The 54,473-nt window shown below is 71.6% G+C and carries 57 protein-coding genes and 1 tRNA gene (1 of these 58 running past the window's edge); 21 read left to right on the top strand and 37 right to left on the bottom strand.

Annotated elements, in window-relative coordinates; translation table 11 throughout:
* Window positions 1–32: the beginning of a phosphoribosylaminoimidazolesuccinocarboxamide synthase gene (locus ACFQRI_RS25010; protein WP_380672695.1), read on the bottom strand. 853 nt of this gene lie to the left of the window's left edge; only the first 32 of its 885 coding nucleotides appear in the window; its start codon is at window positions 30–32; its stop codon lies off the left edge, out of view.
* Between the two features lie 76 nt (window positions 33–108).
* Between ACFQRI_RS25010 and ACFQRI_RS25005 the strand changes: the two genes are divergently transcribed.
* Window positions 109–768: a TenA family protein gene (locus tag ACFQRI_RS25005; RefSeq protein WP_380672693.1), complete on the top strand. Its 660-nt coding sequence runs from the start codon at window positions 109–111 to the stop codon at window positions 766–768.
* 81 nt (window positions 769–849) lie between these two features.
* On the opposite strand, the gene purB is transcribed toward ACFQRI_RS25005, so the two are convergent.
* Together purB and ACFQRI_RS24995 are read right to left on the bottom strand one after the other, a co-directional pair.
* A complete protein-coding gene (gene purB, locus ACFQRI_RS25000) occupies window positions 850–2,283 on the bottom strand; it encodes an adenylosuccinate lyase (protein ID WP_380672692.1) in 1,434 nt (477 codons plus the stop codon).
* A 115-nt stretch (window positions 2,284–2,398) separates the two neighbouring features.
* Window positions 2,399–3,625, bottom strand: coding sequence for a threonine synthase (locus ACFQRI_RS24995; protein ID WP_380672690.1), 1,227 nt, complete (start codon window positions 3,623–3,625; stop codon window positions 2,399–2,401).
* Window positions 3,626–3,786: 161 nt separating this feature from the next.
* Here ACFQRI_RS24995 and ACFQRI_RS24990 point away from each other — a divergent pair, with 161 nt between their 5' ends.
* On the top strand, window positions 3,787–4,050 hold the full coding sequence (locus ACFQRI_RS24990; RefSeq protein ID WP_380672688.1) for a hypothetical protein: 264 nt from the start codon (window positions 3,787–3,789) through the stop codon (window positions 4,048–4,050).
* Between the two features lie 46 nt (window positions 4,051–4,096).
* Here ACFQRI_RS24990 and ACFQRI_RS24985 read toward each other — a convergent pair whose 3' ends face one another.
* From ACFQRI_RS24985 to ACFQRI_RS24975, 3 genes are all read right to left on the bottom strand, one after another.
* A complete protein-coding gene (locus ACFQRI_RS24985) occupies window positions 4,097–4,681 on the bottom strand; it encodes a TetR/AcrR family transcriptional regulator (RefSeq protein ID WP_380672686.1) in 585 nt (194 codons plus the stop codon).
* 103 nt (window positions 4,682–4,784) lie between these two features.
* Complete coding sequence (locus ACFQRI_RS24980) at window positions 4,785–5,441, bottom strand: hypothetical protein (RefSeq protein ID WP_380672684.1); 657 nt, start codon at window positions 5,439–5,441, stop codon at window positions 4,785–4,787.
* Window positions 5,442–5,453: 12 nt separating this feature from the next.
* A complete protein-coding gene (locus tag ACFQRI_RS24975; RefSeq protein WP_380672682.1) occupies window positions 5,454–5,969 on the bottom strand; it encodes a SigE family RNA polymerase sigma factor in 516 nt (171 codons plus the stop codon).
* Between the two features lie 172 nt (window positions 5,970–6,141).
* Here ACFQRI_RS24975 and ACFQRI_RS24970 point away from each other — a divergent pair, with 172 nt between their 5' ends.
* Window positions 6,142–7,164 (top strand): threonine aldolase family protein, encoded by a 1,023-nt coding sequence (locus tag ACFQRI_RS24970; RefSeq protein WP_380672680.1) that lies wholly within the window; start codon window positions 6,142–6,144, stop codon window positions 7,162–7,164.
* A gap of 128 nt (window positions 7,165–7,292) precedes the next feature.
* On the top strand, window positions 7,293–7,874 hold the full coding sequence (locus ACFQRI_RS24965; protein ID WP_380672678.1) for an HAD family hydrolase: 582 nt from the start codon (window positions 7,293–7,295) through the stop codon (window positions 7,872–7,874).
* A gap of 38 nt (window positions 7,875–7,912) precedes the next feature.
* Here the strand turns inward: ACFQRI_RS24965 and ACFQRI_RS24960 are convergent, their stop codons facing one another.
* From ACFQRI_RS24960 to purD, 3 genes are all read right to left on the bottom strand, one after another.
* Window positions 7,913–8,077 (bottom strand): hypothetical protein, encoded by a 165-nt coding sequence (locus tag ACFQRI_RS24960; protein ID WP_380672676.1) that lies wholly within the window; start codon window positions 8,075–8,077, stop codon window positions 7,913–7,915.
* 197 nt (window positions 8,078–8,274) lie between these two features.
* Window positions 8,275–9,447 (bottom strand): pyridoxal phosphate-dependent aminotransferase, encoded by a 1,173-nt coding sequence (locus tag ACFQRI_RS24955; RefSeq protein ID WP_380672674.1) that lies wholly within the window; start codon window positions 9,445–9,447, stop codon window positions 8,275–8,277.
* Window positions 9,448–9,464: 17 nt separating this feature from the next.
* A complete protein-coding gene (gene purD / locus ACFQRI_RS24950; protein WP_380672673.1) occupies window positions 9,465–10,727 on the bottom strand; it encodes a phosphoribosylamine--glycine ligase in 1,263 nt (420 codons plus the stop codon).
* Between the two features lie 192 nt (window positions 10,728–10,919).
* Between purD and ACFQRI_RS24945 the strand changes: the two genes are divergently transcribed.
* Window positions 10,920–12,023, top strand: a complete 1,104-nt coding sequence (locus ACFQRI_RS24945) for a glycerophosphodiester phosphodiesterase (RefSeq protein ID WP_380672671.1) — start codon at window positions 10,920–10,922, stop codon at window positions 12,021–12,023.
* Between the two features lie 90 nt (window positions 12,024–12,113).
* Here the strand turns inward: ACFQRI_RS24945 and ACFQRI_RS24940 are convergent, their stop codons facing one another.
* Window positions 12,114–13,400, bottom strand: a complete 1,287-nt coding sequence (locus ACFQRI_RS24940; protein ID WP_380672669.1) for an adenylosuccinate synthase — start codon at window positions 13,398–13,400, stop codon at window positions 12,114–12,116.
* 103 nt (window positions 13,401–13,503) lie between these two features.
* Between ACFQRI_RS24940 and ACFQRI_RS24935 the strand changes: the two genes are divergently transcribed.
* From ACFQRI_RS24935 to ACFQRI_RS24925, 3 genes are all read left to right on the top strand, one after another.
* Window positions 13,504–14,202, top strand: a complete 699-nt coding sequence (locus ACFQRI_RS24935; protein ID WP_380672667.1) for a hypothetical protein — start codon at window positions 13,504–13,506, stop codon at window positions 14,200–14,202.
* A gap of 163 nt (window positions 14,203–14,365) precedes the next feature.
* Window positions 14,366–15,004: an HNH endonuclease family protein gene (locus ACFQRI_RS24930; RefSeq protein WP_380672665.1), complete on the top strand. Its 639-nt coding sequence runs from the start codon at window positions 14,366–14,368 to the stop codon at window positions 15,002–15,004.
* A gap of 75 nt (window positions 15,005–15,079) precedes the next feature.
* Window positions 15,080–15,322, top strand: coding sequence for a hypothetical protein (locus ACFQRI_RS24925; protein WP_380672663.1), 243 nt, complete (start codon window positions 15,080–15,082; stop codon window positions 15,320–15,322).
* A gap of 11 nt (window positions 15,323–15,333) precedes the next feature.
* Here ACFQRI_RS24925 and ACFQRI_RS24920 read toward each other — a convergent pair whose 3' ends face one another.
* From ACFQRI_RS24920 to ACFQRI_RS24905, 4 genes are all read right to left on the bottom strand, one after another.
* Window positions 15,334–16,398: an FUSC family protein gene (locus ACFQRI_RS24920; RefSeq protein WP_380672661.1), complete on the bottom strand. Its 1,065-nt coding sequence runs from the start codon at window positions 16,396–16,398 to the stop codon at window positions 15,334–15,336.
* Window positions 16,399–16,534: 136 nt separating this feature from the next.
* Entirely contained in the window at window positions 16,535–16,945 is a 411-nt protein-coding gene (locus ACFQRI_RS24915) for a DUF3151 domain-containing protein (RefSeq protein ID WP_380672659.1), read from the bottom strand.
* Between the two features lie 111 nt (window positions 16,946–17,056).
* Window positions 17,057–18,085, bottom strand: coding sequence for a class II fructose-bisphosphate aldolase (gene fbaA, locus ACFQRI_RS24910; protein ID WP_380672657.1), 1,029 nt, complete (start codon window positions 18,083–18,085; stop codon window positions 17,057–17,059).
* A gap of 249 nt (window positions 18,086–18,334) precedes the next feature.
* The gene (locus tag ACFQRI_RS24905; protein ID WP_380672655.1) at window positions 18,335–18,622 is read right to left on the bottom strand and encodes a YciI family protein; all 288 of its coding nucleotides are present in this window, start codon (window positions 18,620–18,622) and stop codon (window positions 18,335–18,337) included.
* 95 nt (window positions 18,623–18,717) lie between these two features.
* Here ACFQRI_RS24905 and ACFQRI_RS24900 point away from each other — a divergent pair, with 95 nt between their 5' ends.
* The 4 genes from ACFQRI_RS24900 (at window position 18,718) to ACFQRI_RS24885 (ending at window position 21,623) form a co-directional block, all read left to right on the top strand.
* Window positions 18,718–19,287 (top strand): SigE family RNA polymerase sigma factor, encoded by a 570-nt coding sequence (locus ACFQRI_RS24900; protein WP_380672653.1) that lies wholly within the window; start codon window positions 18,718–18,720, stop codon window positions 19,285–19,287.
* A 99-nt stretch (window positions 19,288–19,386) separates the two neighbouring features.
* A complete protein-coding gene (gene nagA, locus ACFQRI_RS24895; RefSeq protein WP_380672651.1) occupies window positions 19,387–20,526 on the top strand; it encodes an N-acetylglucosamine-6-phosphate deacetylase in 1,140 nt (379 codons plus the stop codon).
* An 85-nt stretch (window positions 20,527–20,611) separates the two neighbouring features.
* Window positions 20,612–20,800 carry a hypothetical protein gene (locus ACFQRI_RS24890; RefSeq protein ID WP_380672649.1) on the top strand — a complete coding sequence of 63 codons (189 nt, stop codon included), beginning with the start codon at window positions 20,612–20,614 and terminating at the stop codon, window positions 20,798–20,800.
* Window positions 20,801–20,963: 163 nt separating this feature from the next.
* Window positions 20,964–21,623, top strand: a complete 660-nt coding sequence (locus tag ACFQRI_RS24885; RefSeq protein WP_380672782.1) for a VTT domain-containing protein — start codon at window positions 20,964–20,966, stop codon at window positions 21,621–21,623.
* A gap of 78 nt (window positions 21,624–21,701) precedes the next feature.
* Here ACFQRI_RS24885 and ACFQRI_RS24880 read toward each other — a convergent pair whose 3' ends face one another.
* The 4 genes from ACFQRI_RS24880 to ACFQRI_RS24865 are packed head-to-tail and all read right to left on the bottom strand — an operon-like array spanning window position 21,702 to window position 24,448.
* Window positions 21,702–22,346: a TrmH family RNA methyltransferase gene (locus tag ACFQRI_RS24880; RefSeq protein ID WP_380672647.1), complete on the bottom strand. Its 645-nt coding sequence runs from the start codon at window positions 22,344–22,346 to the stop codon at window positions 21,702–21,704.
* Window positions 22,343–22,882: an orotate phosphoribosyltransferase gene (gene pyrE, locus ACFQRI_RS24875; protein ID WP_380672645.1), complete on the bottom strand. Its 540-nt coding sequence runs from the start codon at window positions 22,880–22,882 to the stop codon at window positions 22,343–22,345. Before pyrE ends, ACFQRI_RS24880 begins: the two co-directional genes overlap by 4 nt.
* Before the next feature lie 22 nt (window positions 22,883–22,904).
* A complete protein-coding gene (locus tag ACFQRI_RS24870) occupies window positions 22,905–23,678 on the bottom strand; it encodes an SDR family NAD(P)-dependent oxidoreductase (RefSeq protein ID WP_380672643.1) in 774 nt (257 codons plus the stop codon).
* A 47-nt stretch (window positions 23,679–23,725) separates the two neighbouring features.
* Window positions 23,726–24,448 (bottom strand): type III secretion system chaperone family protein, encoded by a 723-nt coding sequence (locus tag ACFQRI_RS24865; protein WP_380672780.1) that lies wholly within the window; start codon window positions 24,446–24,448, stop codon window positions 23,726–23,728.
* Window positions 24,449–24,688: 240 nt separating this feature from the next.
* Between ACFQRI_RS24865 and ACFQRI_RS24860 the strand changes: the two genes are divergently transcribed.
* Entirely contained in the window at window positions 24,689–25,900 is a 1,212-nt protein-coding gene (locus ACFQRI_RS24860) for an MFS transporter (protein WP_380672641.1), read from the top strand.
* A gap of 142 nt (window positions 25,901–26,042) precedes the next feature.
* Here ACFQRI_RS24860 and clpB read toward each other — a convergent pair whose 3' ends face one another.
* Entirely contained in the window at window positions 26,043–28,625 is a 2,583-nt protein-coding gene (gene clpB, locus ACFQRI_RS24855) for an ATP-dependent chaperone ClpB (RefSeq protein WP_380672639.1), read from the bottom strand.
* A 228-nt stretch (window positions 28,626–28,853) separates the two neighbouring features.
* Between clpB and ACFQRI_RS24850 the strand changes: the two genes are divergently transcribed.
* On the top strand, window positions 28,854–30,428 hold the full coding sequence (locus ACFQRI_RS24850) for an alanine/glycine:cation symporter family protein (protein WP_380672637.1): 1,575 nt from the start codon (window positions 28,854–28,856) through the stop codon (window positions 30,426–30,428).
* 93 nt (window positions 30,429–30,521) lie between these two features.
* Here ACFQRI_RS24850 and ACFQRI_RS24845 read toward each other — a convergent pair whose 3' ends face one another.
* From ACFQRI_RS24845 to ACFQRI_RS24825, 5 genes are all read right to left on the bottom strand, one after another.
* Complete coding sequence (locus ACFQRI_RS24845; RefSeq protein WP_380672635.1) at window positions 30,522–31,358, bottom strand: YceI family protein; 837 nt, start codon at window positions 31,356–31,358, stop codon at window positions 30,522–30,524.
* Window positions 31,359–31,647: 289 nt separating this feature from the next.
* Window positions 31,648–34,149 carry an MFS transporter gene (locus ACFQRI_RS24840; protein ID WP_380672633.1) on the bottom strand — a complete coding sequence of 834 codons (2,502 nt, stop codon included), beginning with the start codon at window positions 34,147–34,149 and terminating at the stop codon, window positions 31,648–31,650.
* Window positions 34,146–34,634, bottom strand: a complete 489-nt coding sequence (locus ACFQRI_RS24835) for a MarR family winged helix-turn-helix transcriptional regulator (RefSeq protein WP_380672631.1) — start codon at window positions 34,632–34,634, stop codon at window positions 34,146–34,148. The genes ACFQRI_RS24840 and ACFQRI_RS24835 overlap by 4 nt, the downstream gene beginning before the upstream one ends.
* 162 nt (window positions 34,635–34,796) lie before the next feature.
* Window positions 34,797–35,273, bottom strand: coding sequence for a MarR family winged helix-turn-helix transcriptional regulator (locus ACFQRI_RS24830; protein ID WP_380672629.1), 477 nt, complete (start codon window positions 35,271–35,273; stop codon window positions 34,797–34,799).
* 74 nt (window positions 35,274–35,347) lie between these two features.
* On the bottom strand, window positions 35,348–36,091 hold the full coding sequence (locus tag ACFQRI_RS24825; protein WP_380672627.1) for a pyridoxamine 5'-phosphate oxidase family protein: 744 nt from the start codon (window positions 36,089–36,091) through the stop codon (window positions 35,348–35,350).
* A gap of 361 nt (window positions 36,092–36,452) precedes the next feature.
* Here ACFQRI_RS24825 and ACFQRI_RS24820 point away from each other — a divergent pair, with 361 nt between their 5' ends.
* The gene (locus tag ACFQRI_RS24820; protein ID WP_380672778.1) at window positions 36,453–37,556 is read left to right on the top strand and encodes an FAD-binding oxidoreductase; all 1,104 of its coding nucleotides are present in this window, start codon (window positions 36,453–36,455) and stop codon (window positions 37,554–37,556) included.
* 74 nt (window positions 37,557–37,630) lie between these two features.
* On the opposite strand, the gene ACFQRI_RS24815 is transcribed toward ACFQRI_RS24820, so the two are convergent.
* The 8 genes from ACFQRI_RS24815 to ACFQRI_RS24780 all read right to left on the bottom strand — a co-directional run bounded on the left by ACFQRI_RS24815 (window position 37,631) and on the right by ACFQRI_RS24780 (window position 44,467).
* Window positions 37,631–38,062: a heat shock protein transcriptional repressor HspR gene (locus ACFQRI_RS24815; protein ID WP_380672775.1), complete on the bottom strand. Its 432-nt coding sequence runs from the start codon at window positions 38,060–38,062 to the stop codon at window positions 37,631–37,633.
* Between the two features lie 30 nt (window positions 38,063–38,092).
* On the bottom strand, window positions 38,093–39,283 hold the full coding sequence (gene dnaJ / locus ACFQRI_RS24810; RefSeq protein WP_380672625.1) for a molecular chaperone DnaJ: 1,191 nt from the start codon (window positions 39,281–39,283) through the stop codon (window positions 38,093–38,095).
* A gap of 25 nt (window positions 39,284–39,308) precedes the next feature.
* Window positions 39,309–39,992 carry a nucleotide exchange factor GrpE gene (grpE, locus tag ACFQRI_RS24805; protein WP_380672623.1) on the bottom strand — a complete coding sequence of 228 codons (684 nt, stop codon included), beginning with the start codon at window positions 39,990–39,992 and terminating at the stop codon, window positions 39,309–39,311.
* Window positions 39,993–40,009: 17 nt separating this feature from the next.
* The gene (gene dnaK / locus ACFQRI_RS24800; RefSeq protein ID WP_380672621.1) at window positions 40,010–41,875 is read right to left on the bottom strand and encodes a molecular chaperone DnaK; all 1,866 of its coding nucleotides are present in this window, start codon (window positions 41,873–41,875) and stop codon (window positions 40,010–40,012) included.
* Between the two features lie 249 nt (window positions 41,876–42,124).
* The gene (locus tag ACFQRI_RS24795) at window positions 42,125–42,964 is read right to left on the bottom strand and encodes a DUF4097 family beta strand repeat-containing protein (RefSeq protein WP_380672619.1); all 840 of its coding nucleotides are present in this window, start codon (window positions 42,962–42,964) and stop codon (window positions 42,125–42,127) included.
* A 92-nt stretch (window positions 42,965–43,056) separates the two neighbouring features.
* Window positions 43,057–43,662, bottom strand: coding sequence for a TetR/AcrR family transcriptional regulator (locus ACFQRI_RS24790; protein WP_380672617.1), 606 nt, complete (start codon window positions 43,660–43,662; stop codon window positions 43,057–43,059).
* The gene (locus ACFQRI_RS24785; RefSeq protein WP_380672615.1) at window positions 43,659–43,985 is read right to left on the bottom strand and encodes a DMT family transporter; all 327 of its coding nucleotides are present in this window, start codon (window positions 43,983–43,985) and stop codon (window positions 43,659–43,661) included. The genes ACFQRI_RS24790 and ACFQRI_RS24785 overlap by 4 nt, the downstream gene beginning before the upstream one ends.
* 77 nt (window positions 43,986–44,062) lie before the next feature.
* On the bottom strand, window positions 44,063–44,467 hold the full coding sequence (locus ACFQRI_RS24780; protein WP_380672613.1) for a DUF1707 SHOCT-like domain-containing protein: 405 nt from the start codon (window positions 44,465–44,467) through the stop codon (window positions 44,063–44,065).
* 359 nt (window positions 44,468–44,826) lie between these two features.
* Here ACFQRI_RS24780 and ACFQRI_RS24775 point away from each other — a divergent pair, with 359 nt between their 5' ends.
* Window positions 44,827–47,055 carry a (Fe-S)-binding protein gene (locus ACFQRI_RS24775; protein WP_380672611.1) on the top strand — a complete coding sequence of 743 codons (2,229 nt, stop codon included), beginning with the start codon at window positions 44,827–44,829 and terminating at the stop codon, window positions 47,053–47,055.
* Window positions 47,056–47,448: 393 nt separating this feature from the next.
* Here the strand turns inward: ACFQRI_RS24775 and ACFQRI_RS24770 are convergent, their stop codons facing one another.
* Window positions 47,449–48,855, bottom strand: coding sequence for a sugar porter family MFS transporter (locus tag ACFQRI_RS24770; protein ID WP_380672609.1), 1,407 nt, complete (start codon window positions 48,853–48,855; stop codon window positions 47,449–47,451).
* A 273-nt stretch (window positions 48,856–49,128) separates the two neighbouring features.
* Entirely contained in the window at window positions 49,129–49,710 is a 582-nt protein-coding gene (gene dcd, locus ACFQRI_RS24765; protein ID WP_380672607.1) for a dCTP deaminase, read from the bottom strand.
* A gap of 85 nt (window positions 49,711–49,795) precedes the next feature.
* On the opposite strand from dcd, the gene ACFQRI_RS24760 reads away from it, so the two are divergent.
* From ACFQRI_RS24760 to ACFQRI_RS24745, 4 genes are all read left to right on the top strand, one after another.
* Window positions 49,796–49,866: transfer RNA gene (locus tag ACFQRI_RS24760), tRNA-Gly, on the top strand.
* Between the two features lie 351 nt (window positions 49,867–50,217).
* On the top strand, window positions 50,218–51,048 hold the full coding sequence (locus ACFQRI_RS24755) for a class I SAM-dependent methyltransferase (protein WP_380672605.1): 831 nt from the start codon (window positions 50,218–50,220) through the stop codon (window positions 51,046–51,048).
* On the top strand, window positions 51,045–51,668 hold the full coding sequence (locus tag ACFQRI_RS24750) for a class I SAM-dependent DNA methyltransferase (protein WP_380672603.1): 624 nt from the start codon (window positions 51,045–51,047) through the stop codon (window positions 51,666–51,668). Before ACFQRI_RS24755 ends, ACFQRI_RS24750 begins: the two co-directional genes overlap by 4 nt.
* A 43-nt stretch (window positions 51,669–51,711) precedes the next feature.
* The gene (locus ACFQRI_RS24745) at window positions 51,712–52,149 is read left to right on the top strand and encodes an SRPBCC family protein (RefSeq protein WP_380672601.1); all 438 of its coding nucleotides are present in this window, start codon (window positions 51,712–51,714) and stop codon (window positions 52,147–52,149) included.
* A gap of 51 nt (window positions 52,150–52,200) precedes the next feature.
* Here the strand turns inward: ACFQRI_RS24745 and ACFQRI_RS24740 are convergent, their stop codons facing one another.
* On the bottom strand, window positions 52,201–52,599 hold the full coding sequence (locus tag ACFQRI_RS24740; RefSeq protein WP_380672599.1) for an SSI family serine proteinase inhibitor: 399 nt from the start codon (window positions 52,597–52,599) through the stop codon (window positions 52,201–52,203).
* Window positions 52,600–52,884: 285 nt separating this feature from the next.
* Window positions 52,885–53,457, bottom strand: a complete 573-nt coding sequence (locus ACFQRI_RS24735) for a hypothetical protein (protein ID WP_380672597.1) — start codon at window positions 53,455–53,457, stop codon at window positions 52,885–52,887.
* A 96-nt stretch (window positions 53,458–53,553) separates the two neighbouring features.
* Here ACFQRI_RS24735 and def point away from each other — a divergent pair, with 96 nt between their 5' ends.
* The gene (gene def / locus ACFQRI_RS24730) at window positions 53,554–54,216 is read left to right on the top strand and encodes a peptide deformylase (RefSeq protein ID WP_380672595.1); all 663 of its coding nucleotides are present in this window, start codon (window positions 53,554–53,556) and stop codon (window positions 54,214–54,216) included.
* A 34-nt stretch (window positions 54,217–54,250) separates the two neighbouring features.
* Here the strand turns inward: def and ACFQRI_RS24725 are convergent.
* Window positions 54,251–54,473: DnaB-like helicase C-terminal domain-containing protein (locus ACFQRI_RS24725; protein ID WP_380672593.1), on the bottom strand; the 223-nt coding region annotated here is incomplete at its 5' end.

The raw sequence follows: 54,473 nt of genomic DNA, 5'->3' as shown, positions 1-54,473 counted from the left end.
GCGATCTGGGGGTAATCCGAGAGTGCAACCACGTGCCGGATTCTCTCCCACCGCCGATCGGGCGGGCGCACGTGGTGGGATGGGGCCGCCCGTCGAGGAGGAGGACACGTGGCAGCGACACCCCCGGATAGCTTCAGCGATCAGCTCCGCGAGCGGAGCGAACCCGACTGGACCGCCGTCGTGCGGCACCCGTTCACCGACGCCCTGTTCGACGGGTCGATCCCCGACGAGCGGATGCGCTCCTACCTGGTGCAGGACTACCAGTTCGTGGACGACTTCCTGGCGCTGCTCGGCGCCGCCGTGGCCGGGGCCGACCGCTACGCGTCGCGTCTGGCGCTGGCGGGCAGCATCGCGGTGGTCACCAGCGAGGAGAACACCTACTTCCAGCGGTCCTTCGACGCGCTGGGAGTCGCCGAGGCCGACCGGGTCGACCCGGTGCTGGACCCGGCGACGGTCGCCTTCCGCGACCTGATGCGCGAGACGCGGGACGGCGGCAGCTACGCCGAGATCCTCACCGTGCTCACCGTGGCCGAGTGGACCTACCTGGACTGGGCCAAGCGCGCCCCGTCGAAGCCGGGGAGCTTCGTGCACGCCGAGTGGATCGAGCTGCACGCCAACCCCGACTTCGAGGAGTGGGTCGGTTGGCTGCGCGCCGAGCTCGACCGCGTCGGGGCGGACCTCGACGAGCAGGAGCGGGCCCGCTGCCTGCGCCTGTTCCAGCGGGCCACCAGGTGCGAGGTCGACTTCTTCGACGCCCACTGGGGCTGAGGGCCGCTCCGGCACCTCGCCCGGCGGGGCCCGCAGCGGAACCCGAGGTGGTCCTCCCGCTCCGGGCCCCGACCGGCGGCGTCAGAGGATGTCGCTGGGCGCGTAGGCCGCGGCCTCCGGGTAGCGGGCGGCGACCTCCTCCACCGCGGCGACCACGTCGCCGACCTGCGCGGACGCCGCGCCGGTGAAGGCCAGCCGGTCGGCCAGCAGCTCGTCGAGCTGCGCGCGGGTCAGCGGGAGCCGCTCGTCGGCGGCCAGCCGGTCCAGCAGGTCGTTGCGCTCGATGCCCTTCTCCCGCATGTCCAGCGCGACGGCGACCGCGTTCTCCTTGATCGCCTCGTGCGCGACCTCGCGGCCCACGCCCGCGCGCACCGCGGCCATCAGCACCTTGGTGGTGGCCAGGAACGGCAGGTAGCGGTCCAGCTCCTTGTCCACGACCGCCGGGAAGGCGCCGAACTCGTCGAGCACGGTCAGGAAGGTCTCCAGCAGCCCGTCGAAGGCGAAGAACGCGTCCGGCAGCGCCACCCGGCGGACCACCGAGCAGGACACGTCGCCCTCGTTCCACTGGTCGCCGGCCAGCTCGCCGCTCATCGACAGGTAGCCGCGCAGCACCACCGCCAGGCCGTTGACCCGCTCGCACGACCGGGTGTTCATCTTGTGCGGCATGGCGCTGGAGCCGACCTGGCCGGGTTTGAAGCCCTCGGTGACCAGCTCGTGCCCGGCCATCAGCCGGATCGTCTTGGCCACGCTGGACGGGGCGGCGGCCAGCTGGGACAGCAGGCCGAGCACCTCGAAGTCCAGCGAGCGCGGGTAGACCTGGCCGACGCTGGTCAGCGTCCTGCCGAAGCCGAGGTGACCGGCCACCCGGCGCTCCAGCTCGGCGAGCTGGCCGGTGTCGCCGCCAAGCAGGTCCAGCATGTCCTGCCCGGTGCCGACCGGGCCCTTGATGCCCCGCAGCGGGTAGCGGGTGATCAGCTCCTCCAGGCGCTGGAAGGCGACCAGCAGCTCGTCGGCTGCGGTCGCGAAGCGCTTGCCCAGCGTGGTGGCCTGCGCCGCGACGTTGTGCGAGCGGCCGGCCATCACCAGCTCGGAGTTCTCCCCGGCGAGCTTGCCCAGCCGCACCAGCACCGCCACGGTGCGGTCGCGGACGTGCTCCAGGCTGCGGCGGACCTGCAGCTGCTCGACGTTCTCGGTCAGGTCGCGCGAGGTCATGCCCTTGTGGATCTGCTCGTGCCCGGCCAGCGCGTTGAACTCCTCGATGCGGGCCTTCACGTCGTGCCGGGTGACCCGCTCGCGCGCGGCGATGGAGTCGAGGTCGACCTGCTCCAGCACCCGCTCGTAGTCGGCCAGGGCCTGCTCGGGGACCTCGATGCCGAGGTCCGCCTGGGCGCGCAGCACGGCCAGCCACAACCGCCGCTCCAGGACGATCTTGTGCTGCGGCGACCACAGCTCGACCAGCTCGGGGGAGGCGTACCGACCGGCGAGAACATTCGGGATGCTGGGCTTGTCACTCACGGCCCCAGGATACGGGGGCCGGTCGGCGCGCCCGCTCCAGGAGCGGCCCGGGAACCGGGCTCGGGCGAGGCGGCGCCGATGGCGGGCCTCAGCACCCGCACCCCCGGTGCCGCGGTCAGAGCCCGTCCCGCCAGGCGGGCGAGTCGGCGGGCAAGCGCGGCGGGTCCGCCGGAGCGAAGTCCGGGTACTTCTGGCCCGCTCCGGTGTTGAACAGCACGACCCGGTCGGCACCGCTGACCTCGCCCGAAGCGCGCAGCCGGTGCAGCGCGGCGAGCGTCGCCGCCCCTTCCGGGGCCGGGTGGACGCCCTCGACCCGGGCCATCTCGCCGGTCGCCGCCCGCATCTCGTCCTCGGTGACCGACAGCGCGGTCCCGCCGGAGGCGCGCACCGCGTCCAGGATCATGTAGTCGCCGACGGCCGCGGGCACCCGCAGCCCGCTGGCGCCGGTGGCCGCGTCCGGCCAGCGCTGCGCGTGCCGCTGGCCCTCGTCGTGCGCGCGCACGATCGGCGCGCAGCCCGCGGCCTGCACCACGACCATCCGCGGCCGCTCCGCGCCGATCCAGCCGAGCTCGGTCATCTCGGCGAAGGCCTTCCACATGCCGACCAACCCGGTGCCGCCGCCGGTCGGGTAGATCACCACGTCCGGCAGCTCCCAGCCCAGCTGCTCGGCGAGCTCGTAGCCGAGGGTCTTCTTGCCCTCCACCCGGTAGGGCTCCTTGAGCGTGGACAGGTCGAACCAGCCGCGCCCCGCGGCGCTGGTGGCCACCAGCCGGCCCGCGTCGTCGATCAGCCCCTCGACCAGCCAGGTGTCGGCCCCCGCGAGCACGGCCTCGACCTGGTTGATCCGCGGGCAGTCCTCGGGCATCACCACGCCGGCGGTCATCCCCGCCCGCGCCGCGTAGGCCGCCAGGGCGCCGCCCGCGTTGCCCGCCGACGGCGCGGCCACCGCGGTCGCGCCCAGCTCGCGCGCCCGGGAGACCGCCGCGGACATGCCGCGCGCCTTGAAGCTGCCGGTCGGGTTCTGCCCCTCGTCCTTGATCCGCAGGTCGGCGACGTCCAGCGCGGCGCCCAGCCGGGGCGCCGTCAGCAGCGGGGTGAACCCCTCGCCGAGGCTGATCACGTGCTCGGCGTCGCGAACCGGCAGCACCTCCCGGTACCGCCACATCGAGGGCTCGCGAGCGGCGAGGTCGGCGGGCTCCAGGCGGACCCGCGCGAGGTCGTAGCGGGGGTGCAGCACCTTCTGGCAGTCCGGGCACAGCCGGTGCAGCTCCTCGGCGTCGTGGGTTCGCCCGCAGTGGGTGCATTCCAGGTGGGACAGCGCGCTGCCGGTCGGGTTGGCCATGATCGCATCGTCGGTCCCCGCACCGGCCCGGTCCAGCCCGCGGGCGGGGCGCAGCGCGTCCGGCGAAAGAATTAATCCTCCGCCGGATTCTGGACTGCGATCGGCGATTTCCATACCGTTGGTCTTCACGCTCGGCTTTTCTCGCCGCAGGGGGATGCGCGATGGGCACCGAGATGTCCCACGAAGAACTGCAGGACCTGTTCTGGATCGTCGGGGCCGGCCAGACGGTCCGGCACGCCACGACACGCCGACCGGGAGCCGTTTACGCTGGTCAGAGGATCCAAGCGTTGTGCGACGGGCAGATGAAGGTGCCGCAGCCGACGCCGCTGGGACGGGAACCGCTGACCAAGTCGATCACCGGTAAATGCGCGGATTGCGAGCGAAAGGCGCAGGGCCGTTTCGCGGAAACGAACTGGGACTTCTAGCGAACGAGAAATCGCCGCCCGTTCGCCTGGCGACCACCCGCGCGTTCTAGCGCAACTGCGCGGTCAGCATTCGGCGCGCCGCCGAGCGCGGATCCGGGTCGGATTCGATCAGCGCGTTGACCACCGCGCCGTCGACCAGGGCGATCAGCTCCAGCAGCCGCTCCCTGCCCACCCGCATCCCGCTGCGCTCGAAGATCTCGGCCAGCAGCTCCTGCAGCTCGGCGGACATCTGGCGCATCAGCGGAGCGAGGTAGGGGCGCCGCGGCGAGCCCACCAGGCGCTCGTAGCGCAGCAGCACCGGCTCCGCGCCGCCATCCCGGGACGCCACGCCCAGCAGCAGGTCCAGCAGCAGCTCGATGACCGCGTCGGTGCTCCTCGGCTGCTCGGCGAGCTCGTCCAGGCGCGCGCGCCCGGCGGCGAGCTCCTGCCTGCCGTCGTGCTCCACGGCCGCGCTGATCAGGTCGTCCAGCGAGGAGAAGTAGTAGGTGGTGGAGGCCAGCGGCAGCCCGGCGCGCTCGGCCACCGCCCGGTGGCGCACCGCCTCGAAGCCGCCCTCGGACAGCAGCTCCGCGGCGGCGGCGACCAGCGCCTGCCGCCTGCGCTCGCCCTTGGGAGTACTGGCCGCCGTCATGCCGACAGATCCTAAGCGCCCGAGCCCGCCGAGACGGCCCGGGCGTCGTGCTGCCGCCTCGCGCGAGAGCCCCCGGCGCCCGGTGGTCCCGCGCGACGAGGCATCAGAACTTCGCCGCCAGGTCGCCCGCGAGGGGCGCGACGCGGGCACCGAAGGGCGGGGCGGGCGAGGAGGGCGCCGGGTCGCTGACCACGACGACGACCTTGCCGCTGCGCGCCTTGCGCACCGACTGCTGCGCGCCGTCGGGCAATCGCACATCACCCGGCGCGGCCTGCTGCGGGGAGACCGCGCCGACCGGGCTGACCAGCACGGTCACCTGGCCGGCAGCCCGTCCGTCGTGCAGCTCGAAGGCGGCCGCCCTGGCCCCCGCCGGGCAGCTCGCGGGCGCGCTGGGCCTGCTGCCCGCGGCGGCGGGCAGCTCCGCGGTGACCGCCCGGATCAGCTGCGCGTCCGGCGCGCAGCCCGCGGAGCGCTCCTGGAGCACGGTCGGTCCGCCGTCGGCGCGCGGCGCCGGGGCGGCGGGCTGCTGCGCGGGCGGCGGGCTGGCCACGTGGTCCCCGGACGGCGCGATCAGCTGGGACCCGACGCCGACACCTCCCGCCAGCACCGCGGCGGCCGCGACGGTGCCGCCGAGCGCGACCCGCCTGCGGCGCACCGCGACCTCGCGCGACCGCCGGGCCACGTCGTTCTCGTCGAACGTCGCGGGCGGAACCGTTCGCACGGTGTCACGGAACAGCTCCTCGAGCTTGCGCTCGTCCACCACGCACCCCCTTCACGCGGACCTCAGGTCCCCGAGCTCGTCGCCCATCGCCTCCCGCAGCGCCGCCAGCCCGCGCGCGGACTGGCTCTTGACGGTCCCCTCGCTGCACTTCATGACCGCGGCCACCCCCGCCACGTCCAGCCCTTCGAGGAACCGCAGCACCAGCACGGCGCGCTGCTTCGGCGGCACCTGCTGCAAGCCCTCCAGGAGCGCCTGCCTGGTCGCCACCGAGTCGTCCATGTCCGGCGCGTCCGCCGGGGAGTCGGGCAGGGTCTCGGCGGCCTTCTCCCGTCTCCAGGGCCGCCGGGACTCGTCGATCACCGCGCGGGTCAGCGTGCGGCGGACGTAGGCGTCCAGGGCGCCCTTGTCCCGCACCTTCCGCCAGTGCCGGTGCAGCGCGATGAACGCGGTCTGGGCGAGATCGTCCGCGCGGTGCCAGTCACCGCACATCATGTACGCCATCCGACGCACCGCCTCCCGCCGAGCCACGAAGTACTCCGCGAACTCCTGCTCCTCGCGCTGGTCCACGCGGAACTCTCCGCTCGTTCGTCGCCTGCACTCGATAGGACGGGATCTCCGGGGTCTTCCGTTGCACGCCCGGTTCCAGCCCCCAATCCTCCCCGTGATTGATACCTCACTCACCCCCGGTGGCTCGAAGGCCCATTGCCCTACCCCCGTACGGGTGTGATGTGATCTGTTCGTGACCAATTCGGCACCCATCGATCTCCGCTCCGACACGGTGACCCGCCCCGACGACCGGATGCGGGCGGCGATGGCCGCCGCCGAGGTCGGCGACGACGTGCTCGACCGCGATCCGACGATGCGGGCGCTGGAGGAGCGCGTCGCCGACCTGCTGGGCACGGCCTCCGCGCTGTGGGTGCCCAGCGGCACGATGGGCAACCTGATCGCGCTGATGCTGCACCTCCAGCGGGGCGATCGGTTCCTCGCACCGCACGGCGCGCACGTGCTCAACCACGAGCTCGGCTCGGCCGCCTGGCTCGCGGGCGGCATGCCCGACCCGCTCGACTGGGACGCGGGCCCCGGGCGCCCCACCGCGGAGGCGGTGCGCGCGCAGGCGCGGATCACCACCGCCTACGACGCGCTGCACACCACGCTGCTGTGCCTGGAGAACACGCACAACGGAGCGGGCGGCGCGATCGTGCCCCCGCACGAGCACGCGCAGCTGGCCGCGGCCGCGAAGGAGCTCGGGCTGAAGGTTCACCTGGACGGAGCACGGCTGTGGAACGCCTCGGCCGCGCTGGGCGTGCCGCCGAAGGCGCTGACCGTCGGGGTGGACAGCGTGCAGGTCTGCCTGAGCAAGGGCCTCGGCGCGCCGGTCGGCTCGGTGCTGGCGGGCGAGGCCGAGTTCATCACCGCAGGTCGACGCGTGCGCAAGATGCTCGGCGGCGGGGTCCGGCAGGGCGGCGTGGTGGCCGCGGCCGGGCTGGCCGCGCTGGACCGGATCGACTCGCTCGGCGAGGATCACGACAACGCCCGGTTGCTGGCCGACGGCCTCGCCGAGCGGGGCTGGCAGGTCGCGACGCCGCAGACGAACATGCTCCTGGCGGCGGTTCCGGACGTGCAGCTGACGCTGCAGCGCCTGACCTCGGTCGGGGTCCTGGCGGTGCCGATGAGCGGCCAGGTGCGGTTCGTGCTGCACCGGGACGTCAGCGAGGCCGACGTGGAGGAGGCCCTGCGCCGGATCGGGCAGGCCGGCATCTAGGGCGTGCCTCGAGGTCGTTCCGCGCGGCGGAGCGGGCGGGAGGGCCTCGGGCGGTGCGAGCTGCTCGCCCGCTCGCGGAAGGAGGAGGTGGCTCCGCCACCTCGACGCACAGACCCCGGGAGGTGCGCGTGGTCCGCTGGGTGGTTTTCGACTACGGCGAGGTGATCAGCCTGCGGACTCCGGAGCTGCCCTCCCTGGCCGCGCTGCTGGAGACCGGTGAGGCCGACTTCGAGCGCGCCTACTGGGCCGAGCGGGATCGCTACGACTCGGGAGCCTCGGACGTCGAGTACTGGCGGGCGGTCGCCGCGCGGCTCGGCAAGACGGCCGACGACGCGCTGGTCGCGCGGCTGACCGCGCTGGACGTGGCGGGCTGGCTGAACACCGACCCGGCGGCGCTGGAGCTGGTCGAGGAGCTGCACCGGCGGGACGTGCCGCTGGCCATGCTGTCGAACGCCTCCTCGACCTTCGGCCGCGCGGTGGAGCGCAAGTCCTGGGCGCGGCGGTTCAAGCACCTGCTGTTCTCCGGCGACCTGGGCGTGGCCAAGCCGGACCCGCGGATCTACCGGGTCCTCACCGAGACGCTCCGCGCCGCCCCCGAGGAATGCGCGTTCTTCGACGACCGCCAGGACAACGTCGACGCCGCCCGCCGAGCCGGCCTGGTCGCCCACCGCTGGAGCGGCGCCGACGCGGCGCGGCGCAGCTTGGCCTGAGCCACCCGGGCGGCGAGCTCAGGCCGAGCTGCCGCGCCTCACGGCTTGATCTGCTTGCGGTCCTTGGCCCAACCGACCGCCGCGGTGGCGACGAAGAGAACCCCGCCGATCACGGCCAGCCAGAACAGCCCCTTGATCACCCAACCGGCCACCGACAGCACGAGCCACACCGCCAGCAGCCCGCCGATCACCTTCCACCACATCGCAACCGCCTAAGAACGCCGGACCTGTGCTTCCAGCGTGCCACGCCGACGGGCGAGAACGGCCGCTCGACGGCGGGGACCGGGGAAAACTCGGGGTTCCCCGAGGAGCCCCCGCTCGGCAGCATCGAGGAGCCGCGCGCCGAGGCGCTCGGGTTCCGCTACTGGCACCGCCCAGCGAAGCGATTCATGAACGGCCCTCAGGCGGCGCCGAGCCAGGACTTCAGCCGGGCGAGGGCCTCGGCGATGTCCTCCGGGCTGCCGGCGAAGGACAGGCGCAGGTACTCGTTGCCCCGCTGCGGGTCGAAGTCGACGCCGGGGACGGCGGCGACGCCGGTGACGTCGAGCAGCCTGCGGCAGAAGCCCTTGGCGTCGTCGGTGAGGTGGCCGACGTTCGCCCACGCGTAGAACGCGCCATCGGCCGGGGCGACCTCGATGCCCAGCTCGGCCAGGCCGTCGAGCAGCACCTCGCGGTTCTCCCGGTAGCGGTCCACGTGGCCGCGGACCTCGTCGTAGGCCTCCGGGGCGAAGGCGGCCACGGCCGCTCGCTGCGAGAGCGCCGGCGGGCACAGGGTGAAGTTGCCGGTCAGGGTGTCCACCGCGCGCAGCAGCCGCGGCGGGACCAGCATCCAGCCCAGCCGCCACCCGGTCATCGACCAGAACTTGGAGAAGGAGTTCACCACGATCGCCTCGGCGGAGAACTCCCGCGCGGTGTGCAGCGGCTCGCCGTAGGACAGGCCGTGGTAGATCTCGTCGCTGACCAGCTGCACGCCGTTCGACTCGCACCAGCCCGCGAGCTCGGCCAGCTCGTCGCGGGAGAGCACGGTGCCGGTCGGGTTGGCCGGGCTGGCCACGATCAGGCCGGCCACCGGCGCGTCCAGCGCGTCGAGCACGTCCACCGTCGGCTGGAACCGGGTGGAGGCGTCGCACTGCAGCTCCACGACCTCGCAGCCCAGCGCGGACAGGATGTTGCGGTAGGCCGGGTAGCCCGGCGAGGCAAGCGCGACCCGGTCGCCCGCTTCGAAGGCGCTGAGGAAGGCCAGCAGGAACGCTCCGGAGGCGCCGGTGGTCACCACGACCTCACCGGTGTCCACGACCCGGCCGTAGGTGCGGTGGTAGTGCCCGGCGATGGCCTCGCGCAGCTCGCGGATGCCCAGCTGCTCGGTGTAGCCGAGGGCGTTCTCGTCGAGGGCCCGCGCGGCCGCGTCGCGGACCGCCTTGGGCGCCGGGGTGGAGGGCTGGCCCGCGGCCAGCGACACCACGTCACCCTTGCTGCGCTGCCGCTCCGCTGCCGCGGAGAGGACCTCCATGACCTGGAACGGGTCGACGTCGGCGCGGGAGGCCACGCCGAGCCCGGGGTGCTGACTCGCCATGCGCACAGCCTGCCAGTTCACGCGCTCGGGAGGCTGATCTCGCCCTCGACGGCGCGCTTGGCGATGTCGGTGCGCCAGTGCGCGCCGGGCAGGTGCACGCCCGCCACGCGCCGGTACGCGCCCTCGCGCGCGGCCGCCAGGTCCTCGCCGGTGGCCACCACCGACAGCACCCGGCCGCCCGCCGAGACCACCGCGCCGTCCTCGCGGCGGCGGGTGCCGGAGTGCAGCACTCCCTCGGCCTCGCCGCCCTGGATGACGTCGTCGACGCGCGGCCTGCCCGGGTAGCCCTCGGCGGCCAGCACGACGGTGACCGCCGCGCCCGGCTCCCACTCCAGCGGCGGGTGCTCGGCCAGCGTCCCCTCGGCGACCGCCTTGAACAGCCCGGCGAGCGGGGTCCGCAGCAGGGCCAGCACGGCCTGGGTCTCCGGGTCGCCGAAGCGGCAGTTGAACTCGATGACCTGCGGGCCGTTGGAGGTCAGGGCCAGTCCCGCGTAGAGCAGGCCGGAGAACGGCGTGCCTCGCCCGGCCAGCTCGTCGACGGTCGGCTGCACGACGTCGCGGACCACGGTCTCGACCAGATCTTCCGGGGCCCAGGGCAGCGGCGCGTAGGCGCCCATCCCGCCGGTGTTCGGGCCCGCGTCCTCGTCGCCGACGCGCTTGAAGTCCTGCGCGGGCAGCAGCGGGACCACGGTGGTGCCGTCGACAAGGCAGAACAGCGAAGCCTCCGGGCCGTCCAGGAAGGACTCCAGCAGCACCGGGTGCCCGCCGTCGAGCAGCGTGATGGCGTGCGCCCGGGCGGCGTCGAAGTCGCTGGTGACCAGCACGCCCTTGCCCGCGGCCAGCCCGTCGTCCTTGACCACCCAGGTCGGGCCGTAACCGGCCAGCGCGGCGTCCAGCTTGGCCGGGTTGTCCACGATCTCGCTGGTCGCGGTCGGAACACCGGCGGTGTCCATGACGTCCTTGGCGAAGGCCTTGGAGCCCTCGATGCGCGCGGCCGCCTTGGAGGGGCCGAAGCAGGGGATGCCCGCGGCGCGCACCGCGTCGGAGGCACCGGCGACCAGCGGGGTCTCCGGGCCGAACACGACGAGGTCGGCCTTCCACTCGGTGGCCGCCCGGACCACGTCTTCCGGCTTGGCGACGTCGGCCGCCAGCGTTTCGGCCAGGGAGGCGGTGCCCGCGTTGCCCGGCGCGCAGGCCAGCGCCGTCACGGACGGGTCGTGGGAGAGCGCGAGCAGGATCGCGTGCTCCCGGCCACCGCCACCGATCACGAGGATTCGCACGAGGCCGAAGCGTAGAGCGTGCGCCGGGCCACGTGCGCGCTGCCCCCGGGTCCGAGCGGATTCGCAGGTCGCACCGCCGTCGTCGCCCGTTCACCCGGGAGTCGATCGAAAGTGCCCGATTGGTCGATTCCGCGCGGAATGGTTTGGCCGAGGATGCGGCACGTCCGCAGCACCCGAGGAGCAGGAGAGCAGATGAGCATCAGGGGACGGTTGACCGCGCTGTCGCTGACCGGTCTGGCCGCGCTGGGCGTGGTCACCGCGACCGCGCAGCCCGCGTCCGCCCAGCCCGCGCCGGAGTCCGCCGAGGTCGAGGTCTACGGCCACCGCGGCGCCTCCGGATACCGCCCCGAGCACACCCTGGCCTCCTACGAGCTGGCCGCGCAGATGGGCGCCGACTACATCGAGCCGGACCTGGTGCCCACCAAGGACGGCGTGCTGGTCGCCCGGCACGAGAACGACATCACCGGCACCACCGACGTCGCCGAGCGCCCGGAGTTCGCCGACCGCAAGACCACCAAGGTCATCGACGGCACCGAGCACACCGGCTGGTTCACCGAGGACTTCACCCTCGCCGAGCTCAAGACGCTGCGCGCCAAGGAGCGGCTGCCGGAGATCCGCCAGCAGAACACCGTCTACGACGGCCGCTACCAGGTGCCGACGCTGCAGGAGGTCATCGAGCTGCGCGATCGGCTGTCCGCCGAGCTGGGCCGCGAGATCGGGATCGCGCCGGAGACCAAGCACCCCAGCTACTTCCGCTCGATCGGGCTACCGCTGGAGCCCCGGCTGGTCGACCAGCTCGACGGCGCCGGGCTCAACGAGCCGGGCTCGAAGGTCGCGGTGCAGTCGTTCGAGGTCGGCAACCTCCAGCAGCTCAACGCCGAGCTGGAGGTGCCGCTGGTGCAGCTGATCAGCAGCTCCGGCGCGCCGCAGGACTTCGTCGAGTCCGGCGACCCGCGCACCTACCAGGACATGGTCACCCCGAAGGGCCTGCGCGACATCGCCGAGTACGCCGACGTGATCGGCCCGGACACCGAGGTGATCCTGCCGGTCGACGAGCAGGGCTTCCTCACCGAGCCCACGCGGGTGGTCGACGACGCGCACCGCGCCGGGCTGCAGGTCGTGCCCTACACCGTCCGGGCGGAGAACACCTTCCTGCCCGCGGACTTCCGCTCCTCCGAGGACCCGGCCGCCTACGGCGACGCGTTCGGCTTCTTCCGCGCGCTGTACGCCACCGGCATCGACGGCATCTTCAGCGACAACCCGGACATCGCCGTGGCCGCCCGCGACGAGGGCTGAGACCTGGGCGGGCCGTCGCCACCCCTGCACCGCCCGCCCATGTGAAAGGGCCGCCGCCCCCGGGATCCGGGGGCGGCGGCTTCACGCCGTTCAGCCGATCTCGTGACGCACGATCGTCTCGTCGCGGCCGGGGCCGACTCCGATGGCCGACACGCGGGCACCGGAGAGCTCCTCGATGCGCTCGACGTAGGCGCGCGCGTTGGCGGGCAGCTCCTCGAAGCTGCGGGCCTTGCTGAGGTCCTCGGACCAGCCCGGCATCTCCTCGTAGACCGGCACCGCGTGGTGCACGCCGGTCTGAGTCATCGGCATCTCCTCGACCCGCTCGCCGTCGACGTCGTAGGCCACGCAGATCGGGATCGTCTCCAGGCCGGAGAGCACGTCGAGCTTGGTCAGGAAGTAGTCGGTGATGCCGTTGACGCGGGTCGCGTAGCGGGCGATGACCGCGTCGAACCAGCCGGTGCGCCGGGAGCGGCCGGTGGTGACGCCGAACTCGCCGCCCTGCTTGCGCAGGTCCTCGCCGGCCTCGTCGGTCAGCTCGGTCGGGAACGGGCCCGCGCCCACCCGGGTGGTGTAGGCCTTGAGGATGCCCACCACGCTGCTGATCTTGGTCGGGCCGATGCCGGAACCGGCGCTGGCCCCGCCCGAGGTCGGGTTCGAGGAGGTCACGAACGGGTAGGTGCCGTGGTCGACGTCGAGCAGGGTGCCCTGCGAGCCCTCCAGCAGCACGGTTTCACCGCGCTCCACGGCCTGGTTGATCTGCAGCTTGGTGTCGGCGATGCGGCTCGCGAACTTCTCGGCCTGGCCCAGCACGGTGTCCACGACCTCCTCGGGGTCCATGGCCCGCCGGTTGTAGACCTTGACCAGGATCTGGTTCTTGAAGTCCAGCGCGGCCTCGACCTTCTGCCGCAGGATCTTCTCGTCCAGCAGGTCCTGGGCCCGCACGCCGACGCGAGCGATCTTGTCCTGGTAGCAGGGCCCGATCCCGCGACCGGTGGTGCCGATCTGCTTCTTGCCGAGGTAGCGCTCGGTGACCCTGTCGATGGCCACGTGGTACGGCATGATCAGGTGCGCGTCGGCCGACAGCAGCAGCCGCGAGGTGTCCACGCCGCGCTCCTCCAGCCCGGCGAGCTCCTCCAGCAGCACGCCGGGGTCGACGACCACGCCGTTGCCGATCACGTTCGTCACGCCGGGGGTGAGGATCCCCGACGGGATGAGGTGCAGCGCGAAGTCCTGCCCGTCGGGCAGCACCACGGTGTGACCCGCGTTGTTGCCGCCCTGGTAGCGGACGACCCACTGCGCCCGCTCGCCGAGCAGGTCCGTCGCCTTACCCTTGCCTTCGTCGCCCCACTGGGCGCCGATCAGCACGATCGCCGGCATGTGAAACTCCAACCTGGACTGGGTGGTCGCCAGCGTGACCGCACGCTTCGCCCGCTCCCACCACGGGAAGTGCCGATCGATCAGGGTAAACCAGGAGCGAAACGTGAGTACCACCGCATTGTCCTGCGGAAACGTCGACCGCGCAGCGCGTCCGGACGACGACGGTGCGCAGTGGCACGACCTGCCGGGAACGCCGGGCCGCGCCGAGGTGGACCCGCTGCTGGCCGGGGCGACCGACCGGATCGTGGTGCACGGCACCGACGCCGACCTGTCCGCCGTGGTGCTGCGGCTGCTGCGCAAGGAGCGGCTGGGCGACCTCGCGGTGGGCTACGTGCCGGTGGCCGACTCGCCGGTCGCCCGGCTGTGGGGCCTGGGCGTCGGCGACTTCGCCAGGGCGCTGCGCGGCCCGTCCCGCCCGACCCCGCTGCTGCGCGACGACGCGGGCGGGATCCTGCTCGGCGAGGGCCGCATCGAACCGATCACCGGACAGGGCTACTGCGACGACCGGATGGTGCTGCGGGGCTCGGCGCTGAGCCTGGTGGCCTCGCCGGACCCCGACGCCGCGCCACTGCCGGAATCCACCGCGCACCCGCTGAGCACCACCCTCGACCCGGCCTTCGACGGCGTGCGGGTCACCACCACCCGCCGCGCGCTGCTGCGCAAGCGCACCGAGACTGCCCGGGGGCGCGCGCTGCAGCTGGCCTTCGACCCGGCCACGGTCGTGCGCGACGGCGTCGCGCACCCGCGGCCCGCGGAGAAGTGGGTCTGGTACCGGCACACCGAGGACCTCCACCTCGCCTGACCGCGGTTCCGCCACCTCCGGCGGCTCCGCCGCGCCCCGACCGAGGCGCGTTACCCGTGGTGGCGAGTTCGCGCCAGGTCACCGGTTGGTCACCCTCCGGCATTGCTCAGGACATCCGGCTCGGCGATGGTCAGCAACGTCCGACGACGAACCGGAGGTGGCCATGATCGGCAGCCGCACCCTGCGCACCACCCTGACCGCCCTACCGCTGGCCGGGGCGCTCGGCCTCAGCCTGGCCGCGCCGGCCTCGGCCGAACCGCCCGGAATCCCGGACCCGGCGACGGCGCAGGCCGAGCTGGGCGAGCTGACCGTCGCGCCGGAGGGCTCGATGGACGGCTACGACCGCGAGAAGTTCCCGCACTGGAGCAACGGCGCGGACAACTGCAACACCCGCGAGTCGGTGCTCAAGCGCGACGGCGAGGGCGTCGAGGTCGGCTCGGACTGCTACCCGACCGCGGGCAGCTGGTACAGCCCGTACGACGGGGACACCTGGAGCCAGGCCTCCGACGTGGACATCGACCACGTCGTCCCGCTCGCCGCCGCCTGGCGCTCCGGTGCCGCCGAGTGGACCCAGGAGCAGCGGGAGGCCTTCGCCAACGACCTGGAGGGGCCGCAGCTGATCGCGGTGACCGACAACGTCAACCAGGAGAAGGGCGACCAGACGCCGGACGAGTGGATGCCCTCGCTCACCGACTACCACTGCACCTACGCCTCGATGTGGATCGGCACGAAGCACGAGTACGACCTGACCGTCACCGAGGCGGAGAAGACCGCGCTGCAGGACGCGCTGGGCACCTGCTGACCGCGGTGGGCGGTTCCGCTGCGGGACCGCCCACCCCCGCGGGACCATGGCGGCGACCGAACCCGGGGAGGACCCGTGCCCGAGCTGCGCACCACCGTGACCGCCCCGCCCGGCGGCGTGCTGACCGACGAGGTCGGCGTCATCACCGGCGACCTGGAACTTGCCACCACCTGCGAGGACGGCGCGGTGCGGGTCGCGGTCCGCTACGCGGGCGCGAACGAGTGGTACCGGCTGTCGGCCGCCGACTGCGCGCTGCACGACCCGCGCGACCACGAGCCGCTGCACGACGCGCTGGCCGCGGTGCTCGACCGGCCCTGAGCACGGCTCTCCTAGTCCTCGGGGTGCAGCGGCGGCAGGGCCGCGTTGGCCTCGTCCCGGCTCAGCCCCGTGGCCTGCAGCAGGTCCACCGCGATGGAGCGCACCTGCAGCACCACGACCTGCATGGAGAAGTCGCCCTCGGCCAGCATCTCCACCGTGGAGCGCCGGGCCACCGAGCGCGCGGCCTCCCTGGCCTGCAGCGGATCGGTGCCGCTGGCCAGCTCGTCGCGCAGCAGCACCACGGTGCCCGCGAGCTCCTCGAGCATGCCGGGCAGCGGTCTGGGCACGGGTTCGCCGTCGCGCAGCGCCGCGAGCGCGCGGCGCGCCAGCACCCGGGTGTTGCGCAGCGCGCGGTCGATCGGGGGCGCGGCGTTCTCGTAGCGGTCCAGGTCTCGGCGACGGCGCCAGCGGATCGGCGCGACGCGGGCGATCTCGCGGCCGCCCTCCAGCGCGACCCGCAGCTCCTCCACGGACTTCTGGCTCTTGCGCGCCTGCGCCAGCACGTCCGCGGCGGCCTCGACGTCGGCGTGCGCGACCGCGCTGGCGACCCCGCGCAGCGCGTCGGCCAGCGCGCCCAGCACGACGCGGCCGTTGCGGTGCGCCACCGCCAGCGGGTTGGCGGGCAGCAGCGCGGCCACCGCGAACCCGACCAGGCCGCCGATGGCGGCGTCGATCATCCGGTTCGGGCCGCCCGCCGACGCCGGCGGCAGCAGCGTCGCGACCAGCACCGAGGAGGACGCGGCCTGCAGCACGATCACGCCGCCGGAGTCCAGCAGCACCGCGGTGCTCATCGCCAGCGCCACCACGAGCGTGATCTGCCAGGCGCCGCTGCCGATGTAGGCGATCAGCAGGTCGCCGACCCCGACGCCGATGCTGACGCCGACCACCAGCTCCAGCGCCCGGCGCATCCGCTGGCCCAGCGACACGCCGAGCGAGACCACGGCCGCGATCGGCGCGAAGAACGGCGTGGCGTGCCCGACGACGCGGTGCGCCAGGAACCACGCCAGACCCGCGGCCACCGCGCACTGCACGATCGGCACCCCGGTGCGCAACAACCGCCGGAACCGCCGGCTCAACTCCTCGCGAAACCGCCCCACACCGGACATCATCGCCCACCGGACCTGCGGGCTCTCGGTGGTGGTTGCCTTTTCTCATCAGAAGTCCCCGGGGCGCTCCGCGTCCTGGGGACTTCTGATGAGAGAGGGCTCGGGCTCAGGCCAGTCCGGTCGCCTCCAGGGAGGCCGGGTCGCTGTCCTCCAGCAGCTGGCGGCAGCGGTCGTGCTCCTCGGTCTCGCCGATGCCCCGAGCGGCCTTGGCCAGCGAGGCGATCGAGCGCAGCACGCCGCGGTTGGGCTCGTGCGACCACGGCACCGGGCCGAACCCCTTCCAACCGGCCTTGCGCAGGGCGTCCAGCCCGCGGTGGTAACCGGTCCGGGCGTAGGCGTAGGCGGCGATGTACTCACCGGAGTCGAGCGCCCGCTGCGCCAGCGCCGCCCACGCGGCGCTGAAGGCGGGGTGCTGCGCGGCGACCTCGGCGGGATCGGTGCCCGCGTCCAGCGCGCTCTGCGCCTCGGGGTTCTCCGGCAGCTGCGTTTCCGGCGGTTCCAACAGGTTCCTCGACATGTCCACCATGCTTCCAGGTCTCGGGCTCGGGCGTCGCGGTGCCCGCGACGCGAGGAGTCCCCGGCGCTCGGTGCGCGCCGGGGACTCCTGGCGAACGGGCGCGGGGTCAGCTCAGAGCTTCTTGCCCTCGCTCTTGAGCACCTGGCAGCCCTGGACGACGCGCTCGGCCATGGCCTGCTCGGCGACCTTGAGGTAGCTGCGCGGGTCGTAGGTCTTCTTGTTGCCGACCTCGCCGTCGACCTTCAGCACGCCGTCGTAGTTGCGCATCATGTGGTCCGCGATGGGCCGGGTGAACGCGTACTGCGTGTCGGTGTCGATGTTCATCTTGATCACGCCGTAGGAGACCGCCTCGTGGATCTCCTCCAGCAGCGAGCCCGAACCGCCGTGGAAGACCAGGTCGAAGGGCTTTGACCCGGAGGGCAGGCCCAGCTTCTCGGTGACGACCTCCTGGCCCTGCTTGAGGATCTCCGGGCGCAGCTTGACGTTGCCCGGCTTGTACACGCCGTGCACGTTGCCGAAGGTCGCGGCCAGCAGGTAGCGGCCCTTCTCGCCGGTGCCCAGCGCGTCCACCGTCTTGATGTAGTCGCCCGGGGCGGTGTAGAGCTTCTCGTTGATGTCGTTGGCGACGCCGTCCTCCTCGCCGCCGACCACGCCGACCTCCAGCTCCAGGATGATCTTGGCCTTGGCCGAGGCCGCCAGCAGCTCCTGGGCGATCTGCAGGTTCTCGTCCAGGTCGATGGCCGAGCCGTCCCACATGTGCGACTGGAACAGCGGGTTCTGCCCCTTGTTCACCCGCTCCTGGCTGATCTCCAGCAGCGGCCGGACGAAGCCGTCCAGCTTGTCCTTCGGGCAGTGGTCGGTGTGCAGCGCGATGTTCACCGGGTACTTGTCCGCGACCACGTGCGCGTACTCGGCGAGGGCGGTGGCCCCGGTGACCATGTCCTTGACCTTGGTGCCCGAGGCGAACTCGGACCCACCGGTCGAGACCTGGATGATGCCGTCGCTCTCGGCCTCGGCGAACCCGCGCAGCGCCGCGTTGAGCGTCTCCGACGAGGTCACGTTGATTGCCGGGTAGGCGAATTCGTCCTTCTTCGCCCGGTCCAGCATCTCCGCGTAGACCTCGGGGGTCGCGATGGGCATCGATCATCCTCCTCAGATGGAGTTCGGTCTTCGTTGACGCGAGTCGCGCAGCATCCTAGGTGCCCGATTCCCCCGGACAGCGGGTTTTTCGGCGGGCACCACTCTTTCGCGTCACACTGCCCGAGGCGGGTGTCGCGAACAAGCTCGCGAAAGGATTCAGAAATCGATCCTGTGCACAGCCTCACACGCCAGCGCCCCGGACGCCAGGGCAGTTCGGGGGCGCGGCGGTGAGCGCCGGCGCGGAGCGCGTCACGCGCCCTGCGGCCAGGACCCGGTGACGATCTCCCACTGGCGGATGGAGGTCGAGGCCAGCACGCCCTCCTTGGTGTAGGGGTCGTTGGCGACGAGCTCCCGCACCTCGGCCTCGTCGGCGGCCTCGTAGACGATCTGCGCGCCCTTGCCGTCGGTGAACGGCCCGCCCGCGAGGAGCTTGCCCTGCTCCGCCAACCCCTTGGCGTACTCCCGGTGGGCGGGACGCACGGCCAGCCGCCGCTCCTCGTCGTCGCCGTAGACCATGTCGAAAACGAACCTGGGCATGAGTCGCTCTTCCTCCACAACTCGATCACTGATCGGTATCGACGCTACCCGGCCGCACACCGCGCGACCCCCGACAGCCGGTAGGTTGCACGATCATGGGCGAGGATTCCCGGGGGGTCGAGCGCAGCGTGGAGCAGACGCTGGGGACGCTGCGCAAGCTCGACGGCGCGAGCCGCACCGCCCCGCAGCCGCTGAACCTGGAGGACATCTACAAGCAGCAGCGGATGCGGATGGTCCGGTTGGCCATCCTGCTGGTGGACGACCCGAGCACCGCCGAGGACGTCGTCCAGGAGGCGTTCACCGGCCTGTACCGCAACTGGTCCGGGCTGCGCGACGCGAGCGCGGCGGTCGCCTACCTGCGCACCGCGGTGGTCAACGGCAGCCGCTCGGTGCTGCGGCGGCGCAAGACCGCCCGCGAGTACGAGCCCCCGCACCAGGCGAACGCGCGCTCCGCGGAGTCGCTGGCGATGCTCACCGCCGAGCACCAGGCCGTGGTCAACGCGCTGGGCCAGCTGCCGCGGCGGCAGCGCGAGGTGCTGGTCCTGCGCTACTACGGCAACCTCTCCGAGGCCGAGATCGCCGAGGCGACCGGCCTGTCGAAGGGCACGGTCAAGTCCACGGCCAGCCGCGCGCTGACCGCGCTGCAGAAGCTGATGGGCAACTGAGCCCGGTGCGCGGTTCGCCCGGTCCAGCGTCCCCGGATTGAGCAAGAACACGGCGTTTTGGTGTAGACCACTGCGGTTCGGTGGCGGAGGATCGCAGGTGTGAACACTGCCGAACTGTTCCTCACCGGCGCGCGCGTGGTCACCCCCGAGGGCGTGCTCGACCCCGGCTGGGTGCGGGTGTCGGACGGCAAGATCGCCGAGGTCGGCGGCGGGGCGGCCCCCGGCGGTCCGGCGCGGGACATCGACGGGTGCTGGCTGGTGCCCGGGTTCGTCGACATCCACTGCCACGGCGGCGGCGGGGGCTCGTTCACCGCGCTGGAGCCCGCCCAGACCCGCGCGGCCGTGGACTTCCACCGCGCGCACGGCACCACCACGATGCTGGGCAGCCTCGTCAGCGCTCCGCTGCCGGAGCTGGTCAAGCAGATCGGCAACCTCGCCGACCTGGTCGGCGAGGGCCTGCTGGCGGGCATCCACCTGGAGGGGCCCTTCCTGTCGCACGCGCGCTGCGGCGCGCACGACCCCGGCGCGCTGGCCGCGCCGGACGCGGATTCGGTGGCCCAGCTGCTGGAGGCCGGGCGGGGCGCGGTGCGGATGGTCACGCTCGCTCCCGAGCTGCCCGGTTCCCGCGAGGCCGTGCGGCAGCTGACCGCGGCCGGGGTGATCGCCGCGGTCGGGCACACCGACGCGGTCGCCGACCAGGTCGCCGCCGCGGTGGAGGCGGGCGCCACCGTGGCCACCCACCTGTTCAACGGGATGCGGCCGCTGCACCACCGGGAACCGGGACCGGTCGGGGAGCTGCTGGACGACGAGCGGGTCAGCGTGGAGCTGATCTGCGACCTGGTGCACCTGCACCCCACGGTGGCCCGGCTGGCCGCCGAGCACGCCGGCATCGACCGGACGCTGCTGGTCACCGACGCGATCAGCGCGACCGGCGCGGGTGACGGCACCTACGAGCTCGGCGCGCTGCCGGTCACGGTCGCCGACGGCGAGCCGCGGCTGTCCGACGGGTCGCTGGCGGGCAGCACGCTGACCATGGACGCCGCGTTCGCCAACCTGGTCCGCAGCTGCGGGCTCTCGGTGCCCGCCGCCGCGGCGGCCACCGCCACCAACCCGGCCCGCCTGCTCGGCCTGTCCGACCAGGTGGGCGCGATCCGCCCCGGCGCCACCGCCGACCTGGTCGTCCTGGACGAGGACCTCGATCTCCGCGAAGTCCTCCGCGCGGGCGCACCGCTGCCCTGACCGGGCGGAGCGCCGCCCGGCCCGCCGGGGACTCGTTGGGGTGAAAGCGCGGCCGTCGAAGATCATCGCTGGTTAGGGTCGGGGGATGGAGCGTGACCCCGAGGCCGTGCTGCACGCCGCGCTGCGGGCGCGGGCCGGGGGACGGTCCGGCACCCAGCGCTTCGCGGCCCCGCGGGGACCCGGGCCGGCCTCGTGGCTGGCGCTCGCCGCGCTGCTCGGGCTGCTGGCCGGGGCGACCGCGGCGGGTGTCACCGTGCTCTACCCGTTGGGCTGAACCCGACCCCCGGATCGAGTGGTCGCCACGCCCCGTGGACGCCCGGCGTTCGCCGCCGGGTGATCACTCCTGTGCGCAGCGCGATCACCCAGGTGGTCGCCCGGAGGTCGCGGCCCGCTCGGCTTCGGTACCGTTGGCAACCGTGACGACCCAATTGACCGCGATGGCGAACACCGCGGCCCCTGCGCTCGCTCTGCTGCCCAAGTGGCTGGACCCGGAGCACATCGTTACCTCCCTGGGCCCGTTCGCGATGATCGGCGTCAGCCTGATCATCTTCGCCGAGTGCGGCCTGCTCATCGGCTTCTTCCTGCCCGGTGACTCGCTGCTGTTCGTGACCGGCCTGATGATCGCCTCCGGCGCGATCGACACGCCGGTCTGGGCGGCCTGCCTGATCCTCACGATCTGCGCGTTCGTCGGCAACGTGACCGGCTACTGGATCGGGCGCAAGGCAGGACCGGCGCTGTTCAACAAACCGGACTCGAAGGTGTTCAAGAAGGAGCACGTGGACAAGACCCACGAGTTCTTCGAGCGCTACGGCGCGCGGGCGATCATCCTGGCCCGCTTCGTGCCGATCGTGCGCACCTTCATCACGGCGGTGGCCGGCGTCGGGCAGATGGATCAGAGGAAGTTCTTCAGCTACTCGCTCATCGGCGGCATCGCCTGGATCTGCAGCATGACGCTGATGGGCTTCTTCCTCGGCAACATCCCGTGGATCAAGAACAACATCGAGGCGATGGCGATCGTCATCGTGATCGTCTCGGTGATCCCGATCGTGATCGAGTACGTCAAGGGACGCCGCGCGAAGGCCCGCGAAGCGGCCTGACCCGACGGACCACCGAAGGCCGGCGCACCGCAGGAGCGCCGGCCTTCGTCGTGCCGGGGCGCAGTTCGACCGAGACCGTCACCAGGCGTTGGCGAGGTCGGCGTGCTGCTGGACCCAGGTGTGCATGACGATGCCCGCCGCGACGCCGGCGTTGATGCTCCGGGTGCTGCCGAACTGCGCGATGGAGACCACCTGGTCGGCGCCGCCGCGCGAGTCGTCGCTGATGCCCGGCCCCTCCTGGCCGAACAGCAGCACGCAGCGCGGCGGCAGCGCGGCCCGCTCCACGGGCTCGGCGCCGGGGGTGTTGTCCACCGCCACGACGGCCAGCCCCTCCGCGCGCGCCCAGGCCACCAGCGACTCGACGTCCGGGTGGTGGTGCACGTGCTGGTAGCGGTCGGTGACCATGGCGCCGCGCCGGTTCCAGCGCCGCCGCCCGACGATGTGCACGCCGCGGGCCGCGAAGGCGTTCGCGGTGCGCACCACGGTGCCGATGTTGTGGTCGTGCTGGAAGTTCTCGATGGCGACGTGGAAGTCGTGCCGCCGGGTGTCCAGGTCGGCCACGATCGCCTCGCGCCGCCAGTACCGGTAGTGGTCGACCACGTTGCGCCGGTCGCCGTGCTCGAGCAGCTCCGGGTCGTAGCGCTCATCGGTCGGCCAGGCGCCCTCCCACGGGCCGACGCCGACGCTGGTGCCCCACTCGGTGGGCCCGACGTCGTCGCTCATCCCAGGCCGAGGTCGGCCAGCCCGAGCAGGGACCGGTAGGCCAGCCCCTCGGCCTCGATGGCCTCGCGCGCCCCGGTGTCCCGGTCGACCACGGTGGCCACGCCCGCGACCTCGGCACCGGCCTCGCGCAGCGCCTCGACGGCGGTGAGCACGCTGCCGCCGGTCGTCGAGGTGTCCTCCACGGCCAGCACCCGGCGGCCGGTGACGTCCGGCCCCTCGATCTGGCGCTGCATGCCGTGCGCCTTGGCCGACTTGCGGACCACGAAGCTGTCCAGCGGGGATCCCGCCGCGTGCAGCATCGCGGCGGCGACCGGGTCGGCGCCCAGGGTCAGCCCGCCGACGGCGGTGTAGTCCCAGTCGGCGGTGAGCTGCCGCAGCAGCGCGCCGATCAGCGGTGCGGCCTCGTGGTGCAGGGTCGCCCGGCGCAGATCGACGTAGTAGTCGGCCTCCTTGCCGGAGGACAGGGTGACCCGGCCGTGCACCACGGCCAGCTCGGTCACCAGGCCGGCGAGCTTCAAGCGCTGCTGTTCGTCCACGAGGTTCGAGGATACTTCCCGCTCAGGTGCGGCCCGGCACCGTCCGGGTGACGATGGCGCGCTGGAGCGACTTGGGCACCAGCCTGCCGAGCGCGACCAGCGCCTTGTACTGCACGCCGGGGACCGACACCGCCTTGCCCGCGCGCAGGTCGGCCAGAGACTCGTGCACGACCTGGTCGGCCTGCAGCCAGAACGCGCGCGGCAGCTTGCCCATCTCCAGCCCGGCGCGCTGGTGGAACTCGGTCTGGGTGAAGCCGGGGCACAGCGCCATGACCCGCACGCCGGAGCCGTGCAGCGTGGTGTTGAGCCCCTCGGACAGCGCGGTCACGTAGGCCTTGGTCGCCGAGTAGGTGGAGCCGGAGACGGAGAAGAACCCGGCGACGCTGGAGACGTTGAGCACGTCCCCGCGCCCGCGCTCGCGCATCCCGGGCACCGCCGCGCGGGTCAGCGCCAGCACCGCGGCGACGTTGACGTCGAGCTGCTGCTGCAGCTCCTCGGCGGGCAGCTCCCAGAACGGCCGGTTGGTGCCGAAGCCGGCGTTGTTGATCAGCACGTCCACCGGGTTGTCCGCGTCGGCGACGCGCCGCTCGACCCGCGCCCGCTGCTCCGGGTCGGCCAGGTCGGCGGCCAGCACCTCGGTCCGCACGTTGTGCCGGGTCTGCAGCCGGTCGGCGAGCTCGGCGAGCCGCTCGGAGTCGCGGGCGACCAGGACCACGTCGTGGCCCTCGGCGGCAAGGCGGCGCGCGAAGGCGCGGCCGATGCCCGCCGTGGCGCCGGTTACGAGTGCGGTAGGCATGGTCCGAACCTACCTCGCGCCCGCTGGGCGGGGCCGACGGCCGGGCTTCAGCTGAGCCGCTCCGAGGAGTGCTCGGCTTCCACGTCGGTCTCGATCTCGTCCGGTGCGCCCGCCCCGTCCCGGGGCTCGTTGGGGTCGGAGTCGAAGGGGTCGATCAGGTCGGCGAGGTCGCCGAGGTCGCGCAGCAGCCGCTCCAGGCGCGCCGGGTCGGCGTCGGCGGGGTGCAGCGCGGCGAGCACCCAGTCGTTCTCCAGCCACACCACGGTGATGTCCTCGCCGATCTCCTCGACGGCGTCGACCAGATCGGGGGACACCAGCGGGCGCGCGGCGGCGACCTCGCTGACGAAGGCGTACCGGGAGCCGACCGGGCCGAGCAGGTCGAGCTGGGAGTCCTGCGGCACCGGCACGTCCGGCAGCCACAGCTCGACGGTGGCCGGCGCGGTGCGACGGCAGCGGATGCCGACCAGGACCGCGGCGGACTTGCCGCTCGCGTCGAGGTCGAGCACGTAGACCTGACGGCGGCCGTCGGCGGTGAAGGTCGAACCGGCCACCACGTCGGTCGCGGTGACGCCGCCGAACTGGGCGAGCACGCCGTGCTCCCAGCGCGTCGGCAGCACGCGGTCGACCTCGGCGAACTGCCAGCCGCGCAGCGACGCCCACCGTCGTCGCTCCCGGTTGTTGGAGGTGCGCTGCGACTTGTCGACGATCAGCAGCGCCACGCCCGCACCGATGGCGACGACCGCGACGAGGAACCAGAGCCACGCAGGTATGCCCACACAGCGCAGGGTAGTCCGAAGATCCCGGACTTCGAAGATCGGCCACCGATCTCAATCGGTTGACCTTGCCTCGCGAGCGCCCGCCGCCGCGCGCACGCCCGCCGACTAGCCGGGTTTGTCCGACCGGCCGCGCCCCGGCGGTGAGCCCGACCACTGCGCGCGCGGGCGGCGGAATGGTTCGTATGGCTAAGCGGTTCGAGTGGGCAGACTCCGGAACCCGAGGCTTGAGGAAGCATGACCACCCAACTGGTTCGCCCCCGAACTCCGCTGCGCTCGCGAAGCCTGTCCCGGACGACCTCGTTCTGGGTCATCGGCGGTCTCTACGCCCTGTTCCTGATGGCCTCCACCGCGCCGTCCCCGATGTACTCGCTGTACCAGCAGCGCTGGGGCTTCTCCAACACGGTGCTCACCGAGGTCTTCGCCATCTACTCGGTGGCGATCCTGGCCGCGCTGCTGCTGGTGGGCTCGCTGTCCGATCACATCGGCAGGCGACCGGTGCTGCTGGTCTCGCTGGTCGTCCAGCTGGCCGCCGTGCTCGTGCTGGCCTTCGCCCCGGGCACGGCCTGGCTGTTCGTCGGCCGCGCGCTCCAGGGCATCGCCACCGGCGCGGCGACCGGCGCGTTCAGCGGCGCGCTGCTGGACTTCCAGCGACCGGGCTCGACGCTCGGTTCGCTGGTCAACGGCATGGCCGCCTCGCTGGGCCTGTCCGGTGGATCGCTGCTGGCCGGGGTCCTGGTCCAGTTCGTGCCCGGCCCGACGCTGACCAGCTACCTGCTGCTGGCGGCGGCGTTCGTGGTGGCGCTGCCGCTGGTGGCGCTGATGCCCGAGCCGGTGGCCGAGATCCGGCCGCTGGGCGAGGCGCTGCGCCCGAAGCGCCCGGTCGTCCCGGAGGGGCACGGGGTGCGGTTCGCGCTGCTGGCCACCACGCTGACCGCCTCCTGGACGGTCGGCGGCATGTTCATGTCGCTGGCGCCCTCGGTGGCCCGCGGCATGGTCTCGGCGATGCCGAACCTCGTCGGCGGGCTGCCGATCGCGGTCGTGGCCGGGGTCGGCGGCGTCGCGCAGGGCCTGCTGTCCGGCTGGTCAGGGCAGCGCGCGGTGCGGGTGGCCTCGGCGCTGATGATCGTCTCGCTGGTCGGCGTGGCGCTCTCGGTGCCGGGTGGCAGCGCCGGGCTGTTCTTCGGCTCCTCGGCGCTGCTGGGCCTGGGCTGGGGCCTGATGTTCATGGGCGGCTTCCGGATGCTCACCTCGCTGGCCGCCCCGCACCAGCGGGCGGGCACCGCGGCGATGATCTACGTGGTGGCCTACCTGTCGGCCTCGGTGCCCGCGATCGCGCTCGGCGTGCTGAGCACGCTGACCGACCTGACCACGGCCACGGTGACGTTCGCGATCGCCGCTGCCGCGTTCGCGGCGGTCGCGGGTCTGGCCACGCTCAGAACTCGGTGAAATCCGATCCTTTTCGGTGCTGATTTTCGAACCGGACTGCTGTATTCTCTCCGGTTCGACGTTCCTTCCTGAAACTAATTTTCGGTGCGGCGGGCATCTGCGAGAGAAGATGCCCGCCGCACCATTCCGTAAATGGAACGACTCAGCCGGCCCCGACGATCAGACCGTCGTTTTCGTCGTTGACGTCGACGGTGACCTTGTCGCCTTCCCGGATCTCCCCGCCGAGGAGTTCGCGCGCGAGCTGGTCGCCGATGGCCGACTGCACCAACCGCCGCAGCGGCCGGGCGCCGTAGACCGGGTCGAAGCCGTTGAGCGCGAGCCAGTCGCGGGCGGCGGGCCGCACGTCGAGGGTCAGCCGCCGCTGCGCCAGGCGCTGCGCCAGCCGGTCGACCTGGATGTCCACGATCGAGGTCAGCTCCTCGGTGCTGAGCTGGCCGAAGACCACCACGTCGTCGAGCCGGTTGAGGAACTCCGGCTTGAAGTGCCCGCGCACCACCGCCATGACCGCGTCCTCCCTGCCCCGCTCGTCCAGCGCCGGGTCGGCCATCGCCTGCGAGCCGAGGTTGGAGGTCAGCACCAGGATGGTGTTGCGGAAGTCCACCGTGCGGCCCTGGCCGTCGGTGAGCCGCCCGTCGTCGAGGACCTGCAGCAGCACGTCGAAGACGTCGGCGTGCGCCTTCTCCACCTCGTCGAGGAGCACCACGGAGTAGGGCCGCCTGCGCACCGACTCGGTGAGCTGACCGCCCTGGTCGTGGCCGATGTAGCCGGGCGGCGCGCCGACCAGGCGGGCCACCGAGTGCTTCTCGGAGTACTCGCTCATGTCGATGCGGATCATCGCCCGCTCGTCGTCGAACAGGAACTCCGCCAGCGCCTTGGCCAGCTCGGTCTTGCCCACACCGGTCGGCCCCAGGAACAGGAACGACCCGGTCGGCCGGTCGGGGTCGGCGATCCCGGCGCGGGTGCGGCGCACGGCGTCGGAGACCGACCGCACCGCCTCGCCCTGACCGACCACCCGCGCGCCGAGCTCGTCCTCCATGCGCAGCAGCTTCTGCGTCTCGCCCTCCATCAGGCGACCCGCCGGGATGCCGGTCCAGGAGCTGACCACGTCGGCCACGTCGTCGGCGGTGACCTCCTCCTGCAGCATCGCCTTGCGCTCGGCCTGCGCCTCGGTGGCGCTGGCCAGCTCCTTCTCCAGCGCCGGGATGCGCCCGTAGCGCAGCTCGGCGGCCTTGCCCAGATCGCCGTCCCGCTCGGCCCGGTCGGATTCGCCGCGCAGCTGTTCGAGCTGGGTCTTGAGGTCGCGGACGGCGTCGATGGAGGTCTTCTCCCGCTGCCAGCGCGCGGTGAGCTCGGAGAGCCGCTCGCGCTTGTCGGCGAGCTCGGCGCGCAGCGCGGCCAGCCGCTCGGCCGAGGCCGGGTCGGACTCCTTGGCCAGCGCCATCTCCTCGATCTCCAGGCGGCGCACCGCGCGCTCCACCTCGTCGATCTCCACCGGGCGGGAGTCGATCTCCATGCGCAGCCGGGAGGCCGCCTCGTCGACCAGGTCGATCGCCTTGTCCGGCAGGAACCGGGCCGTGATGTAGCGGTCCGACAGCGTCGCCGCGGCCACCAGGGCGCCGTCGGTGATGCGCACGCCGTGGTGCACCTCGTAGCGCTCCTTGAGCCCGCGCAGGATCGCCACCGCGTCCTCGGTGGAGGGCTCGCCGACCAGGACCTGCTGGAACCGGCGCTCCAGCGCGGCGTCGGTCTCGATGTGCTCGCGGTACTCGTCGAGCGTGGTCGCGCCGACCATGCGCAGCTCACCGCGGGCGAGCATCGGCTTGATCATGTTGCCGGCGTCCATCGCGCCCTCGCCGGTGGCGCCCGCGCCCACGATGGTGTGCAGCTCGTCGATGAAGGTGATGACCTCGCCCGCGGAGTCGGTGATCTCCTTGAGCACGGCCTTGAGCCGCTCCTCGAACTCGCCGCGGTACTTCGCCCCGGCCACCATCGAGCCCAGGTCCAGCGCGATCACGCGCTTGCCGCGCAGCGAGTCGGGCACGTCACCGGCCACGACGCGCTGCGCGAGGCCCTCCACGATGGCGGTCTTGCCCACGCCGGGCTCGCCGATGAGCACCGGGTTGTTCTTGGTGCGCCGGGACAGCACCTGCACCACGCGCCGGATCTCGGTGTCCCGGCCGATCACCGGGTCGAGCTCGCCGGAGCGGGCCCGCTCGGTGAGGTCCTGCCCGTACTTCTGCAGCGCTTGGTAGGTGCCCTCCGGGTCCGGGCTGGACACCCGCGCGGACCCGCGCACCTGCGCGAACGCCTCCTGCAGGGCCTCCGGCGTCGCACCGTGCTTGCGCAGCAGGTCGGCGACCCGGCCGCCCTCGGTCGCCAGGCCGACCAGCAGGTGTTCGGTGGAGACGTAGTCATCGCCCATCTCGGTGGCCAGCTGCTGGCCTCGGGTGAGCGCCCGCACCGCCTCGCGGGACAGCTGCGGGCTGCTCACGGTGGATCCGGTTGCCGCGGGCAGCACGTTGGCCAGGGATTCCACCTCGCGCCGCACCTCGGCGGGCTCGGCGCCGACGGCGCCGAGCAGCGGCGCGGTCAGGCCGTCGCCCTGCGCGAGCAGCGCGCCGAGCAGGTGCGCGGGGCCGACGTCGGGGTTGCCCGCCATGGTCGCGGCCTGCACCGCGGACGAGATCGCCTGCTGGGTCTTCGTGGTCGGGTTGAACGCGTCCATTCCTCACCTCGTGCCGTGGGCGGTGCCACCCCATCCTCTCCCAGGGCACCGCTTCCTACCCACCCAACGACAGGAAAGTTGAGCTTGTTCCGCTCAACTTGGAGGAGTCGAGCTTTCACCGTATTCACACGGAACCAATACACGAGGTAACGAATCGGGCGGCCCTTTTACCAATTGTTACGCGTACAGCTTGTGTTCACCTCGGGCACTCGTTTTAGCTATTGCGTTATGAACACCGCCATCCTCGCAAACGCCTCACCGCCCGACGGGCAAATCGTCCTGGCGGCTGAAGGTGGGGTTTTCGGCACCATCGAGAACTCCATCAACATCTTCTTCGATCCGATCACGACTTGGGTCAACGAAGTCGTCTTCGCCGAGATCAGCATCGCTGGCGTGTCGTTCCCCTGGATCGTGGCCTGGCTGGTGCTCGCCGCCACCGTCTTCACCGTGGTCTTCGGCTTCGTCCAGTTCCGGAACTTCAAGCTCTCCGTCGACCTGGTTCGCGGGAAGTACACCGACAGCTCCGAACCCGGCGAGATCAACCACTTCCAAGCGCTGTCCTCGGCGCTTTCCGGCACCGTCGGTCTGGGCAACATCGCCGGTGTCGGCGTGGCCGTGACCATCGGTGGCGCAGGTGCCACGTTCTGGATGATCCTGTGCGGCCTGCTCGGCATGGCCACCAAGTTCGTCGAGTGCACCCTCGGCGTGAAGTACCGGCACATCGACGAGGGCGGCGTCGTGCACGGCGGCCCGATGCACTACCTGCGGACCGGCATCCCGGACGTGCTCAACAACGCCTTCGGCCGGGGCCTGGGCAAGACCCTGGCGGTGCTGTCGGCGATCACCATTCTGCTGTTCGGCATCGGCGGCGGGAACATGTTCCAGGCCAACCAGGCCTTCGCGCAGCTGCGCGACGTCACCGGCGGCGACAACGGCCTGCTCGGCTCCGACGGCGCGGCGCTGGGCTTCGGCATCGTGCTGGCCATCATCGTCGGCCTGGTCGTCTTCGGCGGCATCAAGTCCATCGGCAAGGTCACCAGCCGCCTGGTCCCCGCGATGGCGGTCATCTACATCCTGGCCTGCCTGTTCGTGATCCTCGCCAACGTCACCGCCGTGCCGGACGCGGTGAGCACGATCATCAGCGGCGCCTTCACCCCGGAGGCCGGCTTCGGCGGTCTGGTCGGCGTGCTGATCATCGGGTTCCAGCGCGCGGTGTTCTCCAACGAGGCGGGCCTGGGTTCGGCGCCGATCGCGCACTCGGCGGTGCGCACCAACCACCCGGCCACCGAGGGCCTGGTCGCCCTGCTCGAGCCGTTCATCGACACCGTCGTGGTCTGCACCATGACCGCGCTGACCATCGTCATCGCGCGGCCGCAGATCTGGGTGCAGGGCCAGCAGACGGTGATCGGCGGCGGTGAGGAGCCGGACGGCGTGACCGTCACCTCGGACGCGTTCTCCACCGCGCTGCCCTGGTTCCCCTACGTGCTGACCGTGGCCGTGGTGCTGTTCGCGATCTCCACGCTGATCACATGGGGCTACTACGGCCAGCGCGCCTGGCTGTTCCTCTTCGGCAACAGCAAGGCGAGCTTCCAGATCTACAACCTGGTGTTCTGCCTGTTCGTCATCGTCGGCTCGGTGCTGACCATGACCTCGGTGTTCGACTTCACCAGCGCGGTGATGTTCCTGCTGGCCCTGTTCAACATCATCGGGCTCTACATCATGATCCCGAAGGTCAAGGAGGAGCTGGCCTCGTACAAGGCGAAGCTGCGCAGCGGCGAGGTGCAGAAGGTCGACAAGAGCTGACCGCTGCGACCGGAACGCGGACGAGCCGTGCGCACCCCCGACGGTGCGCACGGCTCGTCGTCTTCCGGGCCCGCTCGCCGGGCGAGGCCCCCGTCAGTCCTGGCGGACGGCCTGGATGTCGATGGCGACCTTCAACGTGGTGCCGACCGCGGCGATGCCGGTCTGCAGGGCCTGGTTGAAGGTCATCGCGAAGTCGTCGCGGCGCAGCTGCGCGGTGGCCGCGGCCGAAGCGCGGGTGCCGCCCCACGGGTCCGGCCCCACCCCGCCGAACTGGGTGTCCAGCACGACCGGCCTGGTGACTCCGCACAGCGCGAGGTCGCCGGAGAGGTCCCAGCGGTCGCCGCCCCGGCTGCGCAGACCGGTGGAGCGGAAGGTGATCTCCGGGTGCTGCTCGACGTCGAGGAAGTCGGCGGCGCGCAGGTGGTCATCGCGCATCGAGTTCCCGGTGTCCACGCTGGACGCCACGATCCGCGCTTCGACCTGCGAGGACTCCACCGGGTTGGCGATGCGGACCTCGCCGGAGAAGTCGTTGAACCGGCCGTGGACGCTGCTGATGCCCAGGTGCTTGGCGGTCACCTGGATCGAGGAGTGCACCGGGTCGATGCGCCACAGCCCCGGCGCGGGCAGGTCCGCCCCGCCGACGCGCCGCAGCTCGACCTCGCCGAGGTCGGCCGCGGAGCCGTCGCGCACCACCGCGGTGCGCGCCAGCGGCTCGTGGCCGACCGCGGTCACGATCGCGGTGTACGCGCCGCCCCGCAGCCCGGTGGCCGCGATCGACCCGCTGCCGTCCCCCTGGGCCCGGGCCGCCTGCGCCCCGCCGGCGTCGATGAGCGTCAGCACCGCCTCGGCCACCGGCCAACCGTCCGCACCCCGCACCACCGCGGTCACGGCCCCGGTCCCGACCTGCACACCCGCCCCCTGTGAATCCATCTGAAGAAACTCCTTGTCCCGTCTTCGACCACGCGGAAGCGAGATCCCGATCTCCGCGCTCTGCGAGAGGCGAGACCGAGACCCGAACCGCGACGAACCCGAACGACCCGCAACGGCGAAGGCGTCAGCCCACCCCAGCAACCGGCACCGCCGCCGTTCTGAGGCGCCGCGTGGCGAGGACGGCCGCGACGCCGCGCGCAGGTGAACTGCTCAAGGAGCGGATCCCGCAGCCGCGCGGCGCCTCAGGTTCCGCCACCCGCACGCCGATCCAGGCGAGTTCGGACTCGTACTACACCTCCGGGTAGCCGAGTTCTACGTCTTGGGTGTTCTCCTGCCCCGCCAGCCGCAGGGACGTGGCGACCGGCGGGTAGCCGGTGGCGATCACGGTGAACTCGCCGTCGGGCAGGTCGGTGAAGTGGTACCGGCCGTCGACGTCGGTGGTGGCCGCGCCGACCACGGCACCCGTGGCGTCCAGCAGCGTCACCCGCGCGTCGGGCACCGCCACGCCGAGGTTGGCCGAGCGGATCACGCCGGAGAGCTCGGCCCCCGCCTGCAGGGCCACGTCCAGCTCGACCTGCTCGCCGTCGGTGACGGTCACCGGGGTGGCCACCGGTCGGTAGCCGTTGGCGGTGACGGTCAGCGCGTAGGAGCCGCCGACCAGGTCGGCGAAGGAGTACTCGCCGTGGGTGCCGCTGGCCTCGGTGGCCACCACCTCGCCGCGCACGTCGGTGAGCACCACCATCGCGCCGACGATCCCGGTGCCGTTGTTGTGCACCCGGCCGGCGAGCTGTCCGGCCCCGAGCAGCTGCACGTCGTGGCGCACCGGCCCGTCGCCGACCGCGACCATCGAGGCGGTCGGCTGGTAGCTGCCGCCGGAGGCGATGAGCACGTAGCTGCCGCCGTCGGCGACCGCCACCCGGTAGGCGCCGTCGGAGTCGGTGCGGGCGCGCTCGACCTGGCGCCCCCTGGCGTCGGTGAGCGTGAGCACGACTCCCGGCACCGGGGTGCCCACCGAGTCCCGCACGACGCCGTGCACCACGCGACCGCCGCCGGGCTCGCCGAGGTCGCCCACGATCCGGCCGTTGACCGGCGGGAGCTGTTCGATCGGCGCGCCCGGCACCGGGGCGCCGTTGACCTCGGCCGGTTCCCCGGCCGGGGAGTTCGTCGATTCCTCGCGCGCGGCCACGCCCGCCTCCTCCAGTTCCTCGTTGCTCTCCACGGTCGTGCGCAGCGGGCTCTCCCGGATGAACAGCGCCGTGATCAGGGTGACCACCGCGACGCACGCCGAGATGAAGAAGATGTCGCCGATCGCGTCTCCGTAGGCCCCGCGCACGATCGTCTGGATCGGGCCGGGCAGGGCGCCGACGTCGAGGTCGCTCGTCCCGCCGCCGGAGCTCATCGCCTGCGCGGCGCCCGGGATGCCCGCCAGGCCCTCCTTGACGTACTCCTCGACCCGCATGGCCAGCACCGCGCCGAGCACCGACACGCCGGAGGAGCCGCCGAGGGTGCGGAAGAAGGTGACCACCGAGGTGGTCGCGCCCATGTTCTTCGACGACGAGGCGTTCTGCACCGCCAGCACGAGGTTCTGCATCAGCATGCCGACGCCGCTGCCCATCAGGAACAGGTAGATCCCGACCAGCACGAGGTCCGTGTCGTGGTCGATGGTGCTCAGCAGCCCCATGCCGGCGAGCATCACGACCGAGCCCAGCAGCAGGAACGGCTTGATCTTGCCGGTGACCCTGGAGATGATCTGCCCCGAGATCGTCGAGGACAGGAACAACCCGGTGACCATCGGCAGGGTCATCAGGCCCGCGTGGGTGGGCGTGAAGCCGCGCGCGATCTGGAAGTACTGGCCCAGGAAGACCGCGCCGCCGAACATCGCGGTGCCGACCGAGACGGTGCCGATGGTGGCCATCGTGACCGTCGGGTTGGCGAACATCCGCAGCGGGACGATCGGTTCGGGGTGCTTGGACTCGATGATCACCGCGATCAGCAGCGCCAGCACGCCGCCGCCGACGAACATGCCGGTCTCCGGCGAGAGCCAGTCGAAGCTCTTGCCCGCCAGCGAGACCCAGATCAGCAGCAGGCTCACGCCGCCGACGAGGAACAGCGCGCCGAACCAGTCGATCTTGATGTCGCGCTTGACCACCGGCAGCTTGAGCACGCGGCCGAGCACGATGAACGCGATCACCGCGATGGGCACGGTGACCCAGAAGCACCAGCGCCAGCCGAGCCACGGGGTGTCCACGATGACGCCGCCGACCAGCGGGCCCGAGACGGTGGCCACCGCGAAGGTCGCGCCGATGTAGCCGCTGTAGCGGCCGCGCTCGCGCGGCGAGACCATCGCGGCGATCACGACCTGGATCAGCGCCTGCAGACCGCCCATGCCGATGCCCTGCAGGGCGCGGAAGCCGATCAGGGCCTCCATCGACTGGGCGAAACCGCCGAGCACCGAGCCGACGGTGAAGATGGTGATCGCCAGCTGGTACAGCACCTTCTTGCTGAACAGGTCGGCGAGCTTGCCCCACAGCGGCGTGGTGGCCGTGGAGGTCAGCAGCATCGCCGTGACCACCCACGTGTACTGGCCCTGGGAGCCGTGCAGGTCGGCGATGATGCGCGGGAGCGCGTTGGACACGATGGTCGAGCTGAGGATGGCGACCAACAGCGCCAGCATCAGGCCGGACATCGCCTCGAGGATCTGCCGGTGCGACATCTTCGGCTCTGCGCTCGACTCGTGCGGCGCGCTCGGGCGAGCCGACGCCCGCGGCATCGTCTCCGTCGAGCTGGTCATCGAGTTCCTTCCCCCTTAGCGGGGTCTGGGCAGACCCCGTCGTGGATCGTGCGACGGCGGATGTCGTTCATCGCGCTGTCGAGCAACCGAGCGAGCTCGCGCACCTCGGCGTCCTCCCAGTCCTGCAGCGCTTCGCCGATCCACTCGGCCTTGCGCCGCTCGAGATCGCTGACGGCTCGCTCGCCCTCGGCGGTGGCGCGCAGCAGCGAGACGCGCTTGTCGGCGGGATCCGGGCGCCTGGTGATCAGCCCGGCGGATTCCAGCTGCCCCACCTGCCTGCTCACCACCGACGCGTCGACGATGCGGTGGTGGGCGAGGTCCGACGCGCGGCTCTCGCCGCGGTGGACGAGCTCGGTGAGCAGGCCGGATGCCGCGTAGGGCACGTTGTCGGCCTCGAGCCGCTTCTGCAGTGCGACCTGCTTGAGCCCCAGCAGCGCGCGGAGCGGCTGGAGCAGCTCGCCGCAGGTCTCCGGTGTCGGTCCCATGAGCGCCCATTCCTTTAGTTGCTGAACGCAACCTTATCCCCGTTTGGTTGCAGCACGCAACTTCATGTGGGGTGAGCACCGGCACACGTCCGGGGAGGCCCGGCCGGAGGCCGTCCGGGCCGAACCGGCGCGATCACCCGGCAGCTCCGGCGGAGCCGCGCGTCAGCCCAGGTCGTTGAGCTTGCCCAGCAGGCGCGCGAGATCGGCCAGGTCCTCGGTGCTCCAGGTCGCGAACTGGCCGCTGAGGTGCTTGCGGCGCTCCCCCCTGACCTGGTCCAGGCGCTCGGCGCCGAGATCGGAGAGCTGGATGAGGCGGGCCCGGCCGTCATCGGGATCGGGAACCCGCTCCAGCAGCGCCAGGTCCACCAGCGTCGCGATCTGCCGGGACACGGTGGACTTGTCCAACCTGGTGCGCTCGACCAGGTCCATGGCGCGCAGCGGGCCGTCGGCGGCGACCATCAGCAGCAAGGTGTAGGAGGCCGGGTCGAGGTCCGGGTGCACCAGGGCGGCGACCTGGGTCGAGAGGTTCCGCGCGTTGCGGAACATCATCACCAGCTCGCGTTCGACCTGCTCGGCGGCCTCCCGACGCTCCGGGTCGCCGGAGTCGAAGGGGCCGCTCGTGTTGTCCTGCTCGCTCAAAGAACTCTCCGCCGCCCGGTCCGTTTCACCCCACTCTAGGCAGCGGTGCGCCGATCCGGAGCGGCAGGAGCCCGTCAGGAGGACGAGGCGGTCACCTCGTGCCACGGGCGGGGCTGCCCCTTGGCGCCGAAGTAGTCGCCGCCCTTGCGCTTGGTGTCGTCGGTGCCCCAGTTGCGCTGGCGCAGCACCGGGACCATCCGCGGGATGTGCTTGCGGCAGTGGATGTAGGCCTCCTCGACCTGGACCACCACCCAGCGCTCCGGGGTCCGGCCGCGGTCGAACTCCGAGGGCAGCGCCGGGTAGATCTGCCGCAGGTCGCCGTCCTCGACGATCCGGGCCTTGCCGTTGACGTGCAGGCCGATCAGGTCGGTGACGAAGTCGACCATCAGGATCCCGACGTGCGGGTTCTCGCTGATGTTGCCGAGGCTGGCCATCACGCCGTTGCCCCGGTACTCGGGGTAGCACAGGTGCTGCTCGTCGAGGACCTCGATGAAGCCGGGCGGCCCGGCCCGCAGGCTCGCGTCGCACTCGCCGTGCTTGTCGGAGGTGGCCACGAAGGCCATCTCCATGCGCGCGACGAACTCGCGCATCTCGTCGTTGAGCCGGTCCAGCACCTGGTCGTCGTAGAAGCGACGGGCGCGCTTCTCGGTGCCGTAGGCGGCTTGGAGGAGGTGTTCGCCAGCCGACCCGGGTAGGGCGGGTCGGCGTCCGGCGAACGGGTCGTGCGGCGTTTCGGGGGCGCCGGCTGTCGTGCCGCTCCGTAACGGGCTGATCGCCTTCGGCGATTCCGACGGTTCGGCCATTTCCAGATCGAGCATGGCGGCTGGCGCCACACCTGTCGGGGTTGTGTGATCGGGGGTCACGGCGGAACACAGTGTCATGTCCCCGTCTGTCGTAACAGCGATAGGTACTAGGTTCCCCCGAGAGACTGATGGATTATCTACGTGAAGTAGTTAGAAAACACTCAAACGTGCCATCAAGGCAGACGTCCTGCAAGACTCGGGTTAGGGTCCACCCGTGTCGGGGGACGTTTGCAGGTAGCGGTGCACCACACCCGAAGTGCTTCCGCCAACGTGGAGAAGACTGCGCCCGAACATGACGAACGCCGTACTGAGCCCAGGCCCGCCCCCGAACGAGCCCAACGACTCCGGCTCCGCCGCCGACGACGGCGTGAGCAAGATGGTTCGCCTGATCCGCGAGAGCTTCGCCGTGGTCGAGCCGCACGCCGACGAGGTGGCGAAGTTCTTCTACGGCACGCTGTTCAGCATCGCGCCGCAGACGCGCGACCTGTTCGCGGCGAACATGGAAGTGCAGCGCAGCCGCCTGCTCCGGGCGCTGGTGCACGTCATCCAGATGGTCGACAAGCCCGACGAGCTGCTGCCGTTCCTGCACCAGCTCGGCCGTGACCACCGCAAGTTCGGGGTGGTCAACCAGCACTACGAGGCGGTGGGCACCGCGCTGCTCGCCTCGATCAAGAAGTACGCCGGGGACGCCTGGACCGACCAGGTCGAGCGCGCCTGGGCGGAGTGCTACACGGTGATGGCCTCGGCGATGACCGAAGCGGCCGCCGCCGACGACGGCCCCGCCTGGTACACCGCCGACGTCATCCAGCACGAGCGGCTGAGCTGGGACGTCGCGGTGATCCGGGTGCAGACCGATCACCCGGTGCCCTACGAGGCCGGCCAGTACGTGAGCGTCGAGGTGCCGCAGCGGCCGCGGCTGTGGCGCTACCTCTCGCCGGCCAACGCGCCGAACGAGGACGGGTACATGGAGTTCCACGTCCGATCGGTCGAGGGCGGCTGGGTCAGCCGCGCCATGGTCGGGCACGCCCGCCCCGGCGACCAGTGGCGCATCGGCGCCCCGATGGGCAGGCTGACCGTCGACCGGGAGAACTCCTCCGAGGTGCTCATGGTCGCCGGCGGCACCGGCATCACCCCGATGCGCGCCATCCTCGACGAGCTGGCCCAGTACGGCGAGAACCCGCGGGTCCAGCTGTTCTACGGCGGCCGCACCCGCGAGGACCTCTACGACCTGGAGCACCTGCAGCGGCTCGCCTCGCACAACCCGTGGCTGACGATCACCCCGGTCCTGGAGGAGGACCCGGAGGCCGACGGGGTGGAGCACGGCACGCTGGCCGACGTGGTCTCCCGCTACGGCGCCTGGGAGGACTGGGACGTGCTCATCTCCGGGTCGCCGAACATGATCCGGGCCACCGTGAGCAAGATGCTCGTCGCGGGCACCTCGCTGGACCGGATCCGCTACGACCCGTTCACCCTGGACTAGACGCCCGCCAACGAGACGTCCCCCTGCGCGCCGAGTGCGCGCAGGGGGACGTCTCGTTGAGGAGGAGCTGGAGCTCAGCGCCGCTTGCGGTCGGGTTTCCAGACGACCAGGGCCGTCTCCTGGCGGACCGGGACGAGGTCGCGCCGGTAGGAGGCGTGCACCTGGGCGGCGGCCGCCTCCGCGGCGGCGTGCGCGGCGGCCAGTTCCTCGGTGAGCTCCTGGACCTTGCCGCGCAGCGCGTCGACCTGGTTCTCCAGGTCGATGATGCGCTTGATGCCCGCCAGGTTGACGCCCTCCTCCTGGGAGAGCCGCTGGACCTCGCGCAGCAGCGCGATGTCCCGCAGCGAGTAGCGCCTGCCGCCGGCCTGGGTTCGCCCGGGCGAGACCAGACCGAGCCGGTCGTAGCTGCGCAGCGTCTGCGCGTGCAGCCCGGACAGCTGCGCGGCCACCGAGATCACGAACATCGGCGTTTCCTCGTTGGCACCGGGCGGGAACGTCATCCCCATCCCGGCGTCGGCCGGTCGGCGCACCATCCCTTACCTCCCGAGCAGCTCGTTGAGCTCGCGGCGCGGATCGTGGCCGGCCGTGGCCGCCCGGTAGGCCTCCAGCGCCTCGGCCGCCGCGTCGTCCAACTTGGACGGCACCGCGACCTGCACCGTGACCCGGAGGTCCCCGCTGCCGCTCTTCCTCGCCACGCCCTTGCCGCGCACCCGGAAGGTCCGCCCGCTGGCGGTGCCCGCGGGCACCTTCAGCGAGACCTTCCCGTCCAGGGTCGGCACGGTCAACGTAGTTCCCAGGGCGAGCTCGGGGAAGGTGACCGGCACCGCGATCGTCAGATCATCACCGGATCGTCCGAACACCTGGTGGCCGTTGACGTGCACCACGACGAACAGGTCACCGGCGGGCGCTCCGTTCTTGCCGGGCTCGCCCTGACCGGCCAACCGGATCCGCTGGCCGTCGTCGACCCCGGCGGGCACCCGCACGGTCAGCGTGCGGCTGCGGGTGGCCACGCCCTCGCCCGCGCAGTCCGCGCACGGGCTGTCGATCAGCTTGCCGCTGCCCCGGCAGTCCGGGCAGGGCTCGCTGAACGCGAAGGCGCCCTGGTTGCGGGTGACCAGCCCACCGCCACCGCAGGTGCTGCAGGTGCGCGGCCGGGTGCCCGGCTTGGCGCCGGAACCCTGGCAGGTCTGGCAGGTGGCCGGGCTGGACAGCCGCAGCGGCACCGTGGCCCCGCGCACCGCTTCGGTGAAGTCGATGCGCACCTCGGTCTCCACGTCGGCGCCGCGCCGCGGCCGGTTGGCCGTGGTCGCGCCACCCGCGCCGCCGGGGCGCCGGTTGCCGAACAACCCGCCGAACAGGTCGCCCAGACCGCCGGCTCCGCCGGGCTGCTGCGCACCGCCGAACAGGTCGCCGATGTCGAACCCGCCGGACCCGGGACCGCCGAACCCGCCGCCGCCGAAGCCGCCCTGGCCGCCGCCGAACCCGCCGGAGCCGAACAGCCGACGGGCCTCGTCGTACTGCTTGCGCTTCTCCGAGTCCGACAGCACTCCGTACGCTTCCGAGACGGCCTTGAACTTGGCCTCGGCCTTGGTGTCACCGGGGTTGGCGTCGGGATGGTTCTCCCTGGCCAGCTTCCGGTAGGCCTTCTTGATCTCGTCGCTCGAAGCATCGGAGGAGACGCCCAGCTCGGCGTAGAAATCCTTGTCAAGCCATTCCCTGGCGCTCACCGGACGCTCCTCCTTCCGCCGCCGATCACTCTTGTTCGGTGGACTCGCCGGACTCCGACTCACCGGACTGGGCCTCGCCGGCCGGCTCGTGGTCGGTCACCGCCACCATCGCCGGGCGCAGCACGCGCTCGCCGAAGCGATAACCGCGACGCAGCACCGCGGTCACCGTCGGTCCGGAGACCTCCGGGGAGGTGCTGTGCTGCACCGCCTCGTGCACCGACGGGTCGAACTCGTCGCCCTCGGCGCCGAAGTGCTCCAGGCCTGCCGAGTTCAACGCGCCGACCAGCTTGTCGGCGACCGCCTTGAACGCCCCGGTGAGGTCCCCGTGGGACTCGGCGCGCTCCAGGTCGTCGAGCACCGTCAGCAGCTCGCCGGCGACCGAGGCCTTCGCCGAAGCGATCACCGATTCCCGGTCGCGCTCGACCCGCTTGCGGTAGTTCGCGTACTCCGCGGTCACCCGCTTGAGGTCGGCGGTGAGGTCGTCGACCTGCTTCTGCAGATCGCTCCGCTCGTCCTCCGCCGCGGGCTGTTCGGGCTGCTCGGCCTGCTCGACGCTGTCCTCGTCGAGCGTGCCGGACATGCTTTCGGCCACCTGCGCCTCATCTCCGTTCGGAGCGGGAGTCCGGGGCTGGCCGGTCTCGGGGTCGATGCGCCGCCGATCCCGGACAACCACCGGTTCTTCCTGCTGCTCGCCTTCGTTGCGCGACATCTCGGGCCCGCCCGCGGTCACTTCTTCTTCTCGTCCTCGTCGTCGACGATCTCGGCGTCGACCACGTCGTCGTCCTTGGACTCACCGGCGCCCGCGGCACCGGCGGCGTCCTCACCGGCACCCGCACCGGCAGCGGCGGCACCGGCGTCGGCGTAGAGCGCCTGACCCAGGGCCTGCGACTCGGTGGCCAGCTTCTCGACGGCCGCGGAGATGGCGGACACGTCCTCGCCCTTGAGCGCCTCGTTGACCTCGTCGATCGCGCCGCGGACCTTGTCCTTGGTCTCCTGCGGCAGCTGCTCGTCGTTCTCCTTGAGGACCTTCTCGGTCTGGTAGACCAGCGACTCGGCCTGGTTGCGGGCCTCGGCCTCCTCGCGGCGCTTCTTGTCCTCCTCGGCGTGCGCCTCGGCGTCGGAGACCATCCGGTCGATGTCCTCCTTCGGCAGCGCGGAGCCGCCGGTGATGGTCATCGACTGCTCCTTGCCGGTGCCCTGGTCCTTGGCGTTGACGTGCACGATGCCGTTGGCGTCGATGTCGAAGGTGACCTCGATCTGCGGCACGCCGCGCGGGGCCGGCGGCAGGCCGGTCAGCTCGAACATGCCGAGCTTCTTGTTGTGCGCGGCGATCTCGCGCTCGCCCTGGAAGACCTGGATCTGCACCGAGGGCTGGTTGTCGTCGGCCGTGGTGAAGGTCTCCGAGCGCTTGGTCGGGATCGTGGTGTTGCGCTCGATCAGCTTGGTCATGATGCCGCCCTTGGTCTCGATGCCCAGGGACAGCGGGGTGACGTCGAGCAGCAGGACGTCCTTGACCTCGCCGCGCAGCACGCCGGCCTGCAGCGAGGCGCCGACCGCGACGACCTCGTCGGGGTTGACGCCCTTGTTCGGCTCCTTGCCGCCGGTCAGGTCCTTGACCAGGTCCGACACGGCCGGCATGCGGGTGGAACCGCCGACCATCACCACGTGGTCGATCTCGGACACCTTGATGCCCGCGTCGCGGATGACCGCCTCGAACGGCTTCTTGCAGCGCTCCAGCAGGTCGGAGGTGATCCGCTGGAACTCGGCCCGGGACAGCGTCTCGTCCAGGAACAGCGGGTTCTTGTCCGCGTCCACGGTGATGTAGGGCAGGTTGATGTTGGCCTGCGAGGAGCTGGACAGCTCGATCTTGGCCTTCTCCGCGGCTTCCTTGATCCGCTGCATGGCCATGCGGTCCTTGGTCAGGTCGATGCCCGAGGAGGACTTGAACTTCTCGACCAGCCACTCGACGATGCGCTCGTCCCAGTCGTCACCACCGAGGTGGTTGTCACCGGAGGTGGCGCGGACCTCGACGACGCCCTCGCCGATCTCCAGCAGCGAGACGTCGAAGGTGCCGCCGCCGAGGTCGAAGACCAGGATCGTCTGCTCGGCCTCGCCCTTGTCCAGGCCGTAGGCCAGCGCGGCCGCGGTCGGCTCGTTGACGATGCGCAGCACGTCGAGGCCGGCGATCTGACCGGCCTCCTTGGTGGCCTGCCGCTGCGCGTCCTCGAAGTAGGCCGGCACGGTGATGACCGCGTCGGTGACCTCCTCGCCCAGGTAGGCCTCGGCGTCGCGCTTCAGCTTCATCAGGACCCGCGCGGAGATCTCCTGCGGCGTGTAGTCCTTCTCGTCGATGCCGACCTTCCAGTCGGTGCCCATGTGGCGCTTGACCGACCGGATCGTCCGGTCGACGTTGGTGACCGCCTGGTTCTTGGCGGGCTGACCGGTGAGGATCTCGCCGTTCTTCGCGAAGGCGACGATGGACGGCGTGGTCCGCGAGCCCTCGGAGTTGGCGATCACCGTCGACTCACCGCCCTCCAGGACGGAAACGACAGAGTTGGTCGTCCCCAGGTCGATACCGACCGCTCGCGCCATTGGTGATTCCTCCAGTACTCGATCCATCCGCTCAACGCCGGTTCGGGCGATTGAGCCTTGCTCGCTCAAGTTTTACCCACTGCGGCCACGCACCGTCAAACGGCCTTGAGCGAGATCCACTCAAGCTTTCTGCCAGGTCAACGCCTGACCAGCGAAGATGGTTCCCGCCTGTGGTGCGGGAGACACCTCGCCCTTTTTCATCAGGAGTCCCCGAGCGCTGCGCTCGGGGACTCCTGATGAAAAAGGGCCTCAGCCCTCGTCCGCGGCGACCCGGATGCCCCCGCTGCCGGTGGAGAGCTCGAGCCGCCGGTCGGCGTCCGGGTCCCTGACGACGCCGATGTCGACGTCGCGGCTGCCGGTCTCGGAGTCCACCCGGTAGCGGTCCGGCGGCACGGTCACCTCGATCCGGCCCGACCCGGTGGACAGCTCCGCCTCGCGCGGCCCGGTCAGCCCCAGGTCGACCCCGCCGGAGCTGCTGCGCGCGCGGACCCGCTCCCCGGCGATGTCGTCGCCGCGGATCTGCCCGCTGCCGGTGCGCGCCCGCAGGTCACCGCCGATCGACGCCAGCTCGATCTGCCCGGATCCGCTGCGCACCTGCACCGGCCCGCGCGCGTCGCGCACCGCGATCGAGCCGGAGCCGGTGCGCGCGTCCACCGAGCGCTGGACGCCGGTGGCCTCGATCCCGCCGGAGCCGACCTCGACCCGCACCGAGCGCATGCCGGTCACGTGCACGTCCCCCGACCCGACGTGCCCGTCGACCGGCACGGCCGCGGGCAGCACCACGTCGTACTCCACGCTGCACCACCAGCCGCAGTCGCCGTCGAGCACCAGCGTCCCGCCGTCGACCCGGTGCTCGGGCGCCTCCCGGCCGAACAACCCCCAGCGGCGCACGGTCTGCTCCACGTCACCGGTGCCGCCCGGCTCGTGGCGGATGCGCACGTCGCCGGAGCGGCCGTCGATGCGCACCCGCTCCACCCCGGTCACCGGCGTGGAGCGCCCCTCGGCGGAGTCCGGCGTCCCCCAGGTCAGCACCGCACCCCCGATCAGCACCAGGGCGGCTCCGCCGACCGCCAACGCCACGCGACTCATCGCTGCCCCCAATGAAGTCCGCCAACAGCACCTCGAGCGTATGCCCGGCGCCGCGGCGCCCCATCGGGGAAAACCCCCGACGAGTCCCGGACTCACCCCCTGGGCGGAGCCGTCCCGAGGTGGTCGTGCGGGCGCATCAGGAACCGCAGCACCGGTTCCAGCTCGTCGGCGCGGGGCGGCTCGTCGGCGATCAGCGCCTGCAGGAACAGCCCGTCCAGGCCGGCCAGGAAGGCGCGCGCGACGGGATCCTCACCGGCCCGCCCCTCGCTGACATCGCCGCGCAGCACCTCCAGCCAGCGGCGCGCGGCCGGGCGCAGCGCCGGGCGCCGGGCCGCGAGCAGGTAGAGCTCGTACTCGGCCAGGGTGCGCTCGCGGTGGTCCCGCACGGTTTCGGCGATCATCTCGGCGACCGCGCGCGGCCACTGCGAGCTCTCCCGGACCCGCTCGCGGGTCTCGTCGAGCTTGGCCAGCAGCAGCTCGCAGCTGTCCAGCAGGCTGGCCACCAGCAGGTCGTCGATGCCGTTGAAGTAGTAGGCGATGGAGGCGGGGGGCACCTCGGCCTCGCGGGCGACGTTGCGGTGGCTGACCGCTCCGATGCCCTCGCGGGCGATCACCCGCAGCGTCGCGTCGAGGATCGCCCGGCGGCGGCGTTCGCCCTTGAGCCGGCGGCCGTCGGTGATCTCCTCCGCAGCGGTCAATGCGCACTCCCCATTTCCAGCGCCACCACGCCGCCGATGATGAGCGCGAGCCCCACCACCTGCACGACGCTGAAGGACTCGCCCAGGAAAACAGCCCCGATGATGGCCACCAGCGCCACCCCCGCGCCGGACCAGATCGCGTAGACCACCCCGACCGGCAGGCCGAGCTTGAGCACCCACGACAGCGCCACGAACGCGGCGCCGTAGCCCACCACGACCAGCGCCGAGGGCAGCGGCCTGGAGAAGCCCTCGGAGAGCTTGAGCGACACGGTCCCCAGCACCTCGCTGCAGATCGCCCCGGCCAGCAGCAGGAAGACCACCACGCACCTCCAAGAAAGTTGAACGTTCGCCCTAGTTCTCGCCCGGACGAGTTCCCGGGTCGCCCGGGAACGGATTCCGGCTAGTCCTGCTTGCCGCAGCCGCCGATCATGCCGGCGACGTTGACGGCGGCCCAGATGCCCATCGGGATGATCGGCCAGAAGAACAGCGGCCCGCCGCTGGCGATCGAGGTGACGATCCAGATCGCGACCAGGACGAACGACACGCCCGCCCAGGACCGCCACTCCTTGGCCAACTTCTCCTCGCGCTCGGCGACCTCCGGCGGCGTCGCCGGCGCCGGCGCGGGCAGATCAGCGGTCAGCGGACCGAGCTCCCCGACGGTAGTCGCGGCGTAGGCCTGCCGCAGCCGGTCGTCGTACTCGGCCAGGTTCAGCCGGCCCTCGTCCAGCGCGCCCCGCAGCCGCTCGGCGACCCGCTCCCGGTCGGCATCGGAGGCCCGCATCGCCCCCTCGTCCAGCTCGGCCATGTGCCCACCCCCAAGTGCGCGAGACCGGAGACGCCCGCTCCGATCAGCGGAGTGGCGAAAATCGCACCCCTTCTAGTCAGTTTGCCCGGCCCGCCGCCGCGACAACAGCACTTCGGCCGAATCGCCCACGCCTTCAGCAGCGACGATCCGGACAGCCCGAGCTCGACGCCCCCTGCGCGACGCGCTCGCCGCGAACCCGACGGTACCCGAAACATGAACGATTGCCCAACTAGTTTTTCGCTCAGCGGTCTCGCAGAATCACCGACTGTTCCCGACACGCCCCGGCCCCCATGGTTACCAGTGGGTAACAGGGCGTACGCTCCCCAAACGGACAACACCCGAAACAGGAGGCCGCGAGCATGGGTGCTGTACAGATCACGCTCGGCACGATCTCGGTCGTGCTGGGCGTCGTCGCGTGGGGCATGTTCGCCAAGACGATCGCCCAATTCGTGCGGATCATCCGCCTGGGACAGCCGGACGGCACCCGGAACGGCCCGGTGCTGGACCGCTTGGCCACGCTGGTCAAGGAGTTCGCCGCGCACACCCGCATGAACAAGTTCCGCCACGTCGGGGTGTGGCACTGGCTGGTGATGTGGGGCTTCCTGCTCGGCTCGCTCGCCCTGTTCGAGGCCTACGGCGAGGTGTTCGTCCCGACCTGGGGCTGGCCGATCCTCGACCACCTGGCGATCTACCACCTGCTGATGGAGATCCTGGGCGTCGGCACGGTGGTCGGCATCCTCGTGCTGATGGCGATCCGCCAGGCCAACCACCCGCGCCGCGCGGGCCGGGTCTCCCGGTTCCAGGGCTCGAACATGGCCTGGGCCTACTTCATCGAGCTCGTGGTGCTCATCGAGGGCGTCGGCATCATCGGCGTCCGCGCGGGCAAGGCCGCGCTGGGCGTGCACGACATGCCGCTGTGGGCCGAGTTCGCCTCCGCGCCGCTGGGCGCCCTGCTGCCCGCCAGCCCGAACCTGGTGTCGGTGTTCGCGTTCGTCAAGCTGATGAGCGCCACCGTCTGGCTGATCGTGGTCGCCCGCACCATGACGATGGGCGTTGCCTGGCACCGCTTCAGCGCGTTCTTCAACATCTACTTCAAGCGCGAGGACGACGGCGACGTCGCCCTCGGCGCGGTCAAGCCGATGATGTCCGGCGGCAAGCCGCTGGACTTCGAGGAGGCCGACCCGGACGAGGACGTCTTCGGCGCGGGCAAGGTCGAGGACTTCTCCTGGAAGGGCTGGCTGGACTTCACCACCTGCACCGAGTGCGGTCGCTGCCAGTCGCAGTGCCCGGCCTGGAACACCGGCAAGCCGCTGTCGCCGAAGCTGATGATCACCCAGCTGCGCGACCACGCCTACGCCAAGGCCCCGTACCTGCTGGCCGGCGGCCAGAAGGACATGGCCGGCGACGAGGTCGGCATCACCGGCGACGGCGCCGAGGAGAAGCTCGCCAAGATCGACGCGCTGGCGCTGGCCGAGGCCGAGCGCCCGCTGGTCGGCGGCCCGGAGGAGATGGGCGTCATCGACCCCGAGGTCCTGTGGGCCTGCACCTCCTGCGGCGCCTGCGTCGAGCAGTGCCCGGTGGACATCGAGCACGTCGACCACATCGTCGACATGCGCCGCTACCAGGTCATGATCGAGTCGAACTTCCCGACCGAGCTCGGCGGGATGTTCAAGAACCTGGAGAACAAGGGCAACCCCTGGGGCCAGAACGCCAAGGACCGGCTGGCCTGGACCGAGGAGCTGGACTTCGAGGTCCCGGTCTTCGACGGCGAGCTCGCCGAGGACGACGAGTACCTGTTCTGGGTCGGCTGCGCCGGCGCCTTCGAGGACCGCGCCAAGAAGACCACCCAGGCCGTCGCCGAACTGCTGCACATGGCCGGCGTGAAGTACAAGGTGCTCGGCCCGGAGGAGTCCTGCACCGGTGACCCGGCCCGCCGCGCGGGCAACGAGTTCATCTTCCAGATGATGGCCCAGCAGAACGTCGAGGTGCTCAACTCGGTGTTCGAGGACCGCGAGCCCGGCAAGCGCAAGATCGTCGCGACCTGCGCGCACTGCTTCAACAGCCTCGCCAACGAGTACTCCGAGCTCGGCGGTGACTACGAGGTCGTGCACCACACCCAGCTGCTGAACAAGCTGGTCCGGGAGAAGCGCCTGACCCCGGTCGCCCCGGTCGCCGAGGACGTGACCTACCACGACCCCTGCTACCTGGGCCGGCACAACAAGGTCTACACCCCGCCGCGCGACCTGGTCGGCGCCGCGGGCGCGACCTTCCGGGAGATGCCGCGGCACGAGGAGCGCTCCATGTGCTGCGGCGCCGGTGGCGCCCGGATGTGGATGGAGGAGCGCATCGGCAAGCGGGTCAACCTGGAGCGCACCGACGAGGCACTCGGCACGGCCCCGTCGAAGATCGCCACCGGTTGCCCGTTCTGCAAGGTGATGCTCTCCGACGGCGTGACCACGCGGAAGAGCGAGAAGGCCGCCAGCGAGGACGTCGAGGTCGTCGACGTCGCCCAGCTGCTGCTCAACGCGGTCAAGCGCGGCGACGGCAACAACCAGCAGGCCGAGGCCGAGGAAACCACCCCGGCCTGACCCGGCCCCGACCCGACGCGAAGGGCGCCTCCCCACCCGGGGAGGCGCCCTTCGCGCGTCCACACCCCCAAACCCCCGAATCACCTCCCAATCGGGGCCCGGAATGGGAGGCAAATCCGTGTCGTGGTTCCGACGGTTTTCGGAGGAGGAGCGGGTCGGGTGTCGTTCGCCCGGGCGAACCGCCGGGGAGTCGTGCGGGTTCCGCCAGGGGTGAGGTGGTCATGGGGCGAAGGCGATGGCGGTGGGCTGATGCCGGGCGGTGGGCTGATGCCGCCGGAGGTGATTGCGCCGTTGAGGATGCCGGTGGGGCGGTGGGAGTGCGGTGTTGCGGGCGGGAAGCAGACGAGGGCGCCTCCGCGGTGCGGGGGCGCCCTCGTCGGTGCGGGGAGCGGGTCAGCTGCCCATCTCCTCCAGGGAGCGGCCGTTGGTCTCCTTCAGGTACTTGACCACGAACACCACCGAGAGCGCGGCGAACGCGGCGTAGATGAAGTACGTGACCGGCAGGTTCCAGTCCCGCATGCTCGGGAAGCTCACCGTCACCAGCCAGTTCGCCACCCAGTTGGTCGCGGTGCCCACCGCGAGCGCGGCGGCCCGGATGCGCGCCGGGAACATCTCGCCCAGCAGCACCCACATCACCACGCCCCAGGAGGCGGCGAAGAACAGCACGAAGGCGCTCGCCGAGATCAGCGCGACCACGCCCCACTGGAAGGGCAGCTGCGCGTCCTCGCCGACGACCTCGGCGAAGCTGAAGGCCCAGCCGGTCACCGCCAGCGACACCGTCATGCCGACCGAACCGATCACCAGCAGCGGCTTGCGCCCGATCTTGTCCACCAGCGCGATGGCCACGAAGGTGCCGATGATGTTCACGATCGAGGTGAACAGGCTCAGCAGCAGCGAGCTGCTCTCGTCGATGCCGACCGAGTGCCACAGCGACGACGAGTAGTAGAAGATCACGTTGATCCCGACGAACTGCTGCAGCGCCGCGATCGCCATGCCGACCCACACGATCGGCAGCATCCCGAACTTGCCCTTGAGGTCGCTGAGCTTCGGCTTGCGCTCGCCGAGCGCCTCCTGGATCTCGGCGACCTTGGCCGCCGGGTCACCCGAGTCGACCTGCGCGAGCACCTCGCGCGCCCGTTCGAGCCTGCCCGCCGCGACCAGGTAGCGCGGCGATTCCGGGATCGACGAGGCGACCACCAGGTAGATCACGGCCGGGACCGCGGCCACGCCCAGCATCCACTGCCAGGCCTGGAGCGGCCCCAGCATCCCGGAGGCGCTGCCCCCGGCGGACGCCGCCAGCGCGTAGTTGACCAGCTGCGAAACGGCGATGCCGAGCACGATCGCCAACTGCTGCAACGAGGCGAGCCGACCGCGGTAGGCCGCGGGCGCGACTTCGGCGATGTAGGCAGGGGCGATCACCGAGGCGATGCCGATCGCGACGCCGCCGACGACGCGCCAGATCGCCAGGTCCCAGATCGCGAACGGCAGGGCCGAGGCGACGGCGCTGATGATGAACAGCACGGCCGCCAGCTGCATGACGCGGATCCGGCCGACCCGGTCGGCCAACCAGCCCGCGATGCCGGCGCCGATCGCCGAGCCCAGCAGCGCCGAGGAGACGGTCAACCCGATCAGCGCCGAACCGACGCCGAAGTGCTGCTGGATCGCATCCACACCGCCGTTGATCACGGAGGTGTCGTAGCCGAACAGGAATCCGCCGAGAGCCGCAGCCCCGGCGATCATCACCACGTGCCCGAGGTGCTCGGTGGGGGCTCCCGAGGCACGCGACTGCAATGCGGACATCGAATTCTCCCGCTGCCCGCGCGCCGATCCGCCCCGTTGCGGGATCGTTCCAGAGCGCCGGGCGCAGGGATCGTAAGTTCTTAACCCACCACTTGCCTTGCACGATTCAGGGTGAGCTGCCTCACCGTTCGGTGAAACCCCTGGAAACGGCCTTCACCTGGTAAAACGTCACATTCACGGGGAACGCGCAACGTCATCGGGCGGATGCGGAACGAAAGCATCCGCGGGCGGAAAGACCCCTTCGGGATAGATGCTCCGCTTTGCCCGGAACGGCTAGCGGCGCGTGTCGGTGGTCTTGAAGTTGCGGTGCGCGCGCGAGGGCGTCGGACCGCGCTGACCCTGGTAGCGCGAACCGGCCTCCTTGGACCCGTACGGGAAGTCGGCCGGGCTGGAGAGCCGGAACAGGCACAGCTGCCCGATCTTCATCCCGGGCCACAGCGTGATCGGCAGGTTCGCCACGTTGGACAGCTCGAGCGTGATGTGCCCGCTGAAGCCCGGGTCGATGAACCCGGCGGTCGAGTGCGTCAGCAACCCGAGCCGCCCCAGCGAGGACTTGCCCTCCAGCCGACCGGCCAGGTCGTCCGGCAGGTTCACCGCCTCGAAGGTCGACCCCAGCACGAACTCGCCCGGGTGCAGCACGAACGGGTACTCGTTGGGGACCTCGACCAGCGAGGTCAGCTCGTCCTGCTGCTCCGACGGGTCGATGTGGGTGTACCGGGTGTTGTCGAAGACCCGGAAGAAGCGGTCCAGCCGCACGTCGATGCTCGACGGCTGGATCATCGACGCGTCGAACGGATCCAGTTCGAGGCGGCCGTCGTCCAGCTCTTTACGCAGGTCCCGATCACTCAGCAGCACAGGACAAGGGTATCGGCCGGGGGCCTCGCGATCTTCGTCGCCCACCGTGTTAAGCTACCGCCGTCGATCGCCACAGGTCGACGCTGCGGATGTAGTTCAATGGTAGAACATCAGCTTCCCAAGCTGAGAACGCGGGTTCGATTCCCGTCATCCGCTCAGAACACGAAGGCCCAGGTCAGGAGCTTGATCCGCTCCGCCTGGGCCTTCGTCGCGTCCGGGGCGCTCAGCGGGACCAACAACACGGGGTGCTCATCCCTCGCCCTCCGGCGGCTCCCGGTGGTGCGCCGCACCACGCGATCGAGCACCCGACGGGTTCGCCACCCGCGCGAACCCGTCGTGCACCCCGCGCTCGTCGTCCCGGCTCAGCTCACCACCGCAGCGAGTGCAGCACCGGCGACGCCGTCCACGCGAACAACTCGGTCGCCGGCGGCCCGGGTGTCGTTCTCTCCGCGCCCTCGGCGCCGTCCCGTCATCATGGGCCCGTACCTGCGGGGAACGGAGCGAAGCATGACCGGGACCGAGTACTCGCTGGGGCACGACGACCCCGAAGTCCGGCGCCTGCTGCTGCAGGGTCGGCTCTACGCCGAGCACACCGACCGCGCGCTGCGGCTCGCCGGAATCGCGCCCGGCATGCGCGTGCTCGACGTCGGCTGCGGGCCGGGCGACGTCTCGCTGGCCGCCGCGCGCGTCGTCGGGCCGACCGGCTCGGTCACCGGCGTCGACGCGACCCCCGGCATCCTCGACGTCGCCGAGCGCCGGGCCGCCGAGCACGACCTGCCCAACGTCGAGTTCCGCAGCGAGAACATCGCCGAGCTCAGCGCCGACCGCCCCTACGACGCGGTCGCCGGACGGCTCATCCTGATGCACCTGCCGGACCCGGCCACCACCGTCGAGCACCTCGCCGGGCTCGTGCGCACCGGCGGCGTGGTGACCTTCCAGGAGTTCGAGCTCACCGCCTCGCGCACCGCCCCGCCGATGCCGCTGATCGACCGCATCGGCGACCTCACCCGGCAGAGCTTCCGGGCCCTCGGCGTCAGCACGGAGATGGGTACCTCGCTGCACCGGGTGTTCCGCCGCGCGGGCCTCGCCGATCCGCGGATGAACCTGAGCGGCCCGCTCGGCGCCGCCACCGCGCCGGAGCTCACCGAGTTCGTGGCGGACCTCTGGCGGACGGTGCTGCCCATCGCGCAGCGCCTCGGCCTCGACGTCGACGGGCTCACCGACCCCGATGCGATCCCCGAACGGATGCGCGCCGAAGCCGGACCGGACACCGTCGTCGTGCTGCCCCCGCTGATCAGCGCCTGGTCGACGGTGCGGGGCACTAGCCTGCGCGCGTGATCGATCACCGCACCGTGAGCTCCTACGACGTCATCGCCGACGACTACGCCGAGAGCTTCGCCGCCGAACTAGCCGAAAAGCCCGTCTGGCGAGCGATGCTGCACGTCCTCGCCGAGACCACCACCGGCCCCGTCGCCGACATCGGCTGCGGGACCGGGCACAGCACCGCGTTCCTGCACCGGCTCGGCGCGGAGGTCTCCGGCATCGACCCCTCCACCGGGATGCTCGACACCGCCCGCCGCCTGCACCCCGGCCTGCGCTTCGAGCTCGGCTCGATGACCGCGCTGGACCTGCCGGAGCGGTCGCTGGGCGGGATCCTGGCCGGCTACTCGATCATCCACCTCGAACCCGCCGACCTGCCCGCCGCGTTCGCCGAGTTCCACCGCGTGCTGCTCCCCGGCGGGAACCTGCTGCTGGCCTTCCAGATCGGGGAACGGCCCCTGCACCTCACCGAAGCCTTCGGCCACGACGTCGACCTCACCTTCCACCGGCACAGCCCGCGGCACGTCGAGGCGCTGCTCGCCGACGCCGGGATGGAGGTGGTCGCCGCGCTCGAACGCGCAGCCGACCCGGGCGAACGCACCCCGCACGCGCACCTGCTGGCCCGCAAACCCCGCTGAAAAGAGGTACCGCCGCGCACGCGGTCGTGCTTGCATCGCTCGGGTGGACACCGTCGTCATCGCGCAGCGCGAGATCGCCGCCGCGAGCTCGCGGATCTTCGAGCTCATCGCCGACCCCGCGCAGCAACCCCGCTGGGACGGCAACGACAACCTCGGAGAAGCCCAGCCCGGCCAGCGGGTCCGCGCGGTCGGCGAGGTCTTCACCACGACCCTGACCCGCGGAAGCCTCCGGGAGAACCACGTGGTCGAGTTCGAGGAGGGACGCCGGATCGCCTGGCGCCCCTCCGAACCCGACCGCCCGCAACCCGGGCACCTGTGGCGCTGGGAGCTGGAACCCGTCGACGCGACCCGCACCCTGGACACGCACACCTACGACTGGTCCCGGCTCACCGACGAGAACCGGCTGCCGCGCGCTCGCGCGACGACCGCGCGCAACCTGCGGGCCTCGCTGGACCGCCTCGCCCAGCTCGTCGAGGGCTGAGCTCGTCGGGAGGCGCGGCGTCGACCCCCGTCGCAGGTGCGGGCTCGGCGGTCAGAAGTCGAAGACCGCCCCGGTCCGGGTCTCCAGCACGCACGGGTTCTCGTAGGTCTGGGTGAACTCGACCTTCCGGCCCTTCCAGGTGCCCGTCATCGTCGCCTTCACCGGGCGGTACTCCAAGGTGCAGGCGCGCATCGGGGCGCTGATCGCCTGGACGTTGCCGTGCGCCTTCTCCAGGTCGGCGCAGGCGCGGACGGCGTTCCGGTGCGGGCCGCCCGCCGGGTGGCAGTTGAGCACGGTCTGCTGGTGCTTTCCGATGTTTCCGGTCTCGGTCGACAGGTGCAGCACGCTGGGGCCCTGCGGCGCGGCGCCGACCGCCGAGGCGCCGGCCAGCAGGCTTCCGGCGACGAGGGCGGACGAGAGCAGGGCACGACCGGTGAGATGAGCGAACACGGGTCTCGATCCTTTCGAGAGGATTCAACTCGGGGAAGCGGCCTCGCGGAACGCACCTTTCCGCAGGGGAAGGGAATCCGCAGCGCAGGAGTAGCCCATCCGGGAACCACTCGATCTCCCCCGCGCGGTGATCACGCCACACGCTAATCGGTCACCCGCAGTGGAATCGCTTAGCCCAAAAGGGTTTGGGGCGCACCAGGAACCTCATTCGGAAGGGTGAAGGATCAGGCCTTCTTGCACGGGACGTCCCCGAAATCGCCGCGTGCTGGGTTTCTTCGAACGAGTTCAGCCCTGCTCCGCGTCGTCCGGTTCGGGCAGCAGGGGGAACAGCCGGGCGATGAGAGCCACCGGCCGAGCGTCGTCGGGTCGGGCCAACGGGCGTTGCTCGCGGTCCCGATAGGGCGCGAGCACCGCGCGGATCGCCTCCGCTACCCGCTCCACTTCGTCCGGTGTCAGGTGGGCGACCGCGCTGAAGGCCTCGTCGCGGCGCCACGTCTCGGGGACCTGGTCGCGCCGGGCCAGCCAACGCCGCCAGCTCTCGTCCTCCAGACCTCGGGCCAGGTCGCCGAAGTCCTCGCCGGTCGGCGCGTCCTCGACCGGGTGCTCGCGCCGCAGGCGCCACGGCCGAGCGCGCCCGCCGGCGCGCGGGGCTTCCTCGATGCGCCCGAACCGCGCCAGCTGCCGCAGGTGGAACGAGCAGAGCCCGGAGCTGTAGCCGAGCCGTGCGGCGGCCTCGGTGGCGGTGGCGGTGCCGACCTCGGCCAGCAGGTCCAGCAGGGCCGTGCGGACCTCGTGCTCGCGCAGTTCGACCGGTCCTGGCGTCCGCCCGCCCGGGGCATCGAGCTCGTCCTCCGTCACTTTGCAAAGTTTGCTAGTTTGCAAAGTACTTGGCAAGCGGTGGCCCGCGCTGCGGTGACCTCCGCGACATCTGCGGCGCGAGAAGAGGAGGCCGCCATGCCCGTTCGCCGCGAACCGCTCGGCTTCACCGACCGACGCGTCCGGTTGCGAGGCCGCCCCGTCGACGGCCATCCCGCGCTCCCGCCCGAGGCGGAGCGGGGCTCGGTTCGCCGGATCACCGTGGTCGGCGAGGAGGTGCTGAGCCGCCCGTGCCGGGAGGTGGCCGAGTTCGGGACCGCGGAGCTGTCCGCGCTGATCGACGACATGTTCCTGACCATGCACGTGGCCGACGGCGCCGGTCTGGCCGCCAACCAGGTGGGCGTGGACCTGCAGCTGTTCGTGTACGACTGCCCGGACGACCGCGGGATCCGGCACGTCGGCCACCTCGTCAACCCGGTCCTGGAGCTCCCCGGTCCGGGCGAGCGCCGACTGCTCGAGGACTTCGAGGGCTGCCTGTCCGTTCCCGGCGCGAGCACGACGGTCCCCCGCACGGATCGCGCCGTCGCCCGCGGTTTCGACAAGGACGGCAACCCGCTGGTCATCGAAGGAACGGGCTACTTCGCGCGGTGCCTGCAGCACGAGACCGACCACGTCCTCGGACGCACCTACCTCGACCGGCTCCCCGCGCGGGACCGGAAGGAGGTGCTGCGGCAGATGGAGCACAACCGCGAGGACGTCTTCGCCCGCCGCGCGGCCAAAGCCGCCCACCTGGGTCGGTGACCCTCGCGGTTCCCCGGTCAGGAGGGGGAGGGCCTCACTCCTGGGCCATGTCGACGAAGCGGCTGTAGTGCAGCTGGTGGGCGACCGTGACCGTGGAGGTGGGGCCGGCTCGGTGCTTGGCCAGCATCAGGTCGGCCTCGCCCATGCGGGGGTCGTCGCGCTCGAAGGCGTCCGGGCGGTGGATCAGGATGACCATGTCGGCGTCCTGCTCCAGGGAGCCGGACTCGCGGAGGTCGGACAGCTGCGGCTTCTTGTCG

The sequence above is a fragment of the Saccharopolyspora griseoalba genome, from assembly GCF_042665275.1.
Taxonomy (GTDB): domain Bacteria; phylum Actinomycetota; class Actinomycetes; order Mycobacteriales; family Pseudonocardiaceae; genus Saccharopolyspora; species Saccharopolyspora griseoalba.
This window is presented reverse-complemented; position numbering and strand designations above follow the sequence as displayed.

What these genes read in the sequence shown, in the direction of transcription:
- ACFQRI_RS24870 (WP_380672643.1), bottom strand. Translation starts at nt 23,678, where the DNA reads ATGCCTACCGCACTCGTAACCGGCGCCACGGCGGGCATCGGCCGCGCC.
- ACFQRI_RS24820 (WP_380672778.1), top strand. Translation starts at nt 36,453, where the DNA reads ATGGTTCGCCTGATCCGCGAGAGCTTCGCCGTGGTCGAGCCGCACGCC.
- ACFQRI_RS24915 (WP_380672659.1), bottom strand. Translation starts at nt 16,945, where the DNA reads ATGTCGAGGAACCTGTTGGAACCGCCGGAAACGCAGCTGCCGGAGAAC.
- def (WP_380672595.1), top strand. Translation starts at nt 53,554, where the DNA reads ATGCCCGTTCGCCGCGAACCGCTCGGCTTCACCGACCGACGCGTCCGG.
- ACFQRI_RS24890 (WP_380672649.1), top strand. Translation starts at nt 20,612, where the DNA reads ATGGAGCGTGACCCCGAGGCCGTGCTGCACGCCGCGCTGCGGGCGCGG.
- ACFQRI_RS24985 (WP_380672686.1), bottom strand. Translation starts at nt 4,681, where the DNA reads ATGACGGCGGCCAGTACTCCCAAGGGCGAGCGCAGGCGGCAGGCGCTG.
- ACFQRI_RS24795 (WP_380672619.1), bottom strand. Translation starts at nt 42,964, where the DNA reads ATGAGTCGCGTGGCGTTGGCGGTCGGCGGAGCCGCCCTGGTGCTGATC.
- ACFQRI_RS24905 (WP_380672655.1), bottom strand. Translation starts at nt 18,622, where the DNA reads ATGCCCAGGTTCGTTTTCGACATGGTCTACGGCGACGACGAGGAGCGG.
- dnaK (WP_380672621.1), bottom strand. Translation starts at nt 41,875, where the DNA reads ATGGCGCGAGCGGTCGGTATCGACCTGGGGACGACCAACTCTGTCGTT.
- ACFQRI_RS24880 (WP_380672647.1), bottom strand. Translation starts at nt 22,346, where the DNA reads ATGAGCGACGACGTCGGGCCCACCGAGTGGGGCACCAGCGTCGGCGTC.
- ACFQRI_RS24815 (WP_380672775.1), bottom strand. Translation starts at nt 38,062, where the DNA reads ATGGGGATGACGTTCCCGCCCGGTGCCAACGAGGAAACGCCGATGTTC.
- ACFQRI_RS24990 (WP_380672688.1), top strand. Translation starts at nt 3,787, where the DNA reads ATGGGCACCGAGATGTCCCACGAAGAACTGCAGGACCTGTTCTGGATC.
- ACFQRI_RS24780 (WP_380672613.1), bottom strand. Translation starts at nt 44,467, where the DNA reads ATGGCCGAGCTGGACGAGGGGGCGATGCGGGCCTCCGATGCCGACCGG.
- ACFQRI_RS24755 (WP_380672605.1), top strand. Translation starts at nt 50,218, where the DNA reads ATGACCGGGACCGAGTACTCGCTGGGGCACGACGACCCCGAAGTCCGG.
- ACFQRI_RS24900 (WP_380672653.1), top strand. Translation starts at nt 18,718, where the DNA reads ATGGGCGAGGATTCCCGGGGGGTCGAGCGCAGCGTGGAGCAGACGCTG.
- ACFQRI_RS24940 (WP_380672669.1), bottom strand. Translation starts at nt 13,400, where the DNA reads ATGCCGGCGATCGTGCTGATCGGCGCCCAGTGGGGCGACGAAGGCAAG.
- ACFQRI_RS24860 (WP_380672641.1), top strand. Translation starts at nt 24,689, where the DNA reads ATGACCACCCAACTGGTTCGCCCCCGAACTCCGCTGCGCTCGCGAAGC.
- ACFQRI_RS24945 (WP_380672671.1), top strand. Translation starts at nt 10,920, where the DNA reads ATGAGCATCAGGGGACGGTTGACCGCGCTGTCGCTGACCGGTCTGGCC.
- ACFQRI_RS24825 (WP_380672627.1), bottom strand. Translation starts at nt 36,091, where the DNA reads ATGCTCGATCTGGAAATGGCCGAACCGTCGGAATCGCCGAAGGCGATC.
- ACFQRI_RS24930 (WP_380672665.1), top strand. Translation starts at nt 14,366, where the DNA reads ATGATCGGCAGCCGCACCCTGCGCACCACCCTGACCGCCCTACCGCTG.
- ACFQRI_RS24775 (WP_380672611.1), top strand. Translation starts at nt 44,827, where the DNA reads ATGGGTGCTGTACAGATCACGCTCGGCACGATCTCGGTCGTGCTGGGC.
- ACFQRI_RS24840 (WP_380672633.1), bottom strand. Translation starts at nt 34,149, where the DNA reads ATGACCAGCTCGACGGAGACGATGCCGCGGGCGTCGGCTCGCCCGAGC.
- ACFQRI_RS24955 (WP_380672674.1), bottom strand. Translation starts at nt 9,447, where the DNA reads ATGGCGAGTCAGCACCCCGGGCTCGGCGTGGCCTCCCGCGCCGACGTC.
- ACFQRI_RS24835 (WP_380672631.1), bottom strand. Translation starts at nt 34,634, where the DNA reads ATGGGACCGACACCGGAGACCTGCGGCGAGCTGCTCCAGCCGCTCCGC.
- ACFQRI_RS24960 (WP_380672676.1), bottom strand. Translation starts at nt 8,077, where the DNA reads ATGTGGTGGAAGGTGATCGGCGGGCTGCTGGCGGTGTGGCTCGTGCTG.
- ACFQRI_RS24850 (WP_380672637.1), top strand. Translation starts at nt 28,854, where the DNA reads ATGAACACCGCCATCCTCGCAAACGCCTCACCGCCCGACGGGCAAATC.
- grpE (WP_380672623.1), bottom strand. Translation starts at nt 39,992, where the DNA reads ATGTCGCGCAACGAAGGCGAGCAGCAGGAAGAACCGGTGGTTGTCCGG.
- fbaA (WP_380672657.1), bottom strand. Translation starts at nt 18,085, where the DNA reads ATGCCCATCGCGACCCCCGAGGTCTACGCGGAGATGCTGGACCGGGCG.
- clpB (WP_380672639.1), bottom strand. Translation starts at nt 28,625, where the DNA reads ATGGACGCGTTCAACCCGACCACGAAGACCCAGCAGGCGATCTCGTCC.
- ACFQRI_RS24995 (WP_380672690.1), bottom strand. Translation starts at nt 3,625, where the DNA reads ATGGCCAACCCGACCGGCAGCGCGCTGTCCCACCTGGAATGCACCCAC.
- ACFQRI_RS24885 (WP_380672782.1), top strand. Translation starts at nt 20,964, where the DNA reads ATGGCGAACACCGCGGCCCCTGCGCTCGCTCTGCTGCCCAAGTGGCTG.
- ACFQRI_RS24770 (WP_380672609.1), bottom strand. Translation starts at nt 48,855, where the DNA reads ATGTCCGCATTGCAGTCGCGTGCCTCGGGAGCCCCCACCGAGCACCTC.
- ACFQRI_RS24845 (WP_380672635.1), bottom strand. Translation starts at nt 31,358, where the DNA reads ATGGATTCACAGGGGGCGGGTGTGCAGGTCGGGACCGGGGCCGTGACC.